The sequence below is a fragment of the Ruegeria atlantica genome, assembly GCF_947495585.1.
Taxonomy (GTDB): domain Bacteria; phylum Pseudomonadota; class Alphaproteobacteria; order Rhodobacterales; family Rhodobacteraceae; genus Ruegeria; species Ruegeria atlantica_G.
Window position 1 is genome coordinate 115,344 of the sequence record NZ_CANLZK010000004.1, and the last position, 54,486, is coordinate 169,829.

The 54,486-nt window shown below is 57.5% G+C and carries 62 protein-coding genes (1 of these 62 cut by a window edge); 35 read left to right on the forward strand and 27 right to left on the reverse strand.

All coding sequences use genetic code 11. The features are described 5' to 3' along the window. A protein-coding gene (gene pncA / locus QMP16_RS10010) for a bifunctional nicotinamidase/pyrazinamidase (RefSeq protein ID WP_282152253.1) crosses the window boundary here: on the reverse strand, positions 1-45 show its 5' end (the start). The gene continues 549 nt to the left of window position 1, outside the view; the window shows 45 of its 594 coding nt (coding positions 1-45); its start codon is at positions 43-45; its stop codon lies beyond the left edge, outside the window. 97 nt (positions 46-142) lie between these two features. On the opposite strand from pncA, the gene QMP16_RS10015 reads away from it, so the two are divergent. Together QMP16_RS10015 and QMP16_RS10020 are read left to right on the forward strand one after the other, a co-directional pair. Then, a complete protein-coding gene (locus QMP16_RS10015; protein WP_282152254.1) occupies positions 143-1,048 on the forward strand; it encodes a rhodanese-related sulfurtransferase in 906 nt (301 codons plus the stop codon). Positions 1,049-1,124: 76 nt separating this feature from the next. Further along, positions 1,125-1,625, forward strand: a complete 501-nt coding sequence (locus tag QMP16_RS10020; protein WP_282152255.1) for a potassium channel family protein — start codon at positions 1,125-1,127, stop codon at positions 1,623-1,625. A 7-nt stretch (positions 1,626-1,632) separates the two neighbouring features. On the opposite strand, the gene QMP16_RS10025 is transcribed toward QMP16_RS10020, so the two are convergent. Beyond that, complete coding sequence (locus QMP16_RS10025; protein WP_282152256.1) at positions 1,633-1,962, reverse strand: hypothetical protein; 330 nt, start codon at positions 1,960-1,962, stop codon at positions 1,633-1,635. A gap of 164 nt (positions 1,963-2,126) precedes the next feature. Between QMP16_RS10025 and betB the strand changes: the two genes are divergently transcribed. The 3 genes from betB (at position 2,127) to QMP16_RS10040 (ending at position 7,495) form a co-directional block, all read left to right on the forward strand. After that, entirely contained in the window at positions 2,127-3,581 is a 1,455-nt protein-coding gene (gene betB / locus QMP16_RS10030) for a betaine-aldehyde dehydrogenase (protein WP_282152257.1), read from the forward strand. Between the two features lie 129 nt (positions 3,582-3,710). Continuing rightward, a complete protein-coding gene (locus tag QMP16_RS10035; RefSeq protein WP_282152258.1) occupies positions 3,711-6,155 on the forward strand; it encodes a GcvT family protein in 2,445 nt (814 codons plus the stop codon). After that, a complete protein-coding gene (locus QMP16_RS10040) occupies positions 6,152-7,495 on the forward strand; it encodes an MmgE/PrpD family protein (protein WP_282152259.1) in 1,344 nt (447 codons plus the stop codon). The genes QMP16_RS10035 and QMP16_RS10040 overlap by 4 nt, the downstream gene beginning before the upstream one ends. A gap of 87 nt (positions 7,496-7,582) precedes the next feature. Here QMP16_RS10040 and QMP16_RS10045 read toward each other — a convergent pair whose 3' ends face one another. The 5 genes from QMP16_RS10045 to QMP16_RS10065 are packed head-to-tail and all read right to left on the reverse strand — an operon-like array spanning position 7,583 to position 12,174. Beyond that, positions 7,583-9,721: a hypothetical protein gene (locus QMP16_RS10045; RefSeq protein ID WP_282152260.1), complete on the reverse strand. Its 2,139-nt coding sequence runs from the start codon at positions 9,719-9,721 to the stop codon at positions 7,583-7,585. Further along, positions 9,718-10,587, reverse strand: a complete 870-nt coding sequence (motA, locus tag QMP16_RS10050; protein WP_282152261.1) for a flagellar motor stator protein MotA — start codon at positions 10,585-10,587, stop codon at positions 9,718-9,720. Before motA ends, QMP16_RS10045 begins: the two co-directional genes overlap by 4 nt. Positions 10,588-10,633: 46 nt before the next feature. Beyond that, positions 10,634-11,209, reverse strand: coding sequence for a MotE family protein (locus QMP16_RS10055; RefSeq protein WP_282152262.1), 576 nt, complete (start codon positions 11,207-11,209; stop codon positions 10,634-10,636). Continuing rightward, entirely contained in the window at positions 11,206-11,667 is a 462-nt protein-coding gene (locus QMP16_RS10060; RefSeq protein WP_282152263.1) for a hypothetical protein, read from the reverse strand. The genes QMP16_RS10055 and QMP16_RS10060 overlap by 4 nt, the downstream gene beginning before the upstream one ends. 9 nt (positions 11,668-11,676) lie before the next feature. Continuing rightward, entirely contained in the window at positions 11,677-12,174 is a 498-nt protein-coding gene (locus tag QMP16_RS10065) for a flagellar basal body-associated FliL family protein (RefSeq protein WP_282152264.1), read from the reverse strand. 119 nt (positions 12,175-12,293) lie between these two features. Between QMP16_RS10065 and fliF the strand changes: the two genes are divergently transcribed. The 4 genes from fliF to fliP are packed head-to-tail and all read left to right on the forward strand — an operon-like array spanning position 12,294 to position 15,490. After that, positions 12,294-13,883 carry a flagellar basal-body MS-ring/collar protein FliF gene (gene fliF, locus QMP16_RS10070; protein ID WP_282152265.1) on the forward strand — a complete coding sequence of 530 codons (1,590 nt, stop codon included), beginning with the start codon at positions 12,294-12,296 and terminating at the stop codon, positions 13,881-13,883. After that, a complete protein-coding gene (locus tag QMP16_RS10075; RefSeq protein WP_282152266.1) occupies positions 13,883-14,479 on the forward strand; it encodes an ABC transporter ATP-binding protein in 597 nt (198 codons plus the stop codon). The genes fliF and QMP16_RS10075 overlap by 1 nt, the downstream gene beginning before the upstream one ends. Further along, positions 14,472-14,759 (forward strand): FliM/FliN family flagellar motor C-terminal domain-containing protein, encoded by a 288-nt coding sequence (locus tag QMP16_RS10080; RefSeq protein WP_282152267.1) that lies wholly within the window; start codon positions 14,472-14,474, stop codon positions 14,757-14,759. The genes QMP16_RS10075 and QMP16_RS10080 overlap by 8 nt, the downstream gene beginning before the upstream one ends. Continuing rightward, a complete protein-coding gene (gene fliP / locus QMP16_RS10085) occupies positions 14,759-15,490 on the forward strand; it encodes a flagellar type III secretion system pore protein FliP (protein ID WP_282152268.1) in 732 nt (243 codons plus the stop codon). The genes QMP16_RS10080 and fliP overlap by 1 nt, the downstream gene beginning before the upstream one ends. A 4-nt stretch (positions 15,491-15,494) precedes the next feature. Here the strand turns inward: fliP and QMP16_RS10090 are convergent, their stop codons facing one another. Further along, complete coding sequence (locus QMP16_RS10090) at positions 15,495-16,937, reverse strand: sensor histidine kinase (RefSeq protein WP_282152269.1); 1,443 nt, start codon at positions 16,935-16,937, stop codon at positions 15,495-15,497. Beyond that, complete coding sequence (locus QMP16_RS10095; RefSeq protein WP_282152270.1) at positions 16,934-17,665, reverse strand: response regulator transcription factor; 732 nt, start codon at positions 17,663-17,665, stop codon at positions 16,934-16,936. The genes QMP16_RS10090 and QMP16_RS10095 overlap by 4 nt, the downstream gene beginning before the upstream one ends. Before the next feature lie 217 nt (positions 17,666-17,882). On the opposite strand from QMP16_RS10095, the gene QMP16_RS10100 reads away from it, so the two are divergent. The 4 genes from QMP16_RS10100 to QMP16_RS10115 are packed head-to-tail and all read left to right on the forward strand — an operon-like array spanning position 17,883 to position 22,050. Next, positions 17,883-19,127: an ABC transporter substrate-binding protein gene (locus QMP16_RS10100; RefSeq protein ID WP_282152271.1), complete on the forward strand. Its 1,245-nt coding sequence runs from the start codon at positions 17,883-17,885 to the stop codon at positions 19,125-19,127. Between the two features lie 57 nt (positions 19,128-19,184). Then, the gene (locus QMP16_RS10105; RefSeq protein WP_058275014.1) at positions 19,185-20,057 is read left to right on the forward strand and encodes a carbohydrate ABC transporter permease; all 873 of its coding nucleotides are present in this window, start codon (positions 19,185-19,187) and stop codon (positions 20,055-20,057) included. Further along, entirely contained in the window at positions 20,050-20,949 is a 900-nt protein-coding gene (locus tag QMP16_RS10110) for a carbohydrate ABC transporter permease (protein ID WP_058279072.1), read from the forward strand. Before QMP16_RS10105 ends, QMP16_RS10110 begins: the two co-directional genes overlap by 8 nt. Positions 20,950-20,952: 3 nt before the next feature. Beyond that, positions 20,953-22,050 carry an ABC transporter ATP-binding protein gene (locus QMP16_RS10115; RefSeq protein WP_282152272.1) on the forward strand — a complete coding sequence of 366 codons (1,098 nt, stop codon included), beginning with the start codon at positions 20,953-20,955 and terminating at the stop codon, positions 22,048-22,050. A 70-nt stretch (positions 22,051-22,120) separates the two neighbouring features. On the opposite strand, the gene QMP16_RS10120 is transcribed toward QMP16_RS10115, so the two are convergent. Both QMP16_RS10120 and QMP16_RS10125 read right to left on the reverse strand, forming a co-directional pair. After that, the gene (locus QMP16_RS10120; protein WP_058275011.1) at positions 22,121-22,720 is read right to left on the reverse strand and encodes an MlaC/ttg2D family ABC transporter substrate-binding protein; all 600 of its coding nucleotides are present in this window, start codon (positions 22,718-22,720) and stop codon (positions 22,121-22,123) included. Further along, the gene (locus QMP16_RS10125; protein ID WP_082649379.1) at positions 22,710-23,537 is read right to left on the reverse strand and encodes an MlaA family lipoprotein; all 828 of its coding nucleotides are present in this window, start codon (positions 23,535-23,537) and stop codon (positions 22,710-22,712) included. Before QMP16_RS10125 ends, QMP16_RS10120 begins: the two co-directional genes overlap by 11 nt. A 291-nt stretch (positions 23,538-23,828) precedes the next feature. Between QMP16_RS10125 and QMP16_RS10130 the strand changes: the two genes are divergently transcribed. From QMP16_RS10130 to QMP16_RS10145, 4 genes are read left to right on the forward strand one after another with little or no spacing between them, the layout of a single operon-like run. Beyond that, positions 23,829-24,284: a RidA family protein gene (locus QMP16_RS10130; RefSeq protein WP_058275010.1), complete on the forward strand. Its 456-nt coding sequence runs from the start codon at positions 23,829-23,831 to the stop codon at positions 24,282-24,284. After that, the gene (locus tag QMP16_RS10135) at positions 24,281-25,048 is read left to right on the forward strand and encodes a glycerophosphodiester phosphodiesterase family protein (protein WP_282152273.1); all 768 of its coding nucleotides are present in this window, start codon (positions 24,281-24,283) and stop codon (positions 25,046-25,048) included. The genes QMP16_RS10130 and QMP16_RS10135 overlap by 4 nt, the downstream gene beginning before the upstream one ends. A 45-nt stretch (positions 25,049-25,093) precedes the next feature. Next, entirely contained in the window at positions 25,094-26,281 is a 1,188-nt protein-coding gene (locus tag QMP16_RS10140) for a GNAT family N-acetyltransferase (protein WP_282152274.1), read from the forward strand. Further along, complete coding sequence (locus tag QMP16_RS10145; protein ID WP_058275007.1) at positions 26,278-26,571, forward strand: 4a-hydroxytetrahydrobiopterin dehydratase; 294 nt, start codon at positions 26,278-26,280, stop codon at positions 26,569-26,571. Before QMP16_RS10140 ends, QMP16_RS10145 begins: the two co-directional genes overlap by 4 nt. On the opposite strand, the gene QMP16_RS10150 is transcribed toward QMP16_RS10145, so the two are convergent. The 4 genes from QMP16_RS10150 to QMP16_RS10165 form a co-directional block, all read right to left on the reverse strand. After that, positions 26,568-26,876 carry a hypothetical protein gene (locus QMP16_RS10150; protein WP_058279069.1) on the reverse strand — a complete coding sequence of 103 codons (309 nt, stop codon included), beginning with the start codon at positions 26,874-26,876 and terminating at the stop codon, positions 26,568-26,570. The genes QMP16_RS10145 and QMP16_RS10150 overlap by 4 nt on opposite strands. A gap of 33 nt (positions 26,877-26,909) precedes the next feature. Continuing rightward, positions 26,910-27,260 (reverse strand): hypothetical protein, encoded by a 351-nt coding sequence (locus QMP16_RS10155; protein ID WP_282152275.1) that lies wholly within the window; start codon positions 27,258-27,260, stop codon positions 26,910-26,912. Positions 27,261-27,270: 10 nt separating this feature from the next. Then, positions 27,271-27,516 (reverse strand): hypothetical protein, encoded by a 246-nt coding sequence (locus QMP16_RS10160; protein WP_282152276.1) that lies wholly within the window; start codon positions 27,514-27,516, stop codon positions 27,271-27,273. Positions 27,517-27,620: 104 nt separating this feature from the next. Then, positions 27,621-28,106 (reverse strand): peroxiredoxin, encoded by a 486-nt coding sequence (locus QMP16_RS10165; protein WP_282152277.1) that lies wholly within the window; start codon positions 28,104-28,106, stop codon positions 27,621-27,623. Positions 28,107-28,205: 99 nt separating this feature from the next. Here QMP16_RS10165 and QMP16_RS10170 point away from each other — a divergent pair, with 99 nt between their 5' ends. Genes QMP16_RS10170 through QMP16_RS10185 form a run of 4 tightly spaced genes read left to right on the forward strand, consistent with a single transcriptional unit; the run spans position 28,206 to position 30,811 of the window. Next, positions 28,206-29,417, forward strand: coding sequence for an NAD(P)/FAD-dependent oxidoreductase (locus QMP16_RS10170; protein WP_282152278.1), 1,212 nt, complete (start codon positions 28,206-28,208; stop codon positions 29,415-29,417). Further along, a complete protein-coding gene (gene rsmD / locus QMP16_RS10175; RefSeq protein WP_282152279.1) occupies positions 29,414-29,971 on the forward strand; it encodes a 16S rRNA (guanine(966)-N(2))-methyltransferase RsmD in 558 nt (185 codons plus the stop codon). The genes QMP16_RS10170 and rsmD overlap by 4 nt, the downstream gene beginning before the upstream one ends. 1 nt (position 29,972) lies before the next feature. Continuing rightward, positions 29,973-30,608: an HAD family hydrolase gene (locus QMP16_RS10180; RefSeq protein ID WP_282152280.1), complete on the forward strand. Its 636-nt coding sequence runs from the start codon at positions 29,973-29,975 to the stop codon at positions 30,606-30,608. A gap of 23 nt (positions 30,609-30,631) precedes the next feature. Then, positions 30,632-30,811, forward strand: coding sequence for a hypothetical protein (locus QMP16_RS10185; RefSeq protein WP_282152281.1), 180 nt, complete (start codon positions 30,632-30,634; stop codon positions 30,809-30,811). Here QMP16_RS10185 and map read toward each other — a convergent pair. The 3 genes from map to QMP16_RS10200 form a co-directional block, all read right to left on the reverse strand. After that, positions 30,799-31,611 carry a type I methionyl aminopeptidase gene (gene map, locus QMP16_RS10190; RefSeq protein ID WP_282152282.1) on the reverse strand — a complete coding sequence of 271 codons (813 nt, stop codon included), beginning with the start codon at positions 31,609-31,611 and terminating at the stop codon, positions 30,799-30,801. The two genes, QMP16_RS10185 and map, sit on opposite strands and share 13 nt — an antisense overlap. Positions 31,612-32,370: 759 nt before the next feature. Further along, positions 32,371-33,081 (reverse strand): DNA/RNA nuclease SfsA, encoded by a 711-nt coding sequence (gene sfsA, locus QMP16_RS10195; protein ID WP_282152283.1) that lies wholly within the window; start codon positions 33,079-33,081, stop codon positions 32,371-32,373. A 39-nt stretch (positions 33,082-33,120) separates the two neighbouring features. After that, the gene (locus QMP16_RS10200) at positions 33,121-33,876 is read right to left on the reverse strand and encodes an SDR family NAD(P)-dependent oxidoreductase (RefSeq protein ID WP_282152284.1); all 756 of its coding nucleotides are present in this window, start codon (positions 33,874-33,876) and stop codon (positions 33,121-33,123) included. 98 nt (positions 33,877-33,974) lie between these two features. Here QMP16_RS10200 and QMP16_RS10205 point away from each other — a divergent pair, with 98 nt between their 5' ends. The 5 genes from QMP16_RS10205 (at position 33,975) to QMP16_RS10225 (ending at position 37,524) form a co-directional block, all read left to right on the forward strand. Next, positions 33,975-34,538: a TetR/AcrR family transcriptional regulator gene (locus QMP16_RS10205; protein WP_282152285.1), complete on the forward strand. Its 564-nt coding sequence runs from the start codon at positions 33,975-33,977 to the stop codon at positions 34,536-34,538. A 70-nt stretch (positions 34,539-34,608) separates the two neighbouring features. Then, positions 34,609-35,331, forward strand: a complete 723-nt coding sequence (locus QMP16_RS10210) for a competence/damage-inducible protein A (RefSeq protein WP_282152286.1) — start codon at positions 34,609-34,611, stop codon at positions 35,329-35,331. Then, positions 35,328-36,047 (forward strand): GNAT family N-acetyltransferase, encoded by a 720-nt coding sequence (locus QMP16_RS10215; protein ID WP_282152287.1) that lies wholly within the window; start codon positions 35,328-35,330, stop codon positions 36,045-36,047. Before QMP16_RS10210 ends, QMP16_RS10215 begins: the two co-directional genes overlap by 4 nt. A 5-nt stretch (positions 36,048-36,052) precedes the next feature. Continuing rightward, positions 36,053-36,625, forward strand: coding sequence for a peroxidase-related enzyme (locus tag QMP16_RS10220; protein ID WP_282152288.1), 573 nt, complete (start codon positions 36,053-36,055; stop codon positions 36,623-36,625). Then, complete coding sequence (locus tag QMP16_RS10225) at positions 36,622-37,524, forward strand: OmpA family protein (protein WP_282152289.1); 903 nt, start codon at positions 36,622-36,624, stop codon at positions 37,522-37,524. Before QMP16_RS10220 ends, QMP16_RS10225 begins: the two co-directional genes overlap by 4 nt. A 432-nt stretch (positions 37,525-37,956) precedes the next feature. Here the strand turns inward: QMP16_RS10225 and QMP16_RS10230 are convergent, their stop codons facing one another. Then, a complete protein-coding gene (locus tag QMP16_RS10230) occupies positions 37,957-39,285 on the reverse strand; it encodes a methyltransferase family protein (protein WP_282152290.1) in 1,329 nt (442 codons plus the stop codon). Between the two features lie 130 nt (positions 39,286-39,415). Beyond that, a complete protein-coding gene (locus QMP16_RS10235) occupies positions 39,416-40,321 on the reverse strand; it encodes a LysR family transcriptional regulator (RefSeq protein ID WP_058275233.1) in 906 nt (301 codons plus the stop codon). Positions 40,322-40,549: 228 nt separating this feature from the next. Between QMP16_RS10235 and QMP16_RS10240 the strand changes: the two genes are divergently transcribed. Continuing rightward, positions 40,550-40,990, forward strand: a complete 441-nt coding sequence (locus QMP16_RS10240; RefSeq protein ID WP_282152291.1) for a DUF4399 domain-containing protein — start codon at positions 40,550-40,552, stop codon at positions 40,988-40,990. A gap of 25 nt (positions 40,991-41,015) precedes the next feature. On the opposite strand, the gene QMP16_RS10245 is transcribed toward QMP16_RS10240, so the two are convergent. From QMP16_RS10245 to QMP16_RS10255, 3 genes are all read right to left on the reverse strand, one after another. Beyond that, positions 41,016-41,393: a hypothetical protein gene (locus QMP16_RS10245; RefSeq protein ID WP_282152292.1), complete on the reverse strand. Its 378-nt coding sequence runs from the start codon at positions 41,391-41,393 to the stop codon at positions 41,016-41,018. Next, positions 41,390-41,641: a hypothetical protein gene (locus tag QMP16_RS10250; RefSeq protein ID WP_282152293.1), complete on the reverse strand. Its 252-nt coding sequence runs from the start codon at positions 41,639-41,641 to the stop codon at positions 41,390-41,392. Before QMP16_RS10250 ends, QMP16_RS10245 begins: the two co-directional genes overlap by 4 nt. 97 nt (positions 41,642-41,738) lie before the next feature. Next, positions 41,739-43,766, reverse strand: a complete 2,028-nt coding sequence (locus QMP16_RS10255; RefSeq protein ID WP_282152294.1) for an NADPH-dependent 2,4-dienoyl-CoA reductase — start codon at positions 43,764-43,766, stop codon at positions 41,739-41,741. A 137-nt stretch (positions 43,767-43,903) separates the two neighbouring features. Between QMP16_RS10255 and QMP16_RS10260 the strand changes: the two genes are divergently transcribed. Beyond that, entirely contained in the window at positions 43,904-44,398 is a 495-nt protein-coding gene (locus tag QMP16_RS10260) for an RNA pyrophosphohydrolase (protein WP_282152295.1), read from the forward strand. Here the strand turns inward: QMP16_RS10260 and QMP16_RS10265 are convergent. Then, positions 44,395-45,039, reverse strand: coding sequence for an NYN domain-containing protein (locus tag QMP16_RS10265; RefSeq protein WP_282152296.1), 645 nt, complete (start codon positions 45,037-45,039; stop codon positions 44,395-44,397). The two genes, QMP16_RS10260 and QMP16_RS10265, sit on opposite strands and share 4 nt — an antisense overlap. Before the next feature lie 187 nt (positions 45,040-45,226). Here QMP16_RS10265 and sigZ point away from each other — a divergent pair, with 187 nt between their 5' ends. The 4 genes from sigZ (at position 45,227) to QMP16_RS10285 (ending at position 48,820) form a co-directional block, all read left to right on the forward strand. Continuing rightward, positions 45,227-45,766, forward strand: coding sequence for an RNA polymerase sigma factor SigZ (gene sigZ / locus QMP16_RS10270; RefSeq protein WP_282152297.1), 540 nt, complete (start codon positions 45,227-45,229; stop codon positions 45,764-45,766). 64 nt (positions 45,767-45,830) lie between these two features. Continuing rightward, a complete protein-coding gene (locus QMP16_RS10275; protein WP_282152298.1) occupies positions 45,831-46,541 on the forward strand; it encodes a glutathione S-transferase family protein in 711 nt (236 codons plus the stop codon). 72 nt (positions 46,542-46,613) lie between these two features. Beyond that, entirely contained in the window at positions 46,614-47,987 is a 1,374-nt protein-coding gene (locus tag QMP16_RS10280) for a radical SAM protein (RefSeq protein ID WP_282152299.1), read from the forward strand. Beyond that, positions 47,984-48,820, forward strand: a complete 837-nt coding sequence (locus tag QMP16_RS10285) for a DUF547 domain-containing protein (protein WP_282152300.1) — start codon at positions 47,984-47,986, stop codon at positions 48,818-48,820. Before QMP16_RS10280 ends, QMP16_RS10285 begins: the two co-directional genes overlap by 4 nt. Positions 48,821-48,828: 8 nt before the next feature. Here the strand turns inward: QMP16_RS10285 and QMP16_RS10290 are convergent, their stop codons facing one another. Further along, a complete protein-coding gene (locus QMP16_RS10290; RefSeq protein ID WP_282152301.1) occupies positions 48,829-49,818 on the reverse strand; it encodes an adenosine kinase in 990 nt (329 codons plus the stop codon). Continuing rightward, positions 49,815-50,459, reverse strand: coding sequence for an endonuclease III (gene nth, locus QMP16_RS10295; protein WP_282152302.1), 645 nt, complete (start codon positions 50,457-50,459; stop codon positions 49,815-49,817). The genes QMP16_RS10290 and nth overlap by 4 nt, the downstream gene beginning before the upstream one ends. 118 nt (positions 50,460-50,577) lie before the next feature. On the opposite strand from nth, the gene QMP16_RS10300 reads away from it, so the two are divergent. The 3 genes from QMP16_RS10300 (at position 50,578) to QMP16_RS10310 (ending at position 52,987) form a co-directional block, all read left to right on the forward strand. After that, positions 50,578-51,429: a methylated-DNA--[protein]-cysteine S-methyltransferase gene (locus QMP16_RS10300; protein ID WP_058275230.1), complete on the forward strand. Its 852-nt coding sequence runs from the start codon at positions 50,578-50,580 to the stop codon at positions 51,427-51,429. 51 nt (positions 51,430-51,480) lie between these two features. Continuing rightward, positions 51,481-52,374 (forward strand): cation diffusion facilitator family transporter, encoded by an 894-nt coding sequence (locus tag QMP16_RS10305; RefSeq protein WP_282152303.1) that lies wholly within the window; start codon positions 51,481-51,483, stop codon positions 52,372-52,374. A gap of 178 nt (positions 52,375-52,552) precedes the next feature. Next, positions 52,553-52,987 (forward strand): glyoxalase superfamily protein, encoded by a 435-nt coding sequence (locus tag QMP16_RS10310; RefSeq protein ID WP_282152304.1) that lies wholly within the window; start codon positions 52,553-52,555, stop codon positions 52,985-52,987. A gap of 58 nt (positions 52,988-53,045) precedes the next feature. Here the strand turns inward: QMP16_RS10310 and QMP16_RS10315 are convergent, their stop codons facing one another. Then, positions 53,046-54,485, reverse strand: a complete 1,440-nt coding sequence (locus tag QMP16_RS10315; RefSeq protein WP_282152305.1) for an aldehyde dehydrogenase family protein — start codon at positions 54,483-54,485, stop codon at positions 53,046-53,048. Position 54,486 lies beyond the last annotated feature (1 nt).

Here is a 54,486-nt window from a genome sequence, read left to right on the forward strand (position 1 = left end):
GCAGAAATCGTTCTGAACGTCGATTACAATTAGGGCATGGGCCATCGGGAATCTCCTCGCATTGTCCTATCGGTAGGGGGCAGGGCGGGGGGCGTCAATCCGGTCCCTTGCGACTCTGGCCCAGCGGGTTTAGACCGCGCGCATGTATACGATCGCTGCTCTCTATCACTTCACCCGTTTTTCGGATCACGTGTCCCTGCGCGACCCGCTGCTGGACCTATGCCGCGCGCAATCAGTCAAGGGCACCTTGTTGCTGGCTGCCGAGGGGATCAACGGAACCATCGCCGGCCCGCGTAGTGGGATCGATGTGGTGCTGGCCCACATCAAGGCTCTGCCCGGTTGTGCGGATCTTGAGTGGAAAGAGGCCACATCCGATCATCCGCCCTTTGGCAAAATGAAGGTGCGTCTGAAAAAAGAGATCGTGACCATGGGCCAGCCGGACGTCGATCCGCGTGCCCGTGTCGGCAATTATGTCGAGCCCGAGGACTGGAACGATCTGATCCGGTCTGACGATGTGGTCGTGATCGACACACGCAATGACTACGAGGTGGCGATTGGTACGTTTGAGGGCGCAGTAGACCCTGAAACAGCCAGTTTCCGTGATTTTCCGGCCTGGTGGGAAGAAAACAAAGACCGCTTTCACAACAAACGCGTCGCCATGTTCTGCACCGGCGGCATCCGTTGTGAGAAATCCACCAACTACTTGTTGGGGCAGGGGGTCGAGGATGTTTACCACCTGAAAGGCGGCATCCTGCGGTATCTCGAAGAGATGCCCGCCGATGACAGCACCTGGCAGGGCGAGTGCTTTGTGTTCGACAATCGCGTCTCGGTTGGACATGGGTTGGTCGAAGGACCGCACAACCTGTGCCACGGTTGCCGCCGCCCGATTCTGCCAGAGGATATGAAGCGCGCGGAATACGAGCACGGCGTGTCCTGCCGTCGGTGCATCAATGAGAGTTCGGATGCGGACAAGACGCGTTTCAGGGAACGTCAGAAACAGATCCTGTTGTCGCGTCAGCGCGGGCAAGAGCACCTGGGCGCTGAATGACAGGTGAATGATTAAGGTTGCGGGTACAGGCCGGAACCCTGATGATCGCGGAAAAACCTAGGCTATCGGAAGTTTTATGCACCGCGAACCTACAACACTGGAAGAGTGGAAATCGACGCTTATCGCAGCGGTTGGACTGGTTATTGCCAGTTTTTTCGCGTGGTATGGTCTGTCGCGCCTGAGTGAGGCGGCCGCAGGCGAAACCATTGGTACTATTGTGTCGGTCTGCCTGGTGGTTTGGGTCGCATCGCAATCCTGGTACTACATGACACAGGTGAAACTGCCGCATCGACGCTTGTTTCTGATGGGTGTGTCCTTCATTCAGGTCGTGCCGTTCTTGTTCGCGGCGGCGTATGGCGCTTTCGGCTACGCCGACAATTGCGTGGTCGGTGCAGATGTTCCAGCCGATTTCCTGTATTTTTCATACGTCACCTTCACAACGGTGGGATATGGCGACATGATCCCAACAGGCTTGTGTCGCGGGCTGGCCGTCGCTGAGGCTGTTACCGGCTACATCCTCTTGGGTATGTTTGTTGCTGCTACGGTTGCGCTCTATACCCGCCACCATAAACATTAGACGGCCATTATTTGTTCTGATCAATCCAGCGGGACATCATCTGTTTGTCGCGGAAACACTCGGATGGGATAGGCCTGCGCCTGCTACGGGAAATGCGTTCGGCAAAGGCAACCTGCTTGCCGGATGGATAGTCCGCAAAGGGCGATGGATCGGCTGGCTTGTGCGCCGAAATCCAGGCAGACATCGACTTGCGATCCCGTTGTGCCTCGACCGGGATTTCCAAGGCCGACTGTTGGGCAATTGCACGAGCGTATCGCATTTGCCGGTCTGTGACGGGCAACAGGTGATAGTCGTTTGATGGGCCATCCATGGCCGGGTTGCGGGCGTGATAAGACATCGGATTGTTCCTCTGACTATGTAGAACATAAATGGAACATTAAGCAATTTATTCAAGAAGTCGCCGATTCACATCAGCGGGAGTCCGCCGTGAATTGCTTTTATTGACTGGTCAGTCAGTAAAATATAAACGCGAAAGAAAGAACTTCTGAGAAGGAAATCGGCATGAAGTTTCAGCCCAAAGCGAGCCATTTCATCAACGGCGCATATGTCGAAGATACCAACGGCACCCCTATCGACGTGATCTACCCCGCCACCGGTGAAATCATCGCCCGGCTGCACTCTGCCACGCCGGATATTGTAGATCAGGCTCTAACAAGTGCCAAAAACGCTCAGGCTGAGTGGGCGGCAATGTCCGGGACCGAGCGTGGGCGTATCCTGAGACGGGCATCTGACATCATGCGTGACCGCAATCGCGCGCTTTCGATCCTCGAAACCCACGACACCGGTAAACCCTTGCAGGAAACCCTGGTGGCCGACGCCACATCGGGTGCGGATGCGTTGGAGTACTTTGGGGGGCTGGCTGCGTCATTGACGGGTGAGCATATCCAGCTGGGCGGCGGAGACTTTGTCTACACCATCCGCGAGGCGCTGGGCGTTTGCGTCGGTATCGGGGCATGGAACTACCCGACCCAGATCGCATGCTGGAAAGGAGCCCCTGCACTGGCCTGCGGCAATACGATGGTCTTCAAAGCGTCCGAGACCACGCCCCTCTCGGCGTTGCAAGTGGCCGAGATCCTGATCGAGGCGGGCGCGCCAAAGGGCGTCTATAACGTGATCCAGGGCTATGGCGATGTTGGCGCATCGCTTGTGACCGATCCGCGCGTGGCCAAGGTTTCGCTGACCGGGTCCGTTCCGACCGGCCGCAAGGTCTATGCCGCAGCTGCCGACGGCATGAAGCACGTGACGATGGAACTGGGCGGCAAGTCCCCGATGATCGTGTTCGACGACGCCGATATCGAAAACGCTGTTTCGGGTGCGATCCTGGGCAACTTCTATTCCTCGGGTCAGGTCTGTTCGAACGGCACCCGTGTCTTTGTGCAGAAAGGCGTCAAAGAGGCATTCCTCAAGCGCCTCTCAGAACGTCTGGCCACTGCGAAAATTGGTGATCCGCTGGATGAGGACGTCAACTTTGGCCCTATGGTCAGCGAAAACCAACTGAACATCGCGCTGAGCTATGTCGAAAAGGGCAAGGCCGAAGGTGCGCGTCTAGTATTTGGCGGTGAGCGGATCGACAGTGCCGGCTTTTACATGCAGCCCACAGTGTTTGCGGATGTGACGGACGATATGGCCATCGCGCGCGAAGAAATCTTTGGCCCTGTCATGTCCGTACTGGATTTCGATACCGAAGAAGAAGTGATGGCCCGCGCCAACGACACCGAGTTTGGATTGGCAGCCGGTGTCTTCACCAACGATCTGACCCGCGCGCACCGCATTGTGGCCGGGTTCGAGGCGGGCACCTGCTATATCAACACCTATAATCTGGCTCCGGTCGAGGCCCCGTTCGGTGGATCCAAAATGTCGGGTGTCGGGCGCGAAAACTCGAAACTGGCGATCAATCACTTCAGCGAGATGAAGACGGTCTATGTTTCGATGAACGACGTAGAAGCGCCTTACTAATCAAAACCGGCCATTCAAGCTCTGTTCCCGACATTTCGCGTCGGGAACAGAGCATAAGCCACATAAGACATGTGGCTGACTTCCTCCAAAGGGTGCCGTTTTCGGTTCCGTCGGTGGGAGATCAAGTTCATGAAAACGCATGCACAGGCCGTAGTCATCGGCGGAGGATTGGCTGGCTGTTCAATCCTGTACCATTTGGCCAAGCTTGGTTGGCGGGACGTTGTCCTGCTTGAACGGGATGAACTGACCAGCGGATCAACCTGGCACGCGGCGGCCAATATCCACGGGTTGCATGACAATAGCAACATCACCCGCATCCAGCATTACACAATGAACCTGTATAAAGAGCTGGAGCAGGAAACCGGCCAGAGTTGCGGAGTGTTCCAGCCCGGTTCCCTGTATCTGGCTCAGACCGAAGATCGTGAGCACCAGTTGCGCCTGCAAGAGGTCAAGGCTCGGTTCTATGGCCTGAATTTCTACGAGGTCAGCCGAGAACAAGCGATGGAACTTCACCCGCTGGCGCGGTTCGACGATATCCGCTGCATTATGTTTGAACCCGAAGGCGGCAACGTGGATCCCTCAGGCGTGCCGCACGCATATGCCGCAGGCGCACGCGCCATGGGCGCAACGATTGAGCGGTTTTGCCCCGTGTTAGGCACTGATCAGCAGCCAGATGGGTCGTGGATCGTGCGTACCGAAAAGGGCGACATCCATACGCAATGGGTTGTGAATGCCGCAGGCCTTTGGGGCCGCGAAGTAGCGGCATTGGCGGGTTTGACTCTGCCGTTGCAACCGACCGAACACCAGTATTTCGTGACCGATTCCATTGATGAGGTTGCCAACTTGGGTCGCCGTTTACCGTCGATCGCCGATCGGGACGGCGAGTACTATTTCCGACAGGAAGGCAACGGGCTGCTGATCGGGGCCTATGAGAAGGACATGAAGTTCTGGGCCGAAGACGGCACGCCGTTGGACTTCGCCCATGATCTGTTCCCCGACGATCTGGACCGGATCATGGACAACGTGATCCGCGCAACCGAGCGTGTGCCCGCAGCGGCGACGGCCGGTGTGAAACGGGTGATTAATGGGCCGATGATCTGGTCCCCGGACAGTTCCGCCCTTTGGGGTCCGGTGCCGGAACTGAAGAACTATTTCCTCTGTGGGGGCCTGATCCCCGGCTTCTCGCAATCGGGCGGGCTGGGGTTGCTGGCGGCGCAGTGGATGATCGAGGGTGAGCCGCAATACGACATGTTCGCCTGGGATCTCGCCCGGTTTGGCGACTGGGCGGACAAGAAATTCACCAAGGCGCGGGTCGAGGACCAGTATACTCACCGGTTCGCCATCCATTTCCCGACCGAGGAACGCAGCGCAGGCCGTCCGGCCCGCGTGCGCCCGGCCTATGAAATGCAAAAGGACATAGGCTGCGTCTTTGGTCTGAACTGCGGCTGGGAGCATCCGCTGTGGTTTGCCGATCAGCCCGACACGGAAGAAACGATCGGCTTTACCCGCCAGAACTGGTGGGACCCGGTGGGCCGCGAGGTAAAAATGCTGCGCGAGAGCGTCGGCGTGATCGACATCTCGAACTTCGCTAACTACGTCATTAAGGGCCCGGGTGCCAATGAGTGGCTGGACAAGCTGGTTGCCAACCGGGTGCCGACCGTGGTCGGGCGGTCCTGCCTCACGCCGCTAATCTCGGTGCGCGGGGGTGTGGCCGGCGACTTTACCATCACCAAGGTGGCCGAGGACGAATACATGATGATCGGCTCGGGTATGGCCGAGCGCTATCATCAGCGGTTCTTCAAAATGATCGACCTGCCCGAAGGCACCACGTTCGAGGTGGCGACGGACCGGATTGCGGGCTTCAACGTCGCAGGGCCCAAATCGCGTGACCTGCTGCAGCGGCTGACCAATGCGGATTTGACGAACGAGGCGTTCCGCTTCATGCGCTCGGCTACGATCGAGGTTGCCGGCGTCACCTGCCTTGCGATCCGTGTCAGCTTTACCGGTGACTTGGGGTGGGAGTTGCACTGCGCAGAAGAGGACCAGATCAGGCTCTACTCAGCACTGCTTGAGGCTGCGAAGGAGTGCGACGGTGGTCCGGTGGGCGGCCGCGCGTTGGGGTCACTGCGGATCGAGAAGGGTTATGGCTCCTGGGGCCGCGAGTATTCTCAGGAATACTGGCCGCAGGAGGTCGGGCTGGCAGGTCTGATCAAGCTGGATAAGGACTTCCTGCACAAGGATGCCTACCTGGCCGTCAAGGATAACGCCGCGCGCGAGGTTCTGTCGATTTTTGAGGTCGAGGTGACGAATGCTGACGCGTCCGGTGGCGAACCTATCTTTACACCAGATGGCGCACCGGTCGGACGTGTGACCTCAGGGGCCTATGGCTATTCAGTCGGCAAGTCCCTGGCCATCGGCTATGCAAATCCGGCAGTCGTAAAGCCGGGGGATATGGTGGAAATCTTCATCCTCGGCAAACCGCATAAAGCCAGAGTTTTGGCTGAACCGCCCTTTGATCCATCGGGTCTCCGGCTGCGCCATGTCCAACCCAAGGTGATGGAGGCAGCCAAATGACCGGCACGCTGGATCGGGTCACGGATTTTGCCCTGAACCTTTCAGCGCAGAAGATGCCCGACAGCGCGAAAGAGGCCGCTGCCCTGATGATGCTGGACACAATGGGCATCCTGATCGCCTCCGGCCCGATGGAGGCCGGCGTGATCGCCCGCGATACTGCCGCGCTGCTCTATGCAAGCACTGATGCGGCATTCAGCGTTCCGATGATGTTTGATGGCCGCCCTGTCAGCATAGCAGGCGCTGCCTATGCGGCGGCCACGCAAACCGACAATTTGGATGGGCACGACGGCTACAACCCTACCAAAGGGCATATCGGTGTCGTTGTACTGCCCGCGTTGATTTCACTTGGTGCGCGTTGCCCTGATTTGTCCGGCCCCGAAGCCCTGGCTGCCGTCGTCACAGGATATGAAATTGCGGGACGCGCGGGGCTATCGCTGCACGCATCGGTCAGCGATTATCACACGTCCGGCGCGTGGAACGCACTGGGTGTGGTGGCCATGGCTGCGCGCATGCGCAGGCATACACCCGACCAGTTTCGACAAGCATTGGGAATCGCGGAATACCACGGACCTCGAAGTCAGATGATGCGCGAGATTGCAAATCCGACGATGCTGCATGACGGATCGGGTTGGGGCGCGATGGTTGGCATATCATCTGCGATCCTGGCTGAACGTGGTTTTATCGGTGCCCCGGCCATCACAATCGAAGATGCTGATGTCGCGTCGTTCTGGGGTGATTTGGGTCAGTTCTGGCAGGTCGAGCACCAATACGTAAAACCCTATCCGATATGTCGCTGGGCCCATGCGGCCATTGATGGCGTTCGGACAGTGATGATGGAGAATAACCTGGCGCACGACCAGATCCGATCCATCCATATCAACAGTTTTCACGAAGCGGCCTGCCTGTATGGCGGCATGCCTGATACCACGTCTCAAGCCCAGTATTCTCTGCCTTTTGCCGTGGCGGTTCAGGCGATCCATGGTCGGATCGGGGTCGAACATATCTCGGGTGCGGGTTTGTCTGATCCGGCAGTGGCAGAGTTGGTGTCGCGTATTCACGTTCTGGAAGATGCGCGACACAGTGCACGCTTCCCGCAGGGGCGGTGGGCCGATGTCACCTTGAAATCGACCGATGGGCGTGTGTTCGAATCCGGCGCCACTCACGCGCGCGGCGGGCCGGAGGCCCCGCTCAGCAGGGGAGATGTGATCGCCAAGTACACCGAGTTTGCCGCGCCAGTCGTCGGTTCAGATCGCGCGGACGCGATCCGCGCGGCCATATTGGGTTGGGTCGAACCTACATCCAGATTGTCGGACCTGATGCCGTTGGTCTTTGATCCGTAAAAGCGGCCGGTGCGAGCTGCGGGCCGACGCTCAGTGGGCACCTATTGAAAGACAAACAGTGAATGCAGGTGGCGCCGACCTGATCCGCTATTGGTCCACCTTCGCAAGCAAATCCAGAATGTGCTGGCGTGTTTTTGCGCTGTCATCCAACAAGCCCTTCGCGTCAGCTAAGGGTTTGTCCTGCATTCGTATTGGCGGCACGGACAGGAGCCGCGTTGTTTGCTGAACTGCGAGGAACTTTGTGTCGCGTTCGTGCTCGACTGTTTCCGGATGATCGGCCAACCAAAAGAACCGATCGGCGTTTTCATCCTCACCCACAGCACGCAAAAGCTGACCAGCTGCCACGTAATCATCCGTCATCTGCAATGCTTGCCCTCGCAAAAGCTGGGCCACGTCTGATGGATCGTCGACCAGTTCCAAAATCGCTTGATGTGGTCGGTGTTGCAGTAAGGCAGCGCGCGCACGTAATCGTGCCCTTTCTGCGCGCCGGGCCTTGTCCTGTGACCGACTGGCCAGTTCCAGCGCCGCGTCCGCAAAACCAAGGGTGACCAAGCGCTCGGCCAATCCCACGCTTGTGTCTGTGAATAGCTCCAATTTCTGCTCGGGCGTCAGGGTCACGACACGCCTTAGAAATGTCGCGTCGTCGGCGCGTTCGGTCAGGATCTGGGCGACGCGGTTCAGCGTCTCGACGGCTATGTCCTGCGCATTTTGGGCGCCCAGCAGATTCATCGCCTTATCGAATTCATGGCTAAGGCTCAAAGCGACGATCTGTGTTTGCAGCATGCGCGGCCCGATTTCAGACCGGCGAAACTCCATGACGTAAGACGCCGCAAGATCAAGCTCTTGCGGGGATATTGCCCCACGTTCCGACCATCGCTTGTCGACCAGTCGCGCAAGCGCAAGCGGTGCCTCCAACTCTGCTCCCGACGCGGCGATGACCTCGTTCAACAATGCTTCTGACTTCGGGCCGTCGCCTTCGGCAGCCGCGACTTTAGCCTTGGCTTGGGATGTATCGGCGCTGTCCTCAGTCGCAACGCGGTCGACCGTGCGCAACACGCGCCTTGCTGGTTCAAGTTTCCCAGCATCTGTCAGAATTTCCGCCAATGTTGGTCCAACTTGACGGCGAAGATGGTTGGGCAAGCGCGCAAATGACTGTTCGATCGACTGCAACTGGGCCTCTTCCTGCATCTCTCCTTCGATCAAAAGAGCCCAAAGCGCGGCGTCGCTTTCACACCGCTGAAGATTGGTAAACGGGTTCGGATGGGACGGCTGTGCGCCATCAAGATACCGGGCTATAGAGGCAACCCGATCTGTGTCCGGCGAATGCTGCCCAAGCAATTCAAGCGTCCGAATAGCCTCTGCGCCGAACCCGGAATAGGCGTATAGCTGCGCCAGCTTCAGCGCCTTTTCTTCGTCAAGATGATCGAATTCTTTAAACAAGCCGGCTCGCAACGAAGCCACCTGTTCTGGAAAGGGAGTTGCCCCAGACCAACTGTCAAACCCAAGCTCAGCGCTTGAGATGCAGGGTGGGCGTTGTTCAAGCTGCGGCAGGGATGGTCCTAAAAGTTCATTCAAGCCGTCCAGAACGGATGTCACATGAATATTGGCATTAAGGTCTGAGGGGCTAAAGGGATCGTTCTTGGGGACCGACAGCCTTGGTCCAACCGGAGCAAGCCTCAAATCAACGACTTCCCGGTCAGAGCCGCGCAGCAGCAGGGTAGAGAGCTGTTCTTCAAAGCGATGTGCGTTCAGGTTTAGCAATGGCAATTCGAGACTCTGCAAATTTTGCGCGACCAATGGGTCTTTCTCTTTGGGCGCTTTGGGCAAAACAGGCGATGGTATATCAGCGCTGATTGGGGGCAGCGCCGAGCCGGGTGCAATATCCACCACGATCATCGTGCCCTTGAACAGAAAGGCATTGGCAACACAGTCGCAGCCAAATTGCATATCAAGTGCCGCGCCCGGTTCGGACTGAGAGATCGCGGCCAAGCGGTTTTGCGTCAAACGCCGGAACACGGCTGCTGTGTCGAAGTTAACCTTTTCCAGTTGGACAGTCAGACGCGCACCATTTTTCTTGTGCGACAGCGCCCAATTAGTGCCCGGCGGAACCTGTGCGACCAGCCGCGTATACCCTTCATGTTCGCCCGAGCGTACCTGCACATCTTGTGCTTGAACTTGCGCTGCCGCGGCGGTTAGCGCCAAAGCAAGAAAAACTGTTCGAATCATGCCGCCGCCTGTTTGAGTTCCTTCAACGCATCTTCCAGCTCAGAAAATGCTGGGCGGTTATGCGTCGGCGTGTTCTGGCGGCCAACTTCAATGCACATGGCTGCATTGTGGTTGTGCAGATTGGCGACCAGAACCTCTTTGATCAACTGGTAGAAATGGTTGTCCTCTTCGACAACTGCTTTCAGCTTGCCAGCGAACGGGCCAACCAGGCCATAGGCGAGAAACACGCCCAGGAACGTCCCGACCAAAGCGCCTCCGATCAGTTTGCCCAGTACTTCGGGCGGCTGGTCGATGGACCCCATCGTTTTGATTACGCCTAAAACGGCGGCCACGATACCAAGTGCGGGCAAACCATCGGCGACGGTTTGCAGCGCGTGGCTGGAATGCATGGCGTGGTGAAAATTGGTCTCCATCCGTTTTTCCAGCACTTCTTCAACTTGATGTGGATCGTCGTAATTCATCGACGCGGATCGCATCGTGTCGCAGATCAGATCGACAGCTTCCTTGTCCTTCTGAATCTTCGGATAGGCTGAGAATAGGGTCGAATTCTCGGGGTCTTCGATATGCTGTTCCACCTCGACCGGGTTGGCCTTGGCAATGCGGATCAGAGAAAACAAAAGGCAAAGCAGATCGCGGTAATCTTCGGGTTTCCATTTGGGGCCCCTGAACACTTTACCCATGTCCTTGATCGTATGTTTGACAGCGCTCAAGTCGTTGCTGATCATGAATGCGCCAACGGCGGCGCCGCCGATCATCATCATCTCGAACGGGAGCGATTTCAAAATGATCGTCATCTTGCCACCGGCGGCAAGATATCCACCAAACACCATGGCGAAAATGACGACGATTCCGATGATTCCGATCATAGGCGGTCTCCTGCAATGTCAGATGCGGGGGTAAAAAACATGTGCGCTACTCCTGCGGAACCGCAGCATTGCGACCGGCCATGATCACGCTGATCGTATAGGCGGCTTCGGGGCTGAGACCGGCGAGAACACCTGCGGCGGAATCAGGCGGCATCCGCGACAGAAAGCCAGCCGCAAAGCCGGGATCCATGGTTTCGAACAGGGCGGCTGCGTCCTTGGGCTTCATGCTCTGATACACATCCGTCAGGCGCGTCAGATCGGACTCGGCGGCTTTTTCGGCGAAGGCCAGTGTCTGTCGCATCGACTCTTCTGCCTCCTGCAAGGCAGCCAGGCGCGTTTCAATCGCCTGATCCGCGATATCCAGCGCCTTTTCTTTGTCTTGCAACGCGGCCTCTCGTTTCTTGAGCGCGTCTTCGCGGCGTAGCAATTCAGTCAACAATTCTTGCGCACCGGGCTGTTCGGCTTGGCTGCTCCTCGCCAGCGATGGGGCGGGATCGGATCCTTTAGCCAGCGCGGGCCCGGCCTCGAATCCTATTCTGATCGCGGCGGAACCGATCATAAGCATCGCGATCACCGCAAGAACGCCGCCTTTGGGACGGTTTTCTGCCCGCTTCCGCCTCATGTCGTGGCCTCGCTGCGGCTGTGACGCAGGAACATCAACCCACCCGGACGTTTGACCTGAGTCTCGGCTGGCGCGTCTTCTTCAATGACGGGCACTGAGTTGGCTTGGGACTGTTCTTCGGAAACAACCGGCTCAGGCTCTGGTGTAGGGATCTCGGTCGCCTCATCATCGTCCGACACTACGTCATGCATCGAGGCCATCATCAACTCAAGCCGCTGCGCCACTGTTTCGGCGCGCTCGGTCAATTCCTTCAGCGCGACGCCAGATTGATCCGAGGCGTCGCGCGCTGAATCCAGTGACCGTTTCAACTCTTCCGCTTGCGATGACAGCACACTGACGGCACCACCGACGCCTTTTTCAAGGTCGGTAAAGCGTTTCAACCGCCTGGACAGGACGAAACAATAAAGACCCGCACCCAAGGCGCCTGCCACCAGCAAAATATCTGCAATCAGCTCCAACTTCGCCTCCTAGTTCAGTACGAATTCCATGACGAGAACATCGCGAACGCGGCCTTCGCCGACGACGATTTCGATACGCCGCAACAAGTGTCCTCGGATGCGTATGAGCGCGAGCGAATCCTCAAGATCCGTTACCTCAATCGCGCGTAGATATCCGTTCAGCACGTCCATGATTCGCGGTTTCATCTTTTCCACATCCGCCATGTACGGCGCGTTCACCTCGAGCTGGGCGTGAAACTTCAGATGTCGCGAATCGCTTGTGTTTACCGAAACGACGACTGGGGCAAGGTCAACGAAACCGACCTTTGGCAGAGCCTTGGCAGGCTTGCTTTCCTCTGCTTCCTCGGCGGTTTGTACAACGGGTTTTCCACCTATCGGCAACAGGCCCGAGGTGGTCAGGAAGTATCCTCCCCCAGCACCGGCTATCGCCAGAATCGCGCCTAGTATCATTCCCTTTTTCCCAGATTTTTCCGGGACTTCTGCCTGTTTTGCAGCCGCGTCGGTCATGACGTCCTCATTCCTACAATCTGCAATCGTCATAACCCGACAGGAACTAACCGATTGTTAAGGGCAATCGTCCAAACAAGGGATGCGTCGCACAGAATGTCGGCGAGTCGGAGGTGATCGTGCAGCAGATCGGAACTGTCTGGGCAAGTTTGGACAGGCGTAAACAAATCATTGTCGCAGGTGCAGTCGTGCTGGTGTTTCTGGGGATACTGGCGATGTCGCGTCTGGTGACAACACCGTCGATGACCCTGCTTTACGCCGGATTAGAAAGCGGTGCTGCGGGGGATATCGTCCGTTCATTGGATCAGCGCGGTGTGCAGTATGAGATTCGCGGCGGCTCCATCTATGTGCCGGGGTCACAACGGGATGAATTGCGCTTGACGCTGGCCAGCGAGGGTCTGCCGGCAACCGGAAACCGGGGCTACGAGCTGCTGGATTCGCTCAGCGGGTTTGGCACAACGTCGCAGATGTTCGACGCCGCCTATTGGCGCGCCAAAGAAGGAGAGTTGGCCAGAACCATTGTCGGCAGCCCCCATATCAGCCAGGCACGTGTGCATATTGCCAGTGGATCAGCCAATCCGTTCCAGCGCAGTGTTGCACCAACCGCATCGATCTATCTGGTCGCGTCGGGCACGGACATCACGTCGGATCAGGCAAAGGCGATCCGGTTTCTTGTGTCGTCCGCAGTCAGCGGACTGGCGCCCGAGAACGTCACCGTCATCGATTCGAATGGCGCAGTGATCGGAGCACAGGACAACCCGGTGTCCGCAGATACCGCTGACGATAAATCGCGCCAGCTGCGCGAGCGGGTTCTGCGTCTGATCGAAGCCCGGGTCGGAGCTGGAAATGCGGTGGTCGAGGTGAGTGTCGATACGGTTACCAAGACAGAATCAATCCGCGAACGGCGTTTCGATCCCAATGGCCGTGTGGCCATCAGCACCGATGTCGAAGAGCGTTCGGACAGTGCCCGCAACCAGTCCGGGGATGTGACGGTTGCGTCGAACCTGCCCGATGGCGATGGCGCGGGCGGGGACGAATCCAATTCGAACGCAACCCAGACCCGAGAACGGGTCAACTACGAGGTTTCCGAAACCGAGCTTGAGGTTCACAACGGTCCTGGCGCGATCAAGCGACTGACGGTGGCTGTTCTGGTAAACGGAACGCGATCCGTGGACGCAAACGGCAGTGAAACATTTATACCGATGCCGCAGGCCGAGATGGATGCACTGCAGGAGCTTGTGGCCTCGGCAGTGGGCTTCGATGCCGAGCGTGGCGACGTTATTACGCTGAAATCGCTGGATCTGCCGGCGGTCGAGCCGCAGGGCAGTCTGGCAACCGCCTCGCTGTGGCAGAAGGTGCATTTCGACGCGATGTCGCTGATTCAGATGGCCGTGTTGGCACTGGTTTCCCTGGTACTTGGGGTGTTTGTCATCCGCCCTATTCTGACCCAACCGGCGACTGCTCCGGCGCTGTTGCCCGCAGGTACAGCCCAGGAACCTGACGCATACCTGACCGGCGAAATTGCGACGGAAGAAGGCGGTCAATTCACCTCCTTGCCGGGGCAGGGGCCCACTGGGAACGTTCCGGCGCTTGCGACCGATGCCGGGGCGGACCCGGTGGATCGGCTCAGGGCGATGATCGGCGACAAGCAGGAAGAAACGGTCGAAATCCTGCGCAGCTGGCTGGAAGAAGGTGAGGAGCGTGTGTGATGTCGATTGCCCATCTTCTTGAAGATTTCACTTTACAGGCCGGCGGCGGACAGCTGCACGTACTGGATGAGGACGCGTTAGAGGAACAAAGGCTGGCCTCGTTCGAGCAAGGCTATAGCGCCGGGTGGGAAGACGCGGTCCAGGCGCAAGAGCAGAGCCGGGGGCAGGTTTCGGCCGGATTGGCCAAATCGCTCGAAGATATGTCTTTTACCTACCATGAAGCGGTTACCCGGATGGCCCTGTCGCTGGAACCAATGTTTCAGAGCCTGACACAGCTGGTTTTGCCTGAAATGCTGGACCGAGGGTTTGCATTTCGACTTGTCGAGCAGCTCACCGATATGGCGCGCGGGCAGATCGGACAGCCCATGCAAATCTTCGTACCCTCAGGTCGTGTGAACGAGGTGGAGGACCTGATCCCCGCCGAGCTTTCATCGCCTGTGCAGGTGATCGAAGACCCGACGCTTGAGGTAGGGCAGGCGCGGCTCAAGGTTGGGGTTTCCCAGCGCGAGGTGGATTGCAGCGGCTTGCTTGCTGCGGTCGATCAAGCCTTTCAGGCATGTGTTTTTCAGGCAAAAGAGGCAGTGACCAATGAGTGATCCGCAAACCCCGAAATCCGAGAAGCCCAACCCGTTCGAGGCCGTTCCGATTGAAGTCACCGTATCGGTTGGCCGGGCGCGCCCTTTGATCCGTGATCTGCTGAACATGGGGGAAAACGCCGTGCTGATGCTGGACAAACGCATCGAGGATCCGGTTGACCTGTATGTCGGCGACCAGCTTGTCGCTTGCGGTCTGCTAGAGGAGATGGAGGGCGAGCAGGCCGGTCAGCTGGCTGTGCGTCTGACCGAAATCGCGGACCTGCAAAACGGGATCGGCTGATGCGCCGATTTCTTATTCTGGCGGTCGCGTTTGCGGTGCTGACCCCGTCTTTGTCCACGGCGCAGGAGTTGTCTGTTTCGCTGGGCGAGGGCGGTTCGATATCTGCGCGAACGATTCAGTTGATCCTGTTGATCACCGTGCTCAGCCTGGCTCCGGGATTGGCGATCATGATCACCTGTTTTCCGTTTCTGATCACCGTTTTGGCGATCCTGCGCCAGGGTATCGGGTTGCAGCAATCTCCTCCCAATATGCTGATTGTCAGTCTGGCGCTGTTTCTGACTTATTTCATCATGGAGCCGGTCTTTTCCGAAGCCTGGACAACAGGAATTCAGCCGTTGGTCGATGAAACTATGGAGGTCGAGCCTGCATTAGAGCGTGCATTACAGCCGTTTCGCGGTTTCATGGCTGCGCGATTGGACCCCGATACGTTTCACGCCATGGCCGCCCTGCGCCCCGGTGGTGATGCCACAACGCTGTCGCCCGACGCGCCGCTGTCCATCCTGATGCCATCCTTCATGCTGTCCGAAATTGCGCGCGCTTTTCAGATCGGGTTTCTGGTCTTTCTGCCATTTCTGATCATCGACCTTGTGGTTGCGGCGGTGCTGATGTCGATGGGGATGATGATGGTGCCGCCAGCCACAGTTTCCTTGCCGTTTAAACTGGCGTTTTTTGTCATCGCCGACGGGTGGTCCCTGATCGCCAGCGCGCTTGTGCGCAGTTATGCGACCTAGTTTCTTACTGCCGGGCTATTTGCAGACAGGCGCGCAGGCCGCAGTCGCCGGCCTCAAAGCGCATTTCTCCGCCATGTTGTTCTGCTACGGTAGCAGCGATTGTCAGGCCCAAACCGTAGCCGTCAGAAGATCCGGTGTTGGACCCACGACGAAATGGGGCCATCAGGTTTTCGATGTCCTCCACGGACAGATCGGTGCCCTTATCTTCGACCGTGATCGTCGCGGTGGTCGCATCGGTTGCCAACTGCACTTCGGCGTGTCGACCATATTTCAACGCGTTGTCGATCAAATTGGTCAGCGCACGCCTAAGCGATATGGGCCGCGCCATGACCAGAACGCGTCGTGTTTCGGTCAGCTGCCCATGTCCGCGCCGGGACATGAAAACCGATGTAACCCCATCGACCGCGACGGGGTCGGTCTTTTTCAGCGTCACGGGCAGGTCCATATCCTGATAGTCGGCGACCAGAGCCTCGACCAAAGAGGTCAGAGAAATCTGGCGCGGTTCCTCAACATCCAGTTCGGATCGCGTATAGGTCAGGACACTTTCGATCATGCCCGTCATCTGATCCACGTCCGCCTCGAGCTTTTCGCGTAGTTCATCGTCGGGGATCAGAGCGGCACGCAGGCGAACACGGGTCGCAGGGGTACCCAGATCGTGGCTGACACCGGACAAGACCGTCGCCCGCTTTTCAAGCTGCGCGCGCTCGGCCTCAAGATGGGCGTTCACCGCCGAGACGATATCGCGCAGTTCATCCGGGCCATCCGCCTCATAGCTTTCCGGCCCTCCAAGGCGCTGCCGTTCGCGCAACGCGCGGGCAAACCGGGTGAAGGTATCTGAGACGTTACTGACTGCGGACAAGATGACCGCCATTGCGACGATCCCCATAAGAATTGCGGGCAGACGTAAATCCATTGGGGCCGCCTGACAGCCCCAGATCTGGGTCCCGTCGACCTGATGCCAGGCCTCACGCCCAAATTTCGCAATCAGGATTGGTTCGCTGCAATATGTCGCCAGCAACCGGGTCAGGTTTCCCATCTTTTCAGGTCCGGTCTGATCACTGCCTGACACAATGTCCGACACCGGATAAACCAACCGGTCGGACAGAATTGCCACGGTTAATTCACGCCCGCTGAGCGGCGAGGAACTGTCGGTCAGGATCGAAAGGTTGGTGACGAAGCGGCGGTTTGAAAACCCGGGCAACCGCTGAAATTCACCATTTTCGGCAAGGGCCGTATCCTGGGGCGGCAAGGGCGTTATCGACAACCCCTCGGAGGGGGCCATGCCTGTTCGCAACTCTTCGTAGACGGTGAACCCCGCCACAAAAGATTTTAGCAGGTAGTCGTTCCAGGCGCGCGCCGAAGCGAACCATAAGCCTGCAGACAGCAAACCGACAGCAAAGGCTGAAAGGGTCCAAAGCCAACCCAGATTGCGCAGGCGCAGTGTCATTCTTCGACCGAAATGTCGGCGGCAAAGATATACCCGACCCCGCGCTCCGTGCGCAGCATTTGCGGATCTTTCGGGTTGGTCTCGATCTTGGATCGCAGGCGACCGACCAGCATGTCGATGGCGCGGCCCTGCGCTTCGGACTTGTCACTGTCCCCTGTAACATCCAATGCTGCGACGATTTCATCGCGCGTCAGCGGAATATGTGGATTGGCCAGCAAGACCTTGAGCAGGGCGGTTTCCCGTTGGGACAACGCGACCAAATAGCCTTCTGGCGAATGCAAATCATCACGCTTTCCGTCAAAGACCCAGCCGTCAAAACGGAACGTGCGGGTTCTGCGGCGATACGCCAGCGAAGACGACCGCCGAGCGCGCTGCATCACTGCCCTGACACGGGCCAGCATCAATTGGGGGTTGAACGGTTTGGCGATGTAGTCGTCTGCCCCAACTTCGTACCCTGCCATGCGCTGATGGTCGGCGGACAGGGCAGAGACCAGAATGATCGGGACGTCCTGTTCGCGCCGCAACCGGGCGCAGATATCAATCCCGTTCTCGTCCCCCAGCATGACGTCCAACAAAATCAGATCGATCCGGCCATTGGACAGGTGCGCCCGGATTTCCCGCTCGGAACTGGCGGGAAGGGCGATGAAGCTGTTTTGCTGCAATAGCTGCGTCATCATCGACCGCATCTCAGGGTCGTCATCCACCACCAGAAGCCGCGGAATGCTCACTCTGTCTTTCCTCCCGATCTTTTCCCTCTGTCGTTGTCCATTGTAACGAATGGAAACAGATTCAATGCCAACGTAACACCCTGTAACAGAAGTGGTGAAAATTTGGGCCGTTTCCGTACTTTACTATGAATTCCGCTTTGCCAGACGGCGATCAGACCACAGTAATAGCGCCATCGCTGCTTTGGCAGTCACTGAGTTCTCAGGGAGGAGACAAAAAATGAAGCGTTTTGCATTTGCCACCGTTTCGACTTTGGCCGTTGTGGCCGGATCGTCCGTTGTGGCCGAGCCGCAGGCGGAAGTACTGCACTGGTGGACCTCGGGTGGCGAGGCCAAGTCGGTTGCCGTTCTGCAGGAAGAATTCGCCTCGAACGGCGGCACCTGGACCGACATGCCCGTCGCGGGTGGCGGTGGTGATGCGGCAATGACCGCGCTGCGGGCCCGCGTTCTCTCCGGTAATGCGCCGACCGCCGTTCAGTTGAAAGGCCCTGCCATTCAGGAATGGTACGAAGAAGGCGTTCTGGCCGACATCTCGAACGTTGCCGAGGCCGAAGGCTGGGCGGATGTCCTGCCTGCGTCGATCGCAGGCCATATGATGTGCGAAGGCACTTGGTGCGCTGCACCCGTGAACGTGCACCGCATCGACTGGATCTGGGCGAATGCTGATGTTCTGGCGGCAAACGACATCGAAATGCCCACCACATGGGATGAGTTCAACGCAGCAGCCGAAAAACTGCAGGCCGCTGGTGTGATCCCGCTGGCCCACGGTGGTCAGGCCTGGCAGGACGCGACCGTGTTTGAGGCGGTTGTCATGGGTATTGGTGGACCAGAATTCTACCAGAAAGCCCTGGTCGATCTCGACCCCGAAGCGTTGACGTCCGACACAATGGTACAGGTCTTTGACCAGATGCGTACCATGCGTGGATATGTTGACGAGAACTTCTCGGGTCGCGACTGGAACCTGGCCACCGCCATGGTGATGAATGGCGAGGCAGCTTTCCAGATCATGGGTGACTGGGCCAAAGGTGAATTCCTGGCCGCTGGCAAGAAGCCCGGCGAAGATTTCCTGTGTACCTCGACCCCCGGTGACGGTTATCTGTACAACGTCGACAGCTTTGCCATGTTCGAAGTCGAAGGTGACGACAACCGCGCCGGTCAGGAACTGCTGGCCAAACTGATCGTCGCACCGAACTTCCAGGAAGTGTTCAACCTGAACAAGGGTTCGATCCCTGCACGGACCGACGTAGCGCTGGATGCCTTTGATATCTGTGCGAAAATCTCGGCAGAAGACATGGGTACGACCTCGGCAGGTGGTTCGCTGCTGCCGTCTTACGCCCATGGCATGGCGCTGCGCGGGTCGCAGTCTGGTGCGATCACGGATGTTGTGACCGCACATTTCAACTCGGATATGTCCTCGGCTGACGCGGTTCAGCAACTGGCGGACGCAGTGGCCAACAGCTACTGATCCAAAACGCTCTGCCCCCTATACCGCGGGGCAGAGCACTTTTCCCCGGAGGAAAAAATGTCCGAATGGCTGGAAAACCACCTGCCCAAGGTGGTGCTGGCACCGTCGTTCATCGCCGTATTGATTTTTGTCTACGGATTTATCGGATGGACCGCATGGGTGTCGCTGACCCGATCGAAACTACTGCCGAAATACGAGATCCATGGCTTCATTCAGTATGAACGCCTGTTCGATTCCCCTCGCTGGGATACGGCGATCAACAACCTGTATATCTTTGGTGCGCTGTTCATCGTGATCGCGATGGTGCTGGGGCTGTTGCTGGCCATCCTGCTGGATCAGAAGATCCGCGTCGAAGGGGTTATTCGCACCATCTACCTGTACCCGATGGCACTGTCGATGATCGTGACCGGCACCGCATGGAAGTGGATCCTGAACCCAGGTCTGGGCATTGAATCCATGGTGCAGGGCTGGGGCTTTCCGAATTTCGAATTCGATTGGCTGGTGAACCCCGATTACGCTATCTACACCATTGTGATTGCCGCGATCTGGCAAAGCTCGGGCTTTGTTATGGCGCTGTTTCTGGCCGGGCTTCGTTCGGTGGATGGTGAAATCATCAAAGCCGCTCAAGTCGATGGTATCCCCACATGGCGCATCTATACGGCGATCATCATACCGTCGATGGCACCGATTTTCCTTTCTGCCTTCATCGTGCTGGCCCACCTTGCGATCAAAAGCTTTGACCTTGTCATCGCGCTGACAGGTGGCGGTCCGGGATACGCGACTGATCTGCCAGCCACATACATGTATGCCATGGCGTTTTCGCGCGGCGACATTGGTCAGGCGGCGTCTTCCGCAATGATCATGATGCTGGTCGTCTTTGCCATCGTGGTTCCATATCTTTATTCAGAGCTGAGGGCGAAAAATGACTGATCTGTCGATGCCCCAAACCCAAACCCGCTCGCAGAGCGCCACCGGCAAGATTGCCCTTCGTTGGCTGCTTTACGTCCTGCTGGGTCTGTTCGCGCTGTACTACCTGATGCCGCTGTTCGTGATGTTAACCACATCGTTGAAAAGCCTTGAGGAAATCCGCACCGGGTCTCTGATCTCACTGCCGCGCGAAGTCAGCTTCGACGCCTGGAAAACCGCGTGGTCAGGCGCTTGTACCGGTATCCAATGTGAAGGTCTGCGGCCTTACTTCTGGAACTCGGTCCTGATCGCAGTGCCTGCAGTGTTTTTGTCCACCCTGATAGGTGCGCTGAACGGTTATGTCGTGGCGCAGTGGCGGTTCAAAGGCGCGAACATTATCTTCTCGCTGATGCTGTTTGGCTGCTTTATTCCGTTTCAGGTCGTGCTGCTGCCAATGGCGCGGCTGCTGGGCATGATGGGGATCGCCGGAACCATTCCGGGCCTGATCTTCGTTCACGTGATCTATGGCCTTGGCTTCACCACGCTGTTTTTCCGCAACTACTATGTCACCATTCCGGCCGAGCTGACCAAAGCCGCCCGGGTCGATGGGGCAGGCTTTTTGCGGATTTTCTGGTCGATCTTCCTGCCGCTGTCGCTGCCCATCATTGTGGTGACCGTGATCTGGCAGTTCACGCAGATCTGGAATGACTTCCTGTTCGGCGTGTCGTTCAGCCAGGCGGGCACGCAGCCCGTGACTGTGGCGCTCAACAACATCGTAAACTCCACCACCGGCGTCAAAGAGTACAACGTCGACATGGCCGCCGCGATCATCGCGGGGCTACCGACGCTGCTCGTCTATGTCGTTGCCGGTAAGTATTTCATCCGCGGCCTGACCGCTGGCTCTGTGAAGGGATAACCCATGGCTCCCATCCTTGATATCAACAAACTCTACAAGAATTACGGTGCAACCGAGATTCTGAAGGACATCAACATCTCGATCGAACCGGGTGATTTCCTGGTGCTGGTCGGCCCCTCGGGCTGCGGTAAATCCACCTTGCTGAACTGTATTGCGGGGTTGGAGGAAATCACCGACGGGACGCTGGCGATTGGTGGCAAAGACATGACCCATGTCAGCCCCAAGGACCGCGACATCGCGATGGTGTTCCAATCCTACGCTCTGTATCCGACGATGAGCGTGGCCAAGAACATCACCTTCGGCATGAAGGTGCGCGGGGTCGATCAGGCAACGCAGGAGGCCAAGCTGAACGATGTGGCCTCGCTTTTGCAAATCGAGCCACTGCTGAACCGTCGTCCCAGCCAGCTATCCGGTGGTCAGCGTCAGCGTGTGGCGATGGGCCGGGCGCTGGTGCGCGATCCCAAGCTGTTCCTGTTTGATGAACCGCTGTCGAACCTCGATGCCAAGCTTCGGGTAGAGATGCGGACCGAGATCAAGAAGCTGCACCAGACATTGGACGCTTCCATCGTCTACGTGACCCACGATCAGATTGAGGCGATGACGCTGGCCACCAAGATCGTGGTCTTGAAGGGGGGTATCGTGCAGCAGATCGGCAGCCCGGCCGAGATTTATAACAACCCGGCCAATCTGTTTGTCGCTGATTTCATGGGCTCGCCGGCAATGAATCTGATCCCTGCGCAGGTCACAAAACACGGATCGGGTACACAAATCGTCATCTCGCGCGATGCCGGCGAAACTCTGGTTCTGAACGATGCGCGTGATTTGTCGCTGCCCGAGGATGTGATTCTGGGTCTGCGCCCCGAGGATATCGCCGAGGCCGGTTTCCGTGCGGGTGATGGCGTGCAGGAAGCGGCGTGCATGGTCGATATGGTCGAACCTGCAGGGGCCGACACCTATGTCGTATCAGAACTGGGCGGCAAGCAGGTGACCGCAAGGCTGCACGCGGAAACCAGCGCGCAGGCGGGCAAGATGCTGAACTTGGCCTTCGATATGAGCAAGGTATCGTACTTCGCCAAGGAAACCGGCGAACGCCTGAATTAAGAGAAAAAACGCCGCGCGAATTTAGTCGCGCGGCGTTTTTTGCGTTTGAACCGGGTCAGCTGACCCGGTTCTAGCTCAAGTCCTTGATCAGACGGTTCAGGTCCCCACCGCGGGCGTCCAGCATCGCGCCGACCTCGGTCCGTTCGGTCAGCAGCATATTCACCCCTTCGATGAACATGTTGAAGAACTTGTCGCGGCCTGATTTGTCCGAAACCAGGAATGTCACCTCGAACGGGGACGAACCCTGCAGCTTAACCGAAGTGCGTACCTCGTAACCGGCCTTGATTTTCCGGGCTTTCCGGACTGTGACTTGCCCACCAATGAATTCGCGGAAACGTCGGCCATATTTGTTCGAGATATAGCCCTGAAATGCTTTGGTGAACTGCTTCAACTGCGACGGGCTGGCCGAACGGGCATCTGCCCCCAGTACATAACGTGCCATGATCGGCACATCGGCATATTGCACAAAGACCTTTTCGAAATCGCGGATCATCGCCTTTTCGGACTTGCCCGAGGCGATAATGCGGTTGATGTCATCCACGACGCTGACGACCAGAGCCTTGGCGCTGGCTTCAGTCTGGGCAAAGGCGGAAAAGGGCAGCGCGGTCAGTGCCAGACCGGCAAGGCCAGTGGCGACAAAACCGCGCCGGTTCATATGGTTACTCGGCATAGGGGTCCTCATAGGGGTCCTCGTATGGGTCTAGGTAGGGATCTCTGACAGGGTCGGTCCCGTTGTCTGCATAAGGGTCGTCGTAAAGACCCAGATAGGTTTCTTCGTCGTCTCTCGCCAGCTCAAAGCGGCGATTTTGTAGGTAAATGGTCCGCGCCTGCGCATAACTGTCTGCGCTTTCATACAGGATCGAGTCGACCGTGTCCGAAAAACGCCCCCGATCACCCATCCGGCGCACGACCTCGGCATAGACGCCGATATTGTCGACCGGACGGACCGGAGAGAAGTTGATTGGGTTCGAGAACAGGTTGACGATAACGCCAATCGAGTCCCGCTGCGTAGACGGACCATAGAGCGGCAGTTCGACATAAGCGCCCTCGCCAAAACCCCAGACGTGCAACGTTTCACCGAAATCAGTATCCACAGGCGGAAGGTTCAGCTCGTCGGCGGGGGCTGACAACCCCAGGCCACCAACGGTTGTGTTGATCACAAACTGCAGCAGTGCGTTGCCCGACTGCTTAAGGTTGCCTTGCAGCAGGTAATCCACGGCTTGGCCCGGCATCGTCAGGTTTTCGGCAAAATGGTTGAAGCTGGTCACCATCGGGTCGGGGACGATCTTTACGTACCCTTTTGAGGCCGGACGAAACAAAAACCGGTCGACGCCAAGGTTGAATTTGTGGATACCCCGGTTGTTGCGTTCATACGGATCAAATGCTTCACCCTGCTGAACACCCTCCGGAGGGCGTGTGGTGCAGGCGCTGAGAACTGCCAATACGGACACAACGATCAGGGGTTTTAGGCTGATTCTGCTCAACACGGTCTTTGCCACTCCAAAACGTTCGGACAGTCCGTGCCCGAACACTTAATCAATACTCGCTTCGGCCGTTGTGCCCGGCCTACCCAAAGTCACATAGGCGTTTCGCCACCAATATGAAACAGATAGCGTTTAACCTGCCGAATAGGTCAACGTAAAGTGACACAGGTTCAACAGTTCAGAATAAGAAAAGTTACGCCCACAACCGGTGCAGGTCACATCGCCGTTTTCGCACTTTTCGATCCTTGCCTTCCCGGTTAGCTTCGCCCCGACTCAAATTTGGGAGGAGACCTCATGAGCATCGCGGCGAAACTGGAAAGCCTGGGTGTCAACCTACCGGACGCTCCTGCGCCGGCTGCCAACTACGTGCCCTTCGTGCGCGTGGGCAATATCGTCTATGTCTCGGGGCAGATCTCGAAGGCGGATGATCTGATCACTGGCAAGCTGGGCGACAACATGGAAGTCGAAGCAGGCGCTGCTGCGGCCAAGGTATGTGCGATCAACCTTCTGGCGCAGGTCAAGGCGGCCTGCGGAGGCGATATCGAAAAGTTGGTGCGCGTTATCAAGCTGACCGGGTTTGTGAACTCGACCGCAGATTTCACTGCGCAACCGCAGGTCATCAACGGCGCGTCGGACTTTCTAGTTGAAGCGCTGGGCGATGCAGGTCGCCATTCGCGTTCGGCCGTCAGCGCGGCGGCGCTGCCCTTGGGCGTCGCGGTTGAGATCGAAGGTATTTTCGAAGTTCAATGACGCCCGCGCTGCCTGACGTATTCCTTCAAGTCCCGCTGGCGCATCGCGCGCTGCACGACAAACAGGACAACCGCCCGGAAAACAGCCGGGCGGCCATTCGCGCCGCCGTGAACGCCGGGTATGGGATTGAGATTGATCTGCAACGGACCTCGGACAACCGGGCAATGGTGTTTCATGACTATGACATGACCCGCCTGACCGGGCAGCCCGGTCCGATCCAGCTGATCACGTCGGTTCAGGCGTCGGGCACCACGCTGTTGCACGCGGACGATGGTATCCCGACGCTGGATGAGGTGCTGCAAATCGTGTCAGGCAAAGTACCGCTGCTGATCGAATTCAAAGATCAGGACGGCGCGATGGGCACATCCGTGGGCCCGCTGGAACAAGACGCGGTGCGTGCATTGTCAGGTTACGATGGGCCGGTGGCGTTGATGTCATTCAACCCAAACTCGGTCGCTGAACTGGCGCGGCTGGCACCGCATCTGCCGCGTGGCATCGTGACGGGATCGTACCAGCCCAAGGTCGAGCTTTTACCTCAGAGTGTTTGTGACCACCTGCGCGACATTCCGGATTTCGACCGTGTCGGGGCCAGTTTCATCAGCCATGAGGTGGAAGACCTTGACCGCCCCCGCGTGGCCGAACTGAAGGCACGCGGTGTACCGATCCTGTGCTGGACCGTGCGGTCGCCTGAACAAGAGGCAGAGGCCCGCGAAGTTGCGGACAATGTGACGTTCGAAGGGTATCTGGCTGTACAACCGGGTTGAACCAGCCCTGCGACGTCACAGATAAAGATCAGAGGCGGAGGGCAAATGGATCAGGCACAGATCGAGGTTCGGGTGCTGGGCTCGCTGTCGCAGATATCTGCGGCGGAATGGGATAGCTGCGCCTGTCCCGAGGTCGCCGATGGCGGCCGTCCGCTTGATCCATTCACCACCCACCGGTTTCTGCTGGCACTTGAGCACAGCGGCTCGGTTGGGCGTGGAACTGGCTGGCAGCCGCAATACCTGACGGCCTATCTGGACGGGATGCTGATCGCGGCGGCGCCGATGTTTGCCAAATCCCACAGTCAGGGCGAATACATCTTCGACCACAGCTGGGCGCATGCCTATGAAGGTGCCGGGGGTCGTTATTATCCCAAGCTGCAGATCGCCGTACCGTTCACCCCTGCAACAGGTCGGCGTTTTCTGGTGCGCCCCGGCTATGACTCAGTTGGCATGTCTGCGCTGGTGCAGGGGGCAGTGCAATTGGCTGCGGACAATCAGGTGTCTTCGGTCCACGCAACCTTCTGCACCGAAGCCGAGGCGCTGGCGGGCGAACAGATGGGCCTTATGCTGCGCCAGTCACAGCAATTTCACTGGCTGAATGACGAATACCAGGATTTCGACGGATTTCTTGCGGCTTTATCATCGCGCAAGCGCAAGAATATTCGCAAAGAACGTGCGCAGGCCGTCGATTTTGGCGGCGAAATCCGGACACTGACTGGGGATGACCTGCGCCCTGAACACTGGGATGCCTTCTGGCAGTTCTATCAGGACACTGGGTCCCGTAAATGGGGCGTGCCCTATCTGACTCGCCAATTCTTTGATATTGCACATGAAACCATGGCGGACGACATGGCCTTGGTGCTGGCTGAACGGGACAGATACCCCATCGCCGGGGCTTTGAATTTCATCGGCCGCGAAACGCTTTTTGGCCGGTATTGGGGTTGCACTGAACATCACGCCTGCCTGCATTTCGAACTGTGCTATTATAGGGCGATCGACTTTGCCATTGCGGAAGGTCTGGCACGGGTAGAAGCAGGCGCGCAGGGTGAACATAAGCTGGCGCGCGGTTACTTGCCCACGCGCACGCATAGCTTGCATTGGGTCAATGACCCGGGCTTTGCCGATGCGATCAAGAAATATCTGGACGCCGAGGCCCACGCAGTGGGAGAAGAGATCGAGATTCTGACGGATTACGGTCCGTTCAGAAAATCGAATCCGGAGGAACAGCAATGACGGAACTATTGTCGACCGAAACTCGCGGCCCTCTTCTTGACCCGCTGTTCGACAACGGCTGGACCATGGTCACGGACCGGGACGCGATCACCAAGACCTTCATATTCGAGGATTTTGTCCACGCCTTTGGCTGGATGACCCAGGTGGCGATCTTTGCCGAGAAGTGGAACCACCATCCCGAATGGTCAAACGTGTACCGCACGGTCGAGGTCGTCCTGTCCACCCATGATGTGGGCGGTTTGTCAGCGCTGGATGCCAAGTTGGCGCGTAAAATGGACAGCCTCGTTTAACGGTCTCCTCTGGATCCCATGCCGCCGGCCAGAGAAGCTATTTCACCCAGACGACGAAAATCGGCGGGTGTGACCGTGCCGTTGCTGACGTCGATGTCTCGTGGAATACCGGTTGTCCGATTCCCAACCGAACGAACGCTGCGCGCCGCCGGATTGATGTCCAAACAACGCGTATCATAGCACGTCAGGCCCGAAGTACTGATCTGGATCTGGGGTTGTCCGTTCGGTCCGGTCACCACGGGGGCCTGCGGCGCATCACAGGCGGCAAGAAACCCCAGAATGCCGAGGGCTATCCACTTTTTCATACCACGCTCCTATCGTTCAACCCGGTCGTGCGATCAATCCAACTGGCCGTTTCCGTCCCGATCGGCGGCCAGAAAATCATCGCCCATCTGCTGGTCATACTCTGATCGTGAAATAAAGCTGTCGTTGTTGCGGTCAACGTTTTGAAACCGCTTTATGTCCAGAAATGGCTTGGCTTCTTCCAGACCCAGTGTTCCGTTCTTGTCTTCGTCCATGGCCTGAAAAGCATAGTCCGAAAAGGCGTTGAACTCGTCCTTGGACAGGAAGCCATCGTTGTTGGAATCAATGGCGTTCAGTTCCTTTTCGTGCAGTTCAGCCACTGTTTCCGCCAAGGTTGCACTGGCCACCAGAATGATCGTTGTCGTTAGAATAGCTGTTTTCATCATCATTCTCTCCTCAGCACGCGTAACGCTGGCCCGAGACACCGCCCGTGACGGCCCCTGCTGCGGTCAGGATGTCCTTGCCGGTGCCACCACCGAATTGATTGCCAATCGCCCCGCCGATCAGTGCGCCGCCTAGTGTGCCGCCGAGGCAGGCGATCTCATGCTGTCGTGCTTGCTGCTGCTGAGGTGTCGGGGCCGGGCCACACGCTGCCAGCGAGCCTGCAGCACCCAGAATGACTGTGATGACTTTGAGCTTCATCAAAAAAACTCCCTGAATGAATGGGGCAAGTATCGACCCATCAGGAAGTCGCATCAAGTGAAATAGGGTTAACGTGGCCCCGGCTGTACCGGGGCCCGAGTGACCTAGATGGCCTCAAGCAGACCTTCGCCCGCGGAAATCTCGCACGCACCGGGGTTTTCCTCGAGGTTCAGCGCAACGACTTTGCCATCTTCGACCAACATCGCATAGCGCTTTGAGCGTGCAAGCAGGCCGACGGGCGGGGCGTCGAAATCCATTCCGATGGCCTTGGTGAATTCGGATGCGGCGTCGGCCAGCATGGTCAGGCCCGCATCCGTCGCACCTGTGGAGTCGCCCCATGCTCCCATGACGAACGGATCGTTGACCGAAATGCAGATGATTTCATCCACACCTTTGGCGTCGAACTGATCTTTGGTGCGGATAAAGCTTGGCACATGGGCCGTCGTGCACGTACCGGTAAATGCGCCGGGAACGGCAAAGATCACGACTTTGCGGCCCTTGGTCTTTGTTGAGACACGAACTTCTTCTGGACCCTCGGCGCCCATTTGAATCAACGTTGCGTCGGGAAGCGTATCACCGGTTGAAATCATCTTGTTCCTCCTGTCGATTGGATTTGCAGAGTCGGCCTCAGCCGCAATATAGGTGAGCCAGAGAATGAAACCACGGGAATTTGACAGGGCAGGACGAACATGAGCCATATTGTTGTGATCGGAGCCGGGCAGGCGGGATCATCTCTTGTTGCAAGGCTGCGCAAGGACGGGTTTGAAGGCGATATCACGCTGATCGGTGCCGAGCAGCATCTGCCCTATCAGCGCCCCCCACTGTCCAAAGCTTATCTGCTGGGAGAGATGGAGCTTGAACGCCTGTTCCTACGCCCCGAAAGTTTCTACGCCGAAAACAATATCACCCTGCGTCTGGGTCAGCGCGTGACCGCGATCGACCCCAAGGCCAAGACCGTGACCCTAGGTGACGAGGTGATTTCATATGACGAACTGGCCCTGACCACTGGTTCCGACCCGCGTTACCTGCCTGCTGCCATTGGCGGTGATCTCAAAGGCGTCCATGTCGTGCGCGACTTGACCCATATCGACGAGATGGAGCCCCGCGTGAAAGACGGCGCCCGCGCCCTGATCGTTGGTGGTGGTTATATCGGGCTTGAAGCGGCCGCCGTCTGTGCCAAGCGCGGGGTCAAGGTTACTCTGGTCGAGATGGCGGAACGGATTTTGCAACGCGTCGCGGCACCGGAAACCAGCGACTACTTCCGTGCTCTGCATTCCGAATACGGTGCCGACATCCGTGAAGGCGTCGGGCTGGATCGTCTGGTCGGCGAAGGCGGCAAGGTCACCGGGGCCATTCTGACTGATGGCACCAAGCTTGAGGTTGATTTCGTCGTGGTTGGCGTGGGCATCGCACCCTCGACCCAATTGGCCGAGATGGCCGGGTTGGAATTGGACAACGGCATCAAAACGGATGCCCATGGTCGCACATCTGATCCGGCTATCTGGGCGGCGGGCGATTGCGCGTCGTTCCCGCATGATGGTGGCCGTATCCGGCTGGAAAGCGTACCGAATGCCATCGATCAGGCCGAGATCGTTGCTCAGAACATGCTGGGTGCCGCCAGGGATTATGTGGCGACGCCGTGGTTCTGGTCGGACCAATATGACGTCAAACTACAGATCGCAGGTCTGAACACCGGCTATGACCGCGTGGTTACCCGCAAGGGCGACGGGCAGACGGTGTCCTTCTGGTATTACAAAGGCGATCAGTTGATCGCGGTCGACGCGATGAATGACCCACGTGCCTATATGGTGGGCAAACGCCTGATTGATGCAGGCAAAACTGCCGACCCGGCCGTCGTGGCGGACCCAGATGCGGACCTGAAACCGCTGCTCAAAGCGTGAGGATCATCGCCGGAGAATTCCGGGGCCGCGCCTTGGCCTCGGTCGGCAAAGGCGATGCCGGGGCGCATCTGCGTCCCACCACTGACCGCGTGCGTGAAAGCCTGTTCAATGTGCTGAGCCATCAGATCGACTTTGATGGGCTGCGTGTTCTGGACCTTTTCGCCGGCACCGGAGCATTGGGGCTTGAGGCGCTGTCGCGCGGCGCGGCGCATGTGACGTTCGTGGATGACGGGCGTGTCGCGCAGGGACTGATCCGTAAGAACATTGATCTGACCCACAGCAAGGATCGCACCGATTTGATCCGTCGCGACGCGACCCGGTTGGGTGACAATCCGGGCACACCTTGTGATCTGATTTTTCTCGATCCGCCTTACGGCAAAAGCCTGGGACAAAAGGCGCTTGCGACGGTCACTCAAGGGGGGTGGTTGGCAAAAGATGCCTTGATCGTCTGGGAAGAAAACGCCCCCATGGAAGCGCCCGAAGGATTTGACCTGCACAATGCGCGTAAATATGGCGACACACATATTTCGCTGATGTGGTGGACAGAGGTCTGATATGCACGATCTGGTCATTTTCGATTGCGATGGTGTTCTGGTCGATAGTGAGGTTCTGTCCAATCAGGTTTTGATCGACAGCTTTGCGAGATATGGACTGAACCTGTCTTTGGCGGAATGTATGGCCCTTTTCGTCGGCGGTACGATGACCGGTGTCCGCGACAAGGCTCGGGCGCTGGGCGCGGATCTGCCGGATGATTGGATCGAACAGATCTATTCGGAAACCTACGAAGTTCTGCGCACTGGCACGCCCCTGATCGCGGGTATCCCCGAGCTATTGGAGCAGCTGGATTCATTGGGTATTCCGTACTGCGTCGCCTCTAATGGCCGCCCGGAAAAGATGCAGATCACCCTGGGCCAGAACGGACTATGGGACAGGTTCCGGGATGTGATGTTTTCGGCGCATGTTCTGGGGGTGGGTAAACCCGATCCTGCTTTGTTCATTGCAGCAGCGCAGCATTTCGGTGCCAAGTCCCCGGTCGTCATCGAAGACAGCGAAAGCGGAGTGACCGCTGCCAAGCACGCCGATATGCGGTGCCTTGGGTATGCGGCCCATGACGACGGTGCGCGGCTGGCTGCGTTGGGTGCCGAAGTCTTTGACGACATGGCGCAAGTGCCAAAGCTTTTGGGTCTATAGCCCAATTATGCTAGGATTGGCGGATGGACCGCACCGCCACCTCTCTATTTTGGACCCACTCACAGGCCGCGGAAACCCACACCGGACCCGCGCCCAAGCCTTTACGCGCGCCTGTGTTCATCCACGACGCGATTACGCCGTGGGGCACGGAAACATTGCTGTTGAAACTGCTGCGCGAGCAGGCCGCCGATCAGGGCAAATAGGTCGGATGGAATTTGTTGCCCGGTGACAGGGTAAAGATATCGACCCCATCAGCCGTCACACCCACCGAGTGTTCGAACTGCGCTGACAGTGACTTGTCGCGGGTCACAGCGGTCCAGTCGTCGGCCAGTGTTTTCGTCTCAGGACGGCCTAGGTTCACCATCGGTTCGATGGTGAAGAACATGCCCTCTTCCAGCACCGCGCCGGTTCCCGGACGGCCATAGTGCAGAACGTTTGGCGGCGCGTGGAAAACCCGGCCCAGACCGTGGCCACAAAAATCACGGACAACGCTCATCCGATGCGCCTCGACGTAGGCCTGAATGGCATGCCCGATATCACCGAAGGTGTTGCCCGGCTTGACCGCTTCGATGCCTTTGAACAGGGCATCATGTGTCACTTGGACCAGACGCTCAGCCTTGCGGGGCAGTTTGCCCGCAACATACATGCGCGAAGTATCGCCGAACCAGCCGTCTACGATGACCGTAACGTCGATGTTCAGAATGTCACCATCCTTCAGTTTCTTGTCACTGGGGATGCCGTGGCAGACCACGTGATTCACGCTGATACAGCTGGCGTGCTGATAGCCTTTGTAACCAATTGTCGCCGACGTCGCGCCCGCATCCTCGACCATCTGCGTGATCATGCCGTCAATCGCGCCAGTGGTCTGACCCGGAAAGACATGTTCTGCAATATCGTCGAGTATCCGCGCGGCCAAGGCCCCTGCCGCATGCATGCCGGCAAAGTCACCCTGTTCATAAATGCGGATGCCGTCCTTGGTCAGGCGGCCACGATGTTCTTTCATCGACGCTAAGCTCCAAATGTTGCGCGCAGCCTGCCTTTTACGCTGCTTGCGCAGAAAGTTCCAGAGGGTGCGCGGTCGCTGCTGTATTTCGTTGGATTTGGTATGAGCGTGACGCTGGTCAAGCCGAATACAAACATTAAGGAAGGCGAAAGTCGCGCGGGAACACGCCAAGTTTGCTGCCAACACCGACTAGAACCACGGTTCTTCCGGTTCTAAGGCGCCTGCGAACACTGTCCGGAACATCACAAACCATGTTCACCGCGGGCGCAGTGTCTTGCAAAGAGATTGGCCGAGGACACCGTCGATAGTCGCCCATATTCGGGTCTCCAACAACAAAGGTTACTTCCACGGGTTTTGATGATGGAATGGACACCAGCAATGGTATCGTGGCCGTAATTATTAAGTTACCTGCAGCGAAACCAACCAATGGCAAAAACAGTATCGCAAGGACCGTTTTCAACGGGTCCGAGTTTTGAACTCCATCAGTCAGGCTGAGATGAACAGCCCAAAGTGCGATTGCCCCCGAAATTGCACCAACAACGCATGCCGGCCAAAAAACCGATGAAACCCACGATGGAGATGGGACAAATGGCACGCCAACAAACCTGATCAGAACGGGTGTGCCACCCAAGAATACCAAAATCAGTGACGCAATTCGAACCAGCCTTTCCAGTTTTTGGTTCCTTGCAGTAGTTCTCGTGTTCATTTCTTGATCCATTAAGAACTGCCGCACAATTCAGGCAGCGTTGTTTTGCAATGCTAGGCATTTGGATCGCCGAAAACCCGTTTGCTGACCCAAACTCCGTCCGGCGAGATCTGCGTGCCGTAAATCAACCGTTCCACCCCTTGCACCTGCGCTACTTCGAACGCGGCGGCATAGTTCGGGTCGATATCCGCCGCCAGCGAGAACCGGTCGCAATCGGTGCGTTGCACCAGATACAACATGATCGCGCGATGTCCTTGGGTCACCATGGCCGCCAGCTCTCCTAGATGTTTGGTGCCGCGTGCAGTGATGCTGTCGGGGAACTCTGCCAGACTTGGTTCACGGGACAGGGTCACGCTTTTGACCTCGACATAGGCGTCGGGCAGGCCAGGTTGCGTCAGCAGAAAATCAATACGGCTGTTTTCGCCGTACTTCACCTCGGGACGGACGGTTTCATAGGCTGCAAGCTCAGGTATTTCACCGGCCTGAAGGGCCGCGCGCAGGGCTTTGTTGGGCACCGAGGTATCAACGCCTGTGAAATGCCCGTTCTCATGATCGACCAGACGCCAGCCATATTTTAGTTTCTTCCTCGGGTCTTCGTTGGGCTCAAGCCAGATTTTCTCGCCGGGTTCCGCCAGGCCCATCATTGACCCCGGATTGGCGCAATGGGCGGTTACTTCACGCCCGTCCTCTAACTGGCAATCGGCCAGAAAGCGTTTGTAGCGGCGGATCAGGCGGGCGGGGATCAATGGGGTGGCAAACTTCATGCCACCCGGCTTAACGCGCGCCCGCCCGTATGGGAAGTGTCAGACGAGGCCCGCCATTACGCCACCATCCACATCCCAGACTGCCCCGGTGACCCAACCCGCATCATCGGACAGAAGATGGGTGACCGTATGCGCCACATCCTCGGGCCGACCGACGCGACCGATCGGGTGGAAAGCGTCGAAAGCATCAGTCAAGGTCGCCTCGATCTGGTCCGGTGCGATGAAGGCACCATAGATGGGGGTCACCACCACCGCTGGAGAAACGGCGTTCACCCGGATATTGTGTTCCGCCAGCTCCATTGCCAGATGCTGCGTCAGGGAATGAAGTCCGGCCTTGGCCATCGAATAGGCCGAGGAGGGGGTGGCGCGAACTGCCTGTTTTGCCCACATAGAGCCTATGTTAACGATATTTCCGCCTCCGTTGGCTTTCATATTTTCAGCCACGGCCTGCGTGATGAAAAAGGTCGCGCGGTTCAGATCCATATAGCTGTCATAGTCTTCGACGGTGTGTTCCAGGAACGGTTTTGGCGCGAATGTACCGGCTGCATTTACCAACCCCTGAATGTGACGCGTGTCCGATTTGATCTGTTTGATCAACGCCTCGACGTCTGCCGCGTCGCGCAGGTTCGCGCGGTATATGTCCGCAGCGCCGCCAAGTTCCGCTTTCGCCGCGTCCAACTTGCTGGCGGATGACCCGACAAGGGTCACGTGCCCGCCGCTTGCTATGATTTGGCGCGCTGTGGCCAGACCCATTCCGCTGGATCCACCTATGATAAGTGTTGTTGTCTGTGTCATATCAGATTCCCTATCTACTGATAGGTATATATATTGAGTTTGAAATTTGAAATACAACCCCCTATCTACGAGTAGGTAAATTTTAAATTGATGTGCAGATGCCCAAAACTGAAAAACCCTTGTCAGAAACTGCCAGCCGTATTTTGGATGTGGCCGAGCGTATGGCGCGACAAGGCGGATATTATGCTTTCAGTTTTCGCGACATCGCAGCAGAAATCGGCATCAAATCAGCCAGCATTCACTACCATTTTCCCACCAAGGAAGCCTTGGGCGAGGCGCTGGTGACCCGGTACACTGATCGGTTCCTGGGGGCGTTGGGGCGGTTGGACGAAGCCACGCCTTTGGAATCTCTTGAACAATATGTGGCAGCGTATCGGCAAGCGCTGATTGAACAGGATCTGATGTGCCTGTGCGGTATGTTCGGTGCTGAAATCGCAAGGTTGCCGGACCCGGTCGCCAGACGGACTCGCGAGTTTTTCGAGCGCAATCTCGTATGGCTGGAAACAGTATTCCGGGCTGCTGGTGCCGCAAATCCCGAAGCCCGAGCAGGGGAAACGATTGCCCGTCTGGAAGGGGCGATGATCCTGGCGCGGTCGATGAACGATATGGACCTGTTCCAAAGCGTCACTGCCGATTTGCCTGCCCAAGCGTTGCGAGAATGACAAACGGGCCTTGCGAGGTTCAGCAGGAACGATATCTTGCGGCCTGTGCCATATCAGGAAAGGACAGGTCATGCCGAACCCAACCGCAGCAATGCTTGTGATCGGGGATGAAATCCTGTCGGGGCGCACCCGGGATGCGAACATGCATTACCTTGCGCAGGAACTGACCAAGCAGGGCATTGACCTTAAAGAGGTTCGTATGGTCAGCGATGACGCCACTGCCATCGAACAGGCCGTGCGCGCCCTGTCAGACCGCTTTGATCATGTGTTCACCAGTGGCGGAATAGGTCCGACCCATGACGACATCACCGCAGATTGCATCGCCCGGGCCTTTGGTGCATCGATCTACGTGCGCGCCGACGCCCGAGCGCTGTTGGAGCGGCACTATGAGAATTCGGGGTTGGAACTGAACGCCGCGCGCCTGCGTATGGCACGTATTCCGGAAGGCGCGACATTAATCGACAATCCGGTCTCAACCGCGCCGGGATTCACCCTTGGCAACGTGCACGTCATGGCGGGAATCCCCACAATTTTTCAGGCTATGGTCGCCAGTGTTTTGCCTAAGCTGACCGGCGGCGATCCCCTTTTGTCGCAAACGCTGCGGATCAACCGGGGTGAAGGTGATATCGCCTCGATCCTCTCGGCTTTGGCTGAGGACTACCCTGATCTCGCCATCGGCAGCTATCCGTTTCAGTTAAATGGTGTATTCGGCTCTAACGTGGTGGTTCGGGGCACGAACGGGTCACAGGTCGATGCGGCCACGACCCGGTTGGCGAAAGAGCTGGAGCTTTGAGCCCGATCTGGGCCGACGTTGTCGATGGTACATGGCCGGCGGCTCGGTTCGAGACAATTGGCCCTTTTCGCCTGCGGCAGGGGTTGGGTGGTGGCTCGCGGGTTTCCGCGGCCAGCGCTCTGGCATCGGCGACCGACGCGGATATTAAAGCCGCTGAAGGGGCGATGCGCGCGATGGGGCAGCGGCCCATATTCTGCCTGCGACCGGGCGACGAAGGGCTGGATCAGCTGCTTGCGGATCGGGGCTATGACATTCTTGACCCAGTCAACATCTACCAATGCCAGGTCGAGCACCTGACTGATATACCGATTCCTCGCGTCACGGCCTTTACGATTCGGAGCCCGCTGGCGATCATGAACGAAATCTGGGCGCAAGGCGGTATCGGTCCGGAACGGCGGGCCATCATGGACCGAGCCGAGGGGCCGAAAACGGGGATATTCCTGCGTCATTCCGATCACCCGGCGGGGACCGGTTTTGTCGCTATTCACGACGAAGTCGCCATGGTCCATGCGCTGGAAATCCTGCCAGCCCACCGGCGTCAGGGCTTGGGAAAATGGGCCATGCGCGCGGCTGCAATCTGGGCGCAGAAGAACGGCGCGAAGGCGCTGAGCGTGATCTGCACCAAGGCCAATGACGGGGCAAATGGTCTTTACCATTCGCTCGGGATGGAGATCACCGGAGAATACCATTACCGTCAGCTTGTCCAAGGAGAGTGACCACCGTGACCGACCAAACCCTGCCCACCGCGCTGGACCTGCCGATGGTGGACCCGCTGCCGCCTGAGACGCAGAAGTACTTTGATATCTGTGTCGAAAAACTGGGCTTTGTGCCCAATGTTCTGAAGGCTTATGCGTTCGACATCGACAAGCTGAACGCGTTTACGGCGAATTATAACGACCTGATGTTGGGTGACAGCGGGTTGTCAAAACTGGAACGCGAAATGATTGCGGTGGTCGTGTCCGCGATCAACAAGTGCTTCTACTGTCTGGTGGCCCACGGGGCGGCCGTCCGACAATTGTCGGGCAACCCGCAATTGGGCGAGATGCTGGTTATGAACTACCGCGTGGCCCTTCTGGACGATCGTCAACGCGCCATGCTGGATTTTGCCGCCAAGATGACGACCGCCAGTACCGAGATCGAAGAACCTGATCGCCAACGTCTGCGCGATGTTGGTTTCAGCGATCGGGACATTTGGGACATTGCCAATGTGACCGGCTTTTTCAACATGTCTAACCGGGTGGCCAGCGCAACAGCGATGGCCCCGAACGACGAATACCATACGCAGGCCCGATGATACGAACCGCAGCCCTTTTTCTGATGATGATGGCCAGTCAGGGTCTTGCACAGAACCTGACATTGCCCTCTGGAGCACGGCTGGTCAGCGACCGGACGAGTGAATTGGACAGCTATGAGCTGCCAATCGGTCCTTTTGCTGACGGTGCAGTGCCCGCAAGAGAGGTTGAAGGTAAGGTCGAGCGGTTAACGTGGCGGTTGCAATCGGGCTCCAGCACAACGCTGCAATTGCTGGCGCCGCTGCGGGATCAGATCGCCGCGCAGGGGTACGAGATCCTGCTTGAGTGTCAGGCCAAAACGTGTGGCGGGTTCGATTTTCGATTTGGCACCGAAGTCGTGCCCACACCGGACATGTATGTGGCCATTCAGGACTTTCGCTTTTTGTCCGCCATTCGGGGGGGCAATGTGGTCAGCCTGCTGGTCAGCCGCAATCCGCCTGACGGGTATGTGCAGATGATCCGCGTCACACCGGTGGGTGCAGAGGCTCCGCCGCCGCTTGTGATCGACGAGCCAGTCACGTCGTCCAGCGACCTGTTGGCCGAATTGGAGCAAAACGGCCATGCAATATTGGAAGATCTTCATTTCCGTACCGGAGAGATGACGTTGGGCGAAGGGCCTTTTGCGTCGCTGAAATTGGTTGCGGAGTTTCTGGACAAAAACCCAAACATCCGGCTGGCACTTGTGGGTCACACCGATGACACGGGCGCGCTGGATGCCAATATCTCGGTCAGTACCGGCCGTGCGCAGGCCGTGCGTGCCCGGTTGATCGAGGTGCATGGGATCGCGGCAGACCGGGTCGAAGCGCGCGGGATCGGCTATCTGGCCCCGCTCACCTCGAATGCCACGCCGGAAGGCCGCGACTTGAATCGCCGGGTCGAGGCGGTCTTGCTGATCAACTGAAGCCTAAACGCAGCGCTGAGTTTGAGCTGAATGAGATTACACAAGCCTCCCATAATGGACCAAACCAACGCCTTTTAGTATTTTGATTCTCGGAGGAAGTAGTGGTGTGCCGCCTACACCTGCATCGGCCTATTCTCGAGCTTGATCTGCAAATAGCCCGCGCCGTTTGCCATGGGCAGGTTTACCAGCCTGAGTTTGCGCACCCGTTGGCCAGAGAATAGCACGGGCCAAGTTGACTGAGGTCACTCAGCTTGAAATGAAGAACTGTCTTTTTGCCTTGTTACTAGTCGCGATGAATGAACAGATCGCGATCTAATTGACCCTTAACAAGTTCATCTCTGCAAAATTAACTTCATTTGATATTTTAAGTCCTCACAAGTTAGCGCTTTTCCTAGCAGTTTAGAATTGTGTTCTATCGGGTGCCAAGAAACACTAGCGAGTGTGAGGTTTGCGACGACCCGAAAGTATCCGCGCAAACAGGCCTTCTGCCTTAATCCACTCAGAATATTCACGATAGTCCGCATCCGCCATAAGGTGTTTTTCTTCAGTTTTGGCCCGGGCGTAGTAAACTGCGTTCACTCCAAGCAGCAAAATACAGCATTGAACAGCCGCCGCCGTTCCGAGGTTTGAAAGGAACGGTACAGACATCAACCACCACATAGCGTTTTTTGACAGGTACGCCGGGTGCTTGGCGTAGCGAAACGGCCCGGTCGTAATTATCCCGCGATGTGTCAGATTCGAGAACCTAATTCCGAATGCAACCGTGGCCCAGGCATAAATCACTGCAAGTAATACGATCGCTGACCCCCATAGTGTTAAAAGCAGTGGCATCCCTTCAAACCAATATGTCCAATCTTGAGTGCCGGATTTGTAATCAAGAGGGCCCCCTGAAGTCATGAGAACGAACGGCGGATAACAGATCAACGCTGCAACCCAAGAAGAAAGGTAGGGGTTTGCGGTTCTGATGTGTGAGTCCAGCGCTTTAAAGGTGCAAAGATATCCGATCGTCCCGATGCAGACGTCCACGAAAAACGTCAATTGAATTAAGAAAAAAACGGTCGGCAGCGGTTTAGAAAAAAAATTACTCAGATCAGCGTTGATCATGGAATGAATGTTCGTCGGCAGGATCGAGATCATAAATGCTAAGAAAAAACCTTTGACGAGCCATGCGCGACAATGATCTTTGACCTTTTGTCGATCGACAGCCGAGTAGTTTAACGTGACCAGCTTTCCAAAGTGCCAAAGCTCGTCGCGAGGATCCACCATGTGGCGAGTGGTAAATGCAATGTAAATTGGCGACAGGATCCAGAGCAATGGAAAAACTACAAGAGACAATGCCCGGGTCAACTCGTACTTCGTTGCTTCATAGGTCGGGATGAGTTGATAAGCTAGGGCGATCACGAGAAAGGTAGCACCCAGACCTAAAGTCTTTGTAACTGTAATCTCCATAACTTCAGGCCGGTGTCTTTCCAGCCCATAGTCCAAGCCTGTGGAAGCGCGCAAGTGTGCTTTGTCGAGCAAAATAGTCGATGCAATCATCGTTGCCGCAGGCAAACCCAACAACATCATAATGGATTGCAGCAAAGATACTTCGAAATACGCTGCTCCCATTGTGGCGCAGAACAAGGAAACGACACCGATCAATCCAGTGACTTCGCTTACGGCCGATTTCGGAAGTTGCCTTGAACTGACAAAAGTCGCCGAGTGCGGTGCGCCTACGGATTTTTTTTCGCTGGCATTGGTCTCAATCGCCGTGCTCATTCCCTCACCCTTTTTCATCTCATTGCATGGCATTAAGGAAACCGGCAAATGGATTCTAGTCCCCCAAATTTCAGCAGCTTCTCAGAGTATCCTTGCGATGTAATCGCCTTAATGTCGCGCGCTCCTGAGTTCACCAGTCCATCGGGCCTTTTTCGTGAAAGGCATCGACGAGAAAATCTATGAATGCTCGCACCTTGGGCTGTGTAAATCGCCCTGGCGGGTAAACGGCGTAGACGCCCTGCACCTCGTCCGGAAGCGATGGCATCGCATCCACAACGGCACCGGATTTCAGCGCTTCTGCGTACAGATAGCTGGGCAGATATGCGATCCCCAGACCAGAGATGGCGGCGTTCAACAGGGATTGCCCATCGTTCACGCTCAGCCACCCTGCGGTGCGAACCTGTCTTTTTTCACCCGACGGCGCGGTCAGCCTCCACACGTTGCCAGAAGACTGGCTGGAGTAATGCAGCAGCTTGTGTTCGTTCAGATCGTCAATTTTCTGCGGTCGGCCGAATTTCTCGACATAGCTGGGCGCCGCGACCATCCGTTTGACAGTTTCTGTCAGTTTACGGGCGCGCAGGGTGCTGTCTTCCAGTTCACCAATCCGGACGGCCACATCGAACCCTTCTGAAATCAACTCGACGTAGCGGTTGTTCAGAACCATATTCACTGTGATATCAGGATAGGCCGCCAGAAAATCCGACAGAACCGGAGACAGATGATTGACGCCGAAATCTGTTGCAACGCTGATCCGAAGCAGACCCGAGGGGGCGGATTGCATCGAAGTCACAAGCGCATCAGCTTCGCCGGCATCATTTAGAACGCGCCTTGCGCGATCGTAATATGCCAGGCCAATTTCGGTCGGCGACACGCGCCGGGTCGTGCGGTTCAGCAGCCGTGCGCCCAGACGGGCCTCGAGGCTGGAAACATGCTTTGACACGGCCGATTTGGAGATGCCCATTTTCTTGGCCGCATCGGTGAAGCCACCCTGGTCCACCACATTGGCAAAGGCTTCCATTTCGGTCAGTCGGTCCATTCTCATTCCCCAGGTCTTAGTCCTTTTTGCCAACCTGACGTCCAATCTAGGCGGAAACAGGGCGGACATGGGATAATATCAGGGTTTCAATTCGGATCGTTTGCATATGGGAAACGCGGAAACGATGGTTTCCTAGATGGCCACAAAGCCTGTAAGCCAAGGGTTTTGGGTGATTTCGGCCAGATATGCTAGGGTGACAATGGCAAATTTGTGACCACGGAGGAGATCATGAAAGCCATTTATACCATAGCAGCCACATGTCTGTCCGCGACCCTTGTATGGGCGGGTGGCGAGACGCCGTCGAACCCAGACGCACGGGTCTATTTTGTAAACCTGTCGGATGGCGACACGGTTTCATCGCCGGTGACCGTGGTCTTTGGGTTAAGCGGGATGGGCGTGGCCCCCGCCGGAACCGAGGTGGAAAACACCGGTCATCACCATTTGCTGATCGACCGCCCGCCATTGGGTGAGGGCGAGGACGGTGTGGACGAGCTGGCCTATGGTCTGCCTGCGGACGACAACCATCTGCATTTCGGCGGGGGACAGACCCAGGTGACAACGGAATTGGCCTCTGGTGCACACACGCTGCAACTGGTGCTGGGCGATGCCGGGCATGTGCCACACTCCCCTCCTATTGTGTCCCAGGTGATCACGATTACGGTCGAGTAATCGCGTGCCTTCACGGCACGGGCGACTATGCCACGTCGGGCAATAGGAAAATACGGCGCGCCAGCGCCGAATTCAGCCGTTCTTGTGGATACCATTGGCTGAGGGTTGTCTTGGCCATCAAATCGGGGTTTTCCGCAATGAATGCCTCGAAAGTGCTGGATTGTGAACTGGCAAGACGCTCTGCGATCAGGCTCATGAACGCGTAGGTGATCGTTAGGTTGAACTTATCCGGGGCGCCGGCTTTGGCCGCAAGTGTTCGGATCCCTTTGGCGTAGATCGCTGCAGCATCGATGAAATCGTACTTTCGCAGCAGGTCATATGCGACCTGTACATGTTCGGCATGTCCGAACGTTGTGTTATCGATGGCGTGTGCCTCAAACGCGCTGGTGATGTCGGTGCTCATTCCCCGTCCTTCTTGAAACGGTGGCTGTCATTGGCTGTCCAGTCGAGGTCGTAGACACTTTTGAGCTGTTTGACCTTCTCCAGCGTTTCCTCGGAAAACGCTGGCTTGTTCTCAAAGCTATGCAGAGCAATCCCCTCGATCAGATCGCCAAGGGTCATGTTCAGCGACTCTGCCAGCCCCTTGAGGACTTTCAGCAGGCGTTTTTCGATACGAATTCCCGTTTGGGTGCGTTCAATTTTTTGACTCATGAAGTACATATGTATATAAATACCAATAGAGTCAAGTGGCACAAAAAAAGCCGCCTCCTTAGAAGCGGCTTTCGTCAGAGCAATTGTGACAATGGCGTCAGAACGTAGCCGCCAGTCGCGTCCCCTGATTGATCGCCCGTTTGGCGTCCAGCTCTGCCGCCACATCTGCCCCGCCGATCACATGCGGAGTGATGCCGCGTTCGATCAGCGCATCCGCCAGGCTGCGCTCGGACTCCTGACCGGAACACATAACGATTGTGTCCGCCGCGATCACGGTCGGATCAGCACGTTCTTCGCCAAAGCTGACATGCAGGCCGTCCTCATCGATACGCTCGTAGTTCACGCCGCCCACAAAGTTGACGTCCTTCATCTTGAGCGTAGCGCGGTGAATCCAGCCGGTTGTTTTACCCAGACCTTTCCCATGCGCCTGTTTCTTGCGCTGTAACAGAGTGACCTCACGCGCAGGTGCCGCAGGTTGCGGACCCTCAGGTGCCAGGCCCGAGCGGTGTTCGGCCGGGTCTGTGACGCCCCATTCCTTCATCCATGCGGGCAGGTCGGTGGTAACGCTGTGGCCGTCTTCCAGCAGGAATTCGGACACATCAAACCCGATGCCGCCGGCACCGATCACGGCGACTGACTTACCGACATCCGCCTTTTCGCGCAGCACGTCGATATAATTGATGACGTTGTCCCGATCCTGACCCGGGATTTGCGGATCGCGCGGAATGACACCAGTAGCGATAACCACCTCGTCAAAGCCGGTCAGGTCGTCAGCGCTGACTTCGCGGTTCAGCTCTACCTTCACACCCAGATCGGTCATCATGGTGCGGTACCAATCGACCAGTCCCCAGAACTCTTCTTTGCCCGGAACCTGCTTGGCCATGTTCAATTGGCCGCCAATCTCCGAGGCGCGATCGAACAGGGTCACGTCGTGTCCGCGCTGGGCTGCGGTCATCGCGGTGGACAATCCCGCGGGGCCGGCGCCGACAATGGCAATCGTCTTTGGCGCTTCAGTTGTGGTGATTTCCAATTCGGTCTCATGGCAGGCGCGCGGGTTCACAAGGCACGAGGTCAACTTGCCGCTAAAGGTGTGGTCCAGACACGCCTGGTTGCAGGCAATGCACGGCGCAATCTGTGCCGCTTCACCTGCAATTGCCTTGTTGACGAAATCTGCATCGGCGAGCATCGGACGGGCCAGAGACACCATGTCGGCGCAACCCGTCGACAGGACCTCTTCGGCTACCTCTGGCGTGTTGATCCGGTTCGAGGTGATGACGGGGATAGAAACCTTACCCATCAGCTTTTTCGTTACCCAGGCGAAGGCCGCGCGCGGAACGCTGGTGGCGATGGTCGGAATGCGTGCTTCGTGCCAGCCGATGCCGGTGTTGATGATCGTGGCACCGGCCTCTTCGATACGCTGGGCCAGTTCAACGACCTCCTCATGGGTCGAGCCATTGGGGATCAGGTCGATCATCGACAGGCGATAGATGATGATAAAATCAGTGCCTACGGCTTCACGCGTGCGGCGAACGACTTCGATCGGCAGGCGCATACGGTCCTCATAGGACCCGCCCCAATGGTCGGTACGCTTGTTGGTGTGTTTCACAATGAACTGGTTGAGGAAATATCCCTCGGACCCCATGATCTCGACCCCGTCATAACCCGCTTTCCGGGCCAGAACGGCAGCGTTCACGATGTCGCTGATCTGTTTCTCGATACCTTCCTCGTCCAGCTCATTCGGCGGGAAGGGCGAGATCGGGGATTTCACCGGGCTGGGGGCCACACATTTCGGACCATAGGCATAGCGACCCGCATGTAGGATCTGCATCGCGATCTTGCCCCCCGCGTCGTGCACCCGCTGTGTGACGATGGAATGGTTCGCGACTTCTTTGTCATTGGTCATCATCGACGCGCCGGGCAGCACCGATCCTTCAAGGTTCGGGCCAATCCCGCCTGTCACCATCAATGCGACACCGCCACGGGCGCGGTCGGCATAGAACTCGGCCACCCGGTTCCAGTCGCCGGTTTCCTCAAGCCCTGTATGCATCGACCCCATCAGGACGCGGTTCTTCAAAGTCGTAAAGCCCAGATCCAGCGGGGCCAGCATATTTGGGTACGCAGTCATGGCGAACTCTCCCTCCTGATTTTTGCGGATAGATTGACCTTCACGTCAATGTTGTCACGCGAAACCTAACGTCACACCCTTTGCCTTCACTCCGCTGCTTGCTACAGAACCCACAAAGCATGTTTACGAGGCTGCACATGACCCCCGAAGAGATCGCCAAACTGCCCTATCGCCCTTGCGTGGGGCTTATGCTGATGAATGCCGAGGGCAGGATTTTCGTCGGTCAGCGCAATGATCGCCACAAGGATGCATGGCAAATGCCTCAAGGCGGCGTGGACAAGGGCGAAGATCCACGGGATGCAGCCCTGCGTGAGCTGTGGGAAGAAACCGGCGTAACCTCGGACTTGGTCGAGATCGTCGCTGAGACGGACGGCTGGCTGCCTTATGATCTGCCACACGACATCGTGCCGAAAATCTGGAAAGGCCGTTATCGCGGGCAGGAACAGAAATGGTTCTTTCTGCGGTTCACCGGCCGCGACGATCAGATCGACATCCAGACCGAGCACCCGGAATTCATCAAGTGGAAATGGCAGGAGCCCGGTCAGCTGATTGACGAGATCGTGTCGTTCAAACGTGAGGTTTACCGACAGGTGGTTGCCGCCTTTGCCGATTACTTGGGCTTTGGGCGCTAACCAAAGCCTTGGGGCTTGAAGCGAACGCGTGCGGCAGGTCCTTTGGGGTCCAGTTCGAACAAATCGTCGCGCGCGGTCAGGTATCCGCGCCAGTTCTTTTCGGGATACGTACTGATCTTGATATCGTGTAACCGACGCATACGCACGTTTAGATCGGCGATGGGTATGCCTTGCCCATTCTGGCTGCCCTGAGAAATTACAGTCTGGATTTTTCTGTCGAGGTCGGACGCCTCGGAGGCTTGGCTTTGCTGAAGCTCAACAAACACAGTGCAATTATCCCGAACGTGCTGTGGTGCTTTGGCTTCGCCAACGCCGACTGTCCTGACGCCGAATTCGCGTAGCCGCCGATGCAGGTGCGTAAAGTCGCCGTCCGAGCTGACGATCACCATGGCATCGATGCCCCGGTTCAAGGCGAACTCGATTGCGTCGATACACAATAGAATATCTGAGGCGTTCTTGCCCGTGCCGCTATGGATCAGGTGATATTCGCTGGCCTCATGCCACGCCGAAGAAACCTGAGCATTCATATAAACCCGTGCGACGTCGATACGCCCATATTTCTGAGCGATCCGGCCAACGTATTTTTTGTAAGTGGCGCTGATATTGTCGCCGTCCACCAAAACAGCTACGCGAAGTGTCATAAAAAAATCCGGAATTAATCTAATTGGCGATGAGATACATCGACACTGAGGCAAATTTTTGGCGTTGTAGCTGGCAACCTCGCCTTGCCAAAAATCGCGCCGGCAGACCTGCAAAATCGGTTCCTACAAACGTGCGGAGTACGAGCAGGTGGTTGCCGCCTTTGCCGATCACCTGTCATAAAGCGGCATGCAGATTGAAGACATCTGGCCCAAGTACCGCGCGCGCCTGAAGGCGTTTCTGCATTCGCGTGTGTCCAACACCGCGGATGTGGAAGACCTGTTGCAAGAGATCTCGGTCAAGGTCTTCACCGGTCTGCCCAATCTGAAAGACCCTGCCAAACTGCAACCGTGGTTGTTTCAAACGGCCGACCGCACGATCATCGACCATTACCGAAAATCCGGCCGTGTCGAGGCGCATCCGGATGATCTTTGGTATCATCGGGATGATCCGGAAACGCGTCAGGACCTTGAGGGGTGCGTCGAACCTTTCATTCGCGGGTTGCCGCAGGAAACCGCGGACATGCTGATGGAGATCGACATCAATGGCATGTCCCAACAGGATTATGCACAGGCGCAGGGGCTGGCCTATTCAACGCTTAAGTCCCGGGTTCAAAAAGGCCGCTCGGAGCTGCGAAAAGCGTTCGAAGATTGCTGCAATATCTCAATGGATGTGCGGGGCAATATCTCGGACGTGCAGAAAAAACCGAAATCCTGCAAAAAATGTTGATCTGATCGTCGTCTTTTTGGCGCGGGCTTCGTCTGTCAGATGAAACCAGCAAAAGGAATGACAAATGATCCGTATCATCAGTTTCAAAATCTGCCCCTTCGTTCAGCGTATCACTGCGCTGTTGGAAGCCAAGCAGGTGCCCTATCAGATCGACTACATAAGCCTCAGCGACAAGCCGGATTGGTTTCTGGAGCTGTCGCCGACAGGTCAGGTGCCGGTTCTGGTGACCGAAGGCGGTATAGCGCTGTTTGAGTCGGACGCGATTGCCGAATACCTCGATGAGGTGGCCGCCCCGCTGCAACCCGATCTGACACCCGAACAGCGCGCTCTGAACCGCGCGTGGAGCTATCAGGCCAGCAAGCACTACCTTGTTCAGTGCAGCGCAATGCAAAGCGCGGATCTGGTGATCTTTGCGGATCGGACGACCAAGTTGAACGCCTCGTTCGCGAAAGCCGAGAAGCAGCTTAGCTGTGGCCCATTCTTTGCGGGTGAGGCGCTGGGCAATGTCGATATGGCTTGGTTGCCGTTGCTTCACCGGGCTGCAATCGTGGCCGATCACAGCGGGCACGATATGTTGGCTGACTATCCTAAGGTGAAGGCGTGGCAACAGGCTTTGATGGCGACCGGCATCCCGCAGAATACCGTTTCCGAGGATTTTGTCACCCGGTTCACCGATTTCTATCTCGCAGACCGAACGTGGTTGGGGCGGGGTGCGAACCTGAACGAAGCGCCTGTAACCGCTCAGGTGAAACAATCCGGCGGGTGCTGCGAGTGATTCACTCACTAAGCCGCACGTTGGCGTGAGGGGGCGTGGCCGCATCTGATCGACCTGTCTAGCTTGACGGGTATGAAGGACACGGCCCCAACTCTCTCTTCTGTAAAACCCGCCGGACGCAAGTTTATCGGCAACGACCGTCGCGCGCCTTTGCGCGGCGGTCTGCAAGGGTGCGGGGAATATGGCGCAGGGCAGACGGCAGGCCGGTTCTACCCCATCGCCTGCGTCGCGCTTGAGGTCACCCAACGTTGCAATCTGGATTGCACACTGTGTTACCTCTCGGACCGAGCCGAGATGACCTATGACCCACCGCTGTCGGTTCTGTTTGCGCGTCTTGCCACGATCCACAGCCATTATGGCCCCGGTGTCTCGGTCCAGTTGACGGGGGGTGATCCGACCCTGCGCAAGGTGGAAGACCTAGAGGCACTGTGCCGCGAAATTCGCCGCCTGGGCATGCGGTCGTGCCTGATGACCAACGGCATTCGCGCCAGCCGGGCGTTTCTGACGCGGCTTGCGGCGGCGGGGTTGGATGACGTGGCCTTTCACGTCGACATGACGCAGGAACGCAAGGGGTTCAACAGCGAGGCTGAGTTAAATGTGGTGCGCCGCGCCTATATCCGCCACACGCGCGGACTGGGCCTGCGGGTGTTGTTCAACACGACGGTCTTCGGCGGCAATATTGCTGAACTCTCTGCGCTGGCGCGGTTCATGCGAGACCGCCCCGAGGTCGCCTTTGTGTCCTTCCAGATGCAAGCCGATACCGGGCGCGGGGTGTTGCGCGAACGTCCCGACGCGATCACGCAGGACAGTGTCATGCGCGCGGTCGAGACCGGATATGAAACGCCCCTGCATTTCGACACGGCCACCGTTGGGCATTCGAAATGCAATCGCTATGCAAGTGTTGTGACTGCCGGCGGGCGTGCGGTTTCGGTTCTGTCCGCCAAACGCCTGACTCAGAAAGTGATCGCTGCGCTAAGCCGGGCCGATCAATCAACCGACGGCCATATCGACACCCGTGACAGCGTCCGGCGTATGGCGTGGCGCAACCCGTTTTTGGCGCTGCGAGCCGGGTTGTACCTGCTGAGGTGCGTGCTGCGATTGGGTAGAGGTTTATTGCGGGGACCTGTCCGCCGGCAATCGTTGTTCATTCATAACTTCATGGCCGCCGACGCATTGGAGGATGATCGATGTGCCTCTTGCGTCTTTATGGTCGCAACCGCGAACGGGCCGCTGTCGATGTGCGTGCACAACGCGCAGCGTGACATGCATCTGGCCGAACCGGATCGGGTCGACGGGCCATCTGGCCCAAGCTGGTGGAATGCCGCTGTTCCTCGCCTGTCTGGCGGGCCCGATCTGCCGGATCTGAGCGATCCGGGTCTGGCCCCGCTCAAGCGGCTCAAGGGGCAATTGCGGGCCACGCGTCGGAACCAAAAGGACGTTTCATGAGAAAACTTCTGATCCTGCTGCTTCCAGTTTTGACCGCATGCGCAAGTGTCGAGCGTCTGGCCTTGCCCGCCCCCGAGGCATTGCCAGAGCAGACCCTGACCAGTTTTGCGTCCCCGCCGGGCGAAAAGGTCGATCACCGCGATTTGACAGCTTTCCTGCACCGCTATGTCGTGACCGACGGGCAGGGGGTGAACCGGGTAACTTACGGGCAGGTGACACAGGCAGACCGCGCGCGCCTAGACGAATATCTGGTCGATCTGCAAGCCATTTACCCTGCGCGTCTGACACGTGATCAGCAACTGGCGTATTGGATCAACTTGTACAATGCGCTGACGGTGGATGTGGTTCTTGAAAACTATCCCGTCGCTTCGATCCGTGACATCAAAAACGGGCGATTTTCGATTGGGCCGTGGAACCAAACTCTGGCGCGGGTGGCTGGGCAGGAGTTGACCCTCAATGACATCGAACACCGCATTATTCGGCCCACATTCGGCGAACCGCGCATCCACTATGCGCTGAACTGTGCTGCTGTGGGCTGCCCCAACCTGATGGATCGCGCCTGGCAGGCCGAGACGTTAGAGCGCGATTTCGCCGCTGCCGAGCACGCCTATATCAACAACCCGCGTGGTGTGCAGTTCGACGCGCGTGGCGGATTGATCCTGTCAAAGATCTTTATCTGGTTCAGCGAGGATTTCGGACCGAATGAAAAATCCGTGCTGGCCTATATCGCGACAGCAGCTGAACCCGAGCTGCGCGCCCGTCTTCAGCAGACGCCGCGTGTCAAAGCGTATCAGTATAACTGGGCCTTGAACGACGCGGCGGCTGGATATTAATCAGCGGATTACAGCAACCCTTCGGCGCGCAGCAGTTCCTGCATGTTCGCCTCGGGGCGCGGGCCGATGTGACTGATGACCTCGCGGGCGCAGATATTGCCGATCTTGGCGCAGGCTTCGTGATCGCGGCCTGTGGCCATGCCAAACAGGAAGCCGGCGGCAAACTGATCGCCCGCACCGGTTGCGTCCACGGGCACGACTTTCTCGACCGGTACGTCGACGCGTTGCCCGTCGCTTAGGACAGTCACGCCGTCGCCGGAGCGGGTGCATACGACAAGCGGGCAGATCGCGGCGGTTTTGGCCAGCGCCTCTTCCAGATCGTCGGTTTCGAACAGGGATTTGATTTCGGCCTCGTTGCCGATGACGAAATCAAGTTCGTTTTCGATCAGCAGCAGGAAATCGACACGGTGGCGTTCCACACAGAAGGGGTCGGAAATGGCGATACCCGCCTTGCCGCCACTTTTGTGGCACGCGCGCGCGGCCTCTAGAAACGCAGCTTTGCCCTTTTCCTTGTCGAACAGATACCCCTCAAGGAACATGATCTGGCTGTTGCCTGCGACGTCATCCGATACGTCCTGCGACGACAGTTCCGAGGAAATCCCCAGATAGGTATTCATTGACCGTTCTCCATCAGGCGAGACAAAAATCATCGAGCGCGAGGTCGGCAGTTCGCCACCCGGAACCGGAGGGTTCACGAAATCAACGCCGTCCTCGTTCATCGCATCCGCGTAGAACCGGCCCAGAGCGTCATCATGAACCCGCCCGATAAACGCTGAATCCAGCCCCAGCGCACCTGCGCCGGCGATGGTGTTGGCGACCGAGCCACCCGGCGTCTGAACCCGACCTTCCATCGAGGCATAGAGGACCTCGCCACGCTCCTGCTCGATCAGCTGCATGATGCCTTTTTCAATGCCCATCAGCTCTAGGAAACTGTCGTCGGCTTGAGAAATCACGTCCACAACTGCGTTTCCGATGCCGGTCAGTTGGTAGGTTTTCATAGGTTCTTGTCCTCAAATTCGCAGAGATCGCGGATGATGCAGGTACCGCACATGGGTTTGCGCGCTTTGCAATGATAGCGGCCATGCAGGATCAGCCAGTGATGCGCATGCAGTTGAAAATCAGTCGGGATATTGTCTTCGATGGCGCGTTCGACGGCGTCCACATTCTTACCGGGGCAAATGCCGGTGCGATTGCCAACCCGAAAGATATGCGTGTCCACCGCCTGCGCCGGATATCGCCACCACATGTTCAACACCACATTGGCGGTTTTGCGGCCCACTCCCGGCAGCGATTGCAGTGCTGCACGGGAATTGGGTACCTCGCCGTCATAGTCGTCGACCAGAATACGGCTGAGCTTGATGACGTTCTTGGCCTTCTGGCGGAACAGACCAATGGTCTTGATGTGTTCGATCAGACCTTCTTCGCCCAGATACAGCATCTTTTGCGGTGTGTCAGCGATCTTGAACAAGGCGCGTGTCGCCTTGTTCACACCGACATCTGTGGCTTGCGCAGACAGGGCCACGGCGACCACCAGGGTATAAACGTTGACATGCTCAAGCTCGCCCTTGGGTTCGGGGTCGGCTTCCTGAAAGCGCGTAAAGATCTCGCGGATCCGGTGATATCCGAGTTGTTTTGCCATCCGCGTCTTAATGCCGTTCGGGGCGCGTCGATACAAGTCCAAAGCCAATGCGCAAGTTCCGGGTCGCGAGGGCGTAACCTGCGCGCTATGGTTTGGTCAAGAATATGAGGTAATAGCCATGAACGTCCAGACACCGGAAAGCGGATACCACTACAACGTCATGCGCCGCGCGATCGACCTGATTGATCGAGGCGGAGAAGGCCTGAGCCTGGAAGAGCTAGCCCGCCAGATGGATATGAGCCCGGCGCATTTCCAGCGCCTGTTCTCGCGTTGGACGGGGGTGTCGCCGAAACGCTACCAGCAATATCTGACCTTGGGCCACGCCAAGGCATTGTTGCGGGAACGGTTCACCACGTTGGAAACCGCACACAACGTCGGCCTGTCCGGCAGTGGCCGTCTGCACGATTTGTTCCTGAAATGGGAATCCATGAGCCCCGGCGAATACGCGCGCAGAGGCGTGGGGCTGACGATCTATTGGGGCTGGTTCGAATGCCCCTTTGGCCCGGCACTGGTCATGGGAACCGATAAGGGTATCTGCGGCATTGCCTTCGGGGCCGAAACTGGCGAAGAGGCCGCGATGGAGGATATGATCTCACGCTGGCCCAAGGCCGAGTTCATAGAAGATCCGATGCGTCTGCGCCCTTGGGTTCTAAGTGCTTTTGGCGCGGCAAGCGACCGGTTGGAACCTACGCCGCTGTACCTCATTGGCTCGCCCCTGCAAATCAAGGTTTGGGAGGCGCTGATGCACATCCCGTCGGGTCAGGTCACCACCTATTCTGAGATTGCGCAACGTGTGGGATCGCCACAAGCAGTGCGCGCCGTGGGTACTGCGGTTGGCCGCAACCCGGTCAGCTGGCTGATCCCTTGCCACCGGGCGCTCCGCAAATCCGGTGGGCTGGGTGGCTATCACTGGGGCTTGCCGGTCAAACGCGCAATGCTGGCATTCGAGGCCGCTCAGGCCGACGCATAGTCACGTCAAAAACAAACTTTGCGCTGCTGCATCCTGTGATAGTGAGATTCTATGAAGCAGGACAGCAGGCAGATCACACAGACATTCGCGGCGTGGGCCATTCCGGTTTCAGTGGCGGTTTTGCTGCTGAAACTGCTGGCCTGGTGGGTGACGGGCTCGGTCGCCCTGCTCTCGGACGCCTTGGAATCAGTGGTGAATGTAGCGGCCGCTCTGCTTGCATTTTTTGCGGTGCGGATATCTGGCATGCCGCCAGACAAGAAACACCCGTTCGGGCATAAGAAAGCCGAGTACCTGTCGGCGGTTATTGAGGGAACATTGATTGTTCTGGCTGCGCTGCTGATCATTCGTGAAGCCGTCTATGCCCTGCCTAATCCGCATCTGGCCGGGGAACCGTTATTGGGCATTGCCATAAATGTGGGCGCGACGTGCCTGAATGGTATCTGGGCGTTTCTACTGCTGAGGATAGGGCGACGAGAATCCTCACCGGCGTTGGAGGCGAGCGGAAAGCACATATTAACCGACATTATGACCTCGGTCGGCGTTGTTGTCGGGTTGCTGATAGCGATGGCGACAGGTTGGTTGGTCCTTGATCCGATCATCGCGATTCTGGTGGCGTTGAACATTCTGTGGGAGGGGTGGAAGGTCATCCGCAGCTCGGTCGACGGGTTGATGGATGCTTCGCTGGTCGATGGGGAATTGACGTCTGTGCGCGAAACAATCGAAGCCAATTTGGGCCCGGCGCTTGAGTATCATGATCTGCGCGGTCGCAGGTCAGCCAACATGATTTTCGTTGAGTTTCACCTTGTCGTTGACGGTGCCATGTCGGTCGCGGCCGCGCATGACATCTGCGACGATATCGAGGCGGCCCTGAACAGGAAGTTTCCGGGGTCAGTGTTTGTCATCCATCTGGAACCGGACAGTGAGTTAAAAAGTACCAGAGCCTGATTGACAGACGCATCCGCCAGTGCGAAATGTCACCCTCAGGTTCGGGTCCCCTGCCGTTCGCAGCCATTTGGCATTGGTGAAACCCGGTTGATGAACATCTGTTGCCCTTTTCTGGCGCGCGGATGGCAATGCGAACTCCGTCTTGACTTGGCGCCCGTTTAAGGAAACGAGGCAAGAAATGACACGTTCAAACAATATTGCTCCACTTGAGGAGCTAAAAGCGCAGGCAAAACGACTGCGCGACAGGCTGCGCGGAGCGGGGGTTTCGCTATCGCATAGTGAATCGCTGGAATTGCTGGCGCATCAACACGGGGTGCGCGATTGGAATACGTTGCACGCCATGGCCGGAAATCGCATGCATTTGCGTGTTGGTGAACGGGTTGAAGGGTTCTATCTGGGGCAGCCGTTCAGGGCGGAAATCCGTGGTATGACCCTATTGGGTGACGGGTCGCATCGGCGCGTTACGTTACATTTTGACACCCCCGTGGATGTCGTTCAGTTCAACAGCTTCTCGGCCTATCGTCAGCGCGTAACCGGTGAGATTGGCTGGGATGGTCGATCCACGCGGCATACCTCGGACGGCCAACCGCAACTGATCGTGCGACCCACGTAAAGAAAAGGGCGCGGCGGGTAACCACCGCCGCGCCCTTTTGTTAAGTTCTGGTCTGGCGTCACTCTGCCGCCCAGCCACCGACGGCTTTGACCTCAAGGAAATCCTCCAACCCCCACAAGCCGCCTTCGCGCCCGTTTCCGGACTGTTTCATGCCGCCAAACGGTGATCCTGCACTGCGCGACTGGCCATTCATTTCGACCATTCCGGACCGCAGTACCCGCGCCATTCGGTTAGCCCGCGCGCCGTCTTGTGTCTGAACATAATTGGTCAGGCCGTATGGCGTGTCGTTGGCAATCTCGACCGCTTCTTCTTCGGTGTCGAAGGGGATCATGGTCAGGACCGGGCCAAAGATCTCTTCGCGCGCGACGGTCATCTGGTTATTGGCGTCAGCAAAGACGGTTGGACGTACATAATAGCCCTTGTTCAGCCCCTCGGGCCGACCGGTGCCGCCTGTCACCAATCGGGCGCCTTCATCGATGCCCTTCTGGATCAGGTCCTGGATTTTGTTCCACTGCACCTCGTTCACGACGGGGCCGATATGGCGGCCTTCTTCCTGCGCGCTGCCCACCGAAACCATGCTGGCCACTTCAGCCGCCGTTTCCACGGCTTGATCGTAGATCGGGCGTTGCACCAGCATGCGGCTTGGCGCATTACAGCTTTGGCCGGTGTTGTTCATCATGTGCAGAACACCACGTTTGACGGCCTTTTCATCGGCATCGGCAAAGACCACGTTTGCGCCCTTACCGCCCAGCTCCAGATGTACTTTTTTCAACGTGTCTGCAGCACTTTTTGAGATCGCTGTGCCTGCGCGGGTCGAGCCGGTAAAGCTGACCATATCAACATCAGGATGCGCCGAAAGCTGGGAACCAACGCCCACGCCATCGCCGTTCACCAGATTGAACACACCGGCGGGGAAGCCAGCCTCATCCATCATCTCGGCAAAGATCATCGCGTTCAGCGGGCTTTGTTCGGAGGGTTTCAGAACCATGGTGCAGCCTGCAATCGCCGCCGCGCCGACCTTGAGCGTGACCTGGTTCATCGGCCAGTTCCACGGTGTGATCAGGGCAGCAACACCGACGGCCTCATAGATGATCCGGTCATTGGGCGCGTGATCGCCCAGCGGGCGGTCGAATTGGAACGCTTTGGCTGCGCGCACAAAGTTCGCCAGGTGATACATGCCCGCGCCGGATTGCTGGGTGCGCGCCATGTCGATTGGCGCGCCCATCTCAAGAGACATCGCCTGTGCCAAATCCTCAGACCGGGCTTGGTAAATCCCGATCAGTTTCTCGACCAACGCGATGCGATCTTCGACCGGTGTGGCCATCCAGCCGGGCAGGGCGGCCTTTGCAGCAGCAACTGCGGCGTCGGTATCAGCTTGCGCGCCCAGAGAGATCACCGCGCAGGGTTCCTCGGTCGAGGGGTTGATCACCTCGAAATCATTCGCTGCAGATGGGGCGACCCATGTTCCGTCAATGTAGAAATTGCGTTTCTCGATCATC

Coding starts and splice junctions, on each gene's coding strand:
- QMP16_RS10015 (WP_282152254.1), top strand. CDS start 143: ATGTATACGATCGCTGCTCTCTATCACTTCACCCGTTTTTCGGATCAC.
- QMP16_RS10285 (WP_282152300.1), top strand. CDS start 47,984: ATGAGAAAACTTCTGATCCTGCTGCTTCCAGTTTTGACCGCATGCGCA.
- QMP16_RS10200 (WP_282152284.1), bottom strand. CDS start 33,876: ATGACACAGACAACAACACTTATCATAGGTGGATCCAGCGGAATGGGT.
- QMP16_RS10090 (WP_282152269.1), bottom strand. CDS start 16,937: ATGACACTGCGCCTGCGCAATCTGGGTTGGCTTTGGACCCTTTCAGCC.
- QMP16_RS10035 (WP_282152258.1), top strand. CDS start 3,711: ATGAAAACGCATGCACAGGCCGTAGTCATCGGCGGAGGATTGGCTGGC.
- QMP16_RS10105 (WP_058275014.1), top strand. CDS start 19,185: ATGTCCGAATGGCTGGAAAACCACCTGCCCAAGGTGGTGCTGGCACCG.
- QMP16_RS10080 (WP_282152267.1), top strand. CDS start 14,472: ATGAGTGATCCGCAAACCCCGAAATCCGAGAAGCCCAACCCGTTCGAG.
- QMP16_RS10255 (WP_282152294.1), bottom strand. CDS start 43,766: ATGACTGCGTACCCAAATATGCTGGCCCCGCTGGATCTGGGCTTTACG.
- QMP16_RS10065 (WP_282152264.1), bottom strand. CDS start 12,174: ATGACCGACGCGGCTGCAAAACAGGCAGAAGTCCCGGAAAAATCTGGG.
- map (WP_282152282.1), bottom strand. CDS start 31,611: ATGAAAGAACATCGTGGCCGCCTGACCAAGGACGGCATCCGCATTTAT.
- QMP16_RS10235 (WP_058275233.1), bottom strand. CDS start 40,321: ATGGACCGACTGACCGAAATGGAAGCCTTTGCCAATGTGGTGGACCAG.
- QMP16_RS10225 (WP_282152289.1), top strand. CDS start 36,622: ATGATACGAACCGCAGCCCTTTTTCTGATGATGATGGCCAGTCAGGGT.
- QMP16_RS10275 (WP_282152298.1), top strand. CDS start 45,831: ATGATCCGTATCATCAGTTTCAAAATCTGCCCCTTCGTTCAGCGTATC.
- QMP16_RS10140 (WP_282152274.1), top strand. CDS start 25,094: ATGGATCAGGCACAGATCGAGGTTCGGGTGCTGGGCTCGCTGTCGCAG.
- QMP16_RS10290 (WP_282152301.1), bottom strand. CDS start 49,818: ATGAAAACCTACCAACTGACCGGCATCGGAAACGCAGTTGTGGACGTG.
- betB (WP_282152257.1), top strand. CDS start 2,127: ATGAAGTTTCAGCCCAAAGCGAGCCATTTCATCAACGGCGCATATGTC.
- QMP16_RS10075 (WP_282152266.1), top strand. CDS start 13,883: ATGTCGATTGCCCATCTTCTTGAAGATTTCACTTTACAGGCCGGCGGC.
- QMP16_RS10245 (WP_282152292.1), bottom strand. CDS start 41,393: ATGAGCACCGACATCACCAGCGCGTTTGAGGCACACGCCATCGATAAC.
- QMP16_RS10260 (WP_282152295.1), top strand. CDS start 43,904: ATGACCCCCGAAGAGATCGCCAAACTGCCCTATCGCCCTTGCGTGGGG.
- QMP16_RS10045 (WP_282152260.1), bottom strand. CDS start 9,721: ATGATTCGAACAGTTTTTCTTGCTTTGGCGCTAACCGCCGCGGCAGCG.
- QMP16_RS10310 (WP_282152304.1), top strand. CDS start 52,553: ATGACACGTTCAAACAATATTGCTCCACTTGAGGAGCTAAAAGCGCAG.
- QMP16_RS10055 (WP_282152262.1), bottom strand. CDS start 11,209: ATGAGGCGGAAGCGGGCAGAAAACCGTCCCAAAGGCGGCGTTCTTGCG.
- QMP16_RS10210 (WP_282152286.1), top strand. CDS start 34,609: ATGCCGAACCCAACCGCAGCAATGCTTGTGATCGGGGATGAAATCCTG.
- QMP16_RS10170 (WP_282152278.1), top strand. CDS start 28,206: ATGAGCCATATTGTTGTGATCGGAGCCGGGCAGGCGGGATCATCTCTT.
- QMP16_RS10145 (WP_058275007.1), top strand. CDS start 26,278: ATGACGGAACTATTGTCGACCGAAACTCGCGGCCCTCTTCTTGACCCG.
- QMP16_RS10040 (WP_282152259.1), top strand. CDS start 6,152: ATGACCGGCACGCTGGATCGGGTCACGGATTTTGCCCTGAACCTTTCA.
- QMP16_RS10020 (WP_282152255.1), top strand. CDS start 1,125: ATGCACCGCGAACCTACAACACTGGAAGAGTGGAAATCGACGCTTATC.
- QMP16_RS10205 (WP_282152285.1), top strand. CDS start 33,975: ATGCCCAAAACTGAAAAACCCTTGTCAGAAACTGCCAGCCGTATTTTG.
- nth (WP_282152302.1), bottom strand. CDS start 50,459: ATGGCAAAACAACTCGGATATCACCGGATCCGCGAGATCTTTACGCGC.
- QMP16_RS10115 (WP_282152272.1), top strand. CDS start 20,953: ATGGCTCCCATCCTTGATATCAACAAACTCTACAAGAATTACGGTGCA.
- QMP16_RS10185 (WP_282152281.1), top strand. CDS start 30,632: ATGGACCGCACCGCCACCTCTCTATTTTGGACCCACTCACAGGCCGCG.
- QMP16_RS10315 (WP_282152305.1), bottom strand. CDS start 54,485: ATGATCGAGAAACGCAATTTCTACATTGACGGAACATGGGTCGCCCCA.
- QMP16_RS10265 (WP_282152296.1), bottom strand. CDS start 45,039: ATGACACTTCGCGTAGCTGTTTTGGTGGACGGCGACAATATCAGCGCC.
- QMP16_RS10120 (WP_058275011.1), bottom strand. CDS start 22,720: ATGCCGAGTAACCATATGAACCGGCGCGGTTTTGTCGCCACTGGCCTT.
- sigZ (WP_282152297.1), top strand. CDS start 45,227: ATGCAGATTGAAGACATCTGGCCCAAGTACCGCGCGCGCCTGAAGGCG.
- QMP16_RS10230 (WP_282152290.1), bottom strand. CDS start 39,285: ATGAGCACGGCGATTGAGACCAATGCCAGCGAAAAAAAATCCGTAGGC.
- QMP16_RS10155 (WP_282152275.1), bottom strand. CDS start 27,260: ATGATGAAAACAGCTATTCTAACGACAACGATCATTCTGGTGGCCAGT.
- QMP16_RS10135 (WP_282152273.1), top strand. CDS start 24,281: ATGACGCCCGCGCTGCCTGACGTATTCCTTCAAGTCCCGCTGGCGCAT.
- QMP16_RS10280 (WP_282152299.1), top strand. CDS start 46,614: ATGAAGGACACGGCCCCAACTCTCTCTTCTGTAAAACCCGCCGGACGC.
- QMP16_RS10165 (WP_282152277.1), bottom strand. CDS start 28,106: ATGATTTCAACCGGTGATACGCTTCCCGACGCAACGTTGATTCAAATG.
- QMP16_RS10150 (WP_058279069.1), bottom strand. CDS start 26,876: ATGAAAAAGTGGATAGCCCTCGGCATTCTGGGGTTTCTTGCCGCCTGT.
- QMP16_RS10160 (WP_282152276.1), bottom strand. CDS start 27,516: ATGAAGCTCAAAGTCATCACAGTCATTCTGGGTGCTGCAGGCTCGCTG.
- motA (WP_282152261.1), bottom strand. CDS start 10,587: ATGATCGGAATCATCGGAATCGTCGTCATTTTCGCCATGGTGTTTGGT.
- fliP (WP_282152268.1), top strand. CDS start 14,759: ATGCGCCGATTTCTTATTCTGGCGGTCGCGTTTGCGGTGCTGACCCCG.
- QMP16_RS10305 (WP_282152303.1), top strand. CDS start 51,481: ATGAAGCAGGACAGCAGGCAGATCACACAGACATTCGCGGCGTGGGCC.
- QMP16_RS10250 (WP_282152293.1), bottom strand. CDS start 41,641: ATGAGTCAAAAAATTGAACGCACCCAAACGGGAATTCGTATCGAAAAA.
- QMP16_RS10300 (WP_058275230.1), top strand. CDS start 50,578: ATGAACGTCCAGACACCGGAAAGCGGATACCACTACAACGTCATGCGC.
- QMP16_RS10110 (WP_058279072.1), top strand. CDS start 20,050: ATGACTGATCTGTCGATGCCCCAAACCCAAACCCGCTCGCAGAGCGCC.
- QMP16_RS10130 (WP_058275010.1), top strand. CDS start 23,829: ATGAGCATCGCGGCGAAACTGGAAAGCCTGGGTGTCAACCTACCGGAC.
- sfsA (WP_282152283.1), bottom strand. CDS start 33,081: ATGAAGTTTGCCACCCCATTGATCCCCGCCCGCCTGATCCGCCGCTAC.
- QMP16_RS10240 (WP_282152291.1), top strand. CDS start 40,550: ATGAAAGCCATTTATACCATAGCAGCCACATGTCTGTCCGCGACCCTT.
- QMP16_RS10025 (WP_282152256.1), bottom strand. CDS start 1,962: ATGTCTTATCACGCCCGCAACCCGGCCATGGATGGCCCATCAAACGAC.
- QMP16_RS10100 (WP_282152271.1), top strand. CDS start 17,883: ATGAAGCGTTTTGCATTTGCCACCGTTTCGACTTTGGCCGTTGTGGCC.
- QMP16_RS10180 (WP_282152280.1), top strand. CDS start 29,973: ATGCACGATCTGGTCATTTTCGATTGCGATGGTGTTCTGGTCGATAGT.